The 57,671-nt window shown below is 74.3% G+C and carries 48 protein-coding genes (1 of these 48 running past the window's edge); 20 read left to right on the plus strand and 28 right to left on the minus strand.

Going from position 1 to position 57,671, the window contains the following annotated elements; translation table 11 throughout:
- Together H505_RS0111705 and H505_RS41305 are read right to left on the minus strand one after the other, a co-directional pair.
- Positions 1-994: IS481 family transposase (locus H505_RS0111705; RefSeq protein ID WP_026404624.1), on the minus strand; the 994-nt coding region annotated here is incomplete at its 3' end.
- A 117-nt stretch (positions 995-1,111) separates the two neighbouring features.
- On the minus strand, positions 1,112-1,726 hold the full coding sequence (locus H505_RS41305; RefSeq protein WP_051300567.1) for a prepilin peptidase: 615 nt from the start codon (positions 1,724-1,726) through the stop codon (positions 1,112-1,114).
- 338 nt (positions 1,727-2,064) lie between these two features.
- On the opposite strand from H505_RS41305, the gene H505_RS48870 reads away from it, so the two are divergent.
- Genes H505_RS48870 through H505_RS52345 form a run of 6 tightly spaced genes read left to right on the plus strand, consistent with a single transcriptional unit; the run spans position 2,065 to position 10,109 of the window.
- Positions 2,065-2,646, plus strand: coding sequence for a DUF4282 domain-containing protein (locus H505_RS48870; RefSeq protein WP_084550138.1), 582 nt, complete (start codon positions 2,065-2,067; stop codon positions 2,644-2,646).
- Positions 2,647-2,658: 12 nt separating this feature from the next.
- A complete protein-coding gene (locus H505_RS52335) occupies positions 2,659-5,037 on the plus strand; it encodes a protein kinase domain-containing protein (protein ID WP_026402143.1) in 2,379 nt (792 codons plus the stop codon).
- Positions 5,034-6,161 (plus strand): hypothetical protein, encoded by a 1,128-nt coding sequence (locus H505_RS52340; RefSeq protein ID WP_026402144.1) that lies wholly within the window; start codon positions 5,034-5,036, stop codon positions 6,159-6,161. The genes H505_RS52335 and H505_RS52340 overlap by 4 nt, the downstream gene beginning before the upstream one ends.
- Positions 6,162-6,211: 50 nt before the next feature.
- Positions 6,212-8,128: an AAA family ATPase gene (locus H505_RS0111730; protein WP_034517659.1), complete on the plus strand. Its 1,917-nt coding sequence runs from the start codon at positions 6,212-6,214 to the stop codon at positions 8,126-8,128.
- 50 nt (positions 8,129-8,178) lie between these two features.
- Positions 8,179-8,856 (plus strand): 4Fe-4S single cluster domain-containing protein, encoded by a 678-nt coding sequence (locus H505_RS0111735; RefSeq protein ID WP_233617665.1) that lies wholly within the window; start codon positions 8,179-8,181, stop codon positions 8,854-8,856.
- A 47-nt stretch (positions 8,857-8,903) separates the two neighbouring features.
- Positions 8,904-10,109 (plus strand): FHA domain-containing protein, encoded by a 1,206-nt coding sequence (locus H505_RS52345; RefSeq protein ID WP_157432968.1) that lies wholly within the window; start codon positions 8,904-8,906, stop codon positions 10,107-10,109.
- Positions 10,110-10,194: 85 nt separating this feature from the next.
- Here the strand turns inward: H505_RS52345 and typA are convergent, their stop codons facing one another.
- Positions 10,195-12,048, minus strand: coding sequence for a translational GTPase TypA (typA, locus tag H505_RS0111745; RefSeq protein ID WP_026402148.1), 1,854 nt, complete (start codon positions 12,046-12,048; stop codon positions 10,195-10,197).
- A 241-nt stretch (positions 12,049-12,289) separates the two neighbouring features.
- Here typA and H505_RS0111750 point away from each other — a divergent pair, with 241 nt between their 5' ends.
- Positions 12,290-13,309, plus strand: coding sequence for a C40 family peptidase (locus H505_RS0111750; RefSeq protein WP_026402149.1), 1,020 nt, complete (start codon positions 12,290-12,292; stop codon positions 13,307-13,309).
- A 9-nt stretch (positions 13,310-13,318) separates the two neighbouring features.
- Here H505_RS0111750 and H505_RS0111755 read toward each other — a convergent pair whose 3' ends face one another.
- The 10 genes from H505_RS0111755 to ychF form a co-directional block, all read right to left on the minus strand.
- The gene (locus H505_RS0111755) at positions 13,319-13,690 is read right to left on the minus strand and encodes a (deoxy)nucleoside triphosphate pyrophosphohydrolase (protein WP_026402150.1); all 372 of its coding nucleotides are present in this window, start codon (positions 13,688-13,690) and stop codon (positions 13,319-13,321) included.
- A 37-nt stretch (positions 13,691-13,727) separates the two neighbouring features.
- Positions 13,728-14,564: a Mut7-C RNAse domain-containing protein gene (locus tag H505_RS41320; RefSeq protein WP_281173433.1), complete on the minus strand. Its 837-nt coding sequence runs from the start codon at positions 14,562-14,564 to the stop codon at positions 13,728-13,730.
- A 57-nt stretch (positions 14,565-14,621) separates the two neighbouring features.
- Positions 14,622-15,671: a C40 family peptidase gene (locus H505_RS0111765; protein WP_026402151.1), complete on the minus strand. Its 1,050-nt coding sequence runs from the start codon at positions 15,669-15,671 to the stop codon at positions 14,622-14,624.
- Entirely contained in the window at positions 15,668-16,303 is a 636-nt protein-coding gene (locus tag H505_RS0111770; protein WP_026402152.1) for a hypothetical protein, read from the minus strand. The genes H505_RS0111765 and H505_RS0111770 overlap by 4 nt, the downstream gene beginning before the upstream one ends.
- Positions 16,303-18,771: a type IV secretion system protein gene (locus H505_RS52350; RefSeq protein WP_051300568.1), complete on the minus strand. Its 2,469-nt coding sequence runs from the start codon at positions 18,769-18,771 to the stop codon at positions 16,303-16,305. The genes H505_RS0111770 and H505_RS52350 overlap by 1 nt, the downstream gene beginning before the upstream one ends.
- Entirely contained in the window at positions 18,768-21,254 is a 2,487-nt protein-coding gene (locus H505_RS0111780; RefSeq protein ID WP_026402153.1) for an ATP-binding protein, read from the minus strand. Before H505_RS0111780 ends, H505_RS52350 begins: the two co-directional genes overlap by 4 nt.
- Positions 21,255-21,420: 166 nt before the next feature.
- On the minus strand, positions 21,421-25,128 hold the full coding sequence (locus H505_RS48875) for a TcpE family conjugal transfer membrane protein (RefSeq protein ID WP_084550141.1): 3,708 nt from the start codon (positions 25,126-25,128) through the stop codon (positions 21,421-21,423).
- A gap of 38 nt (positions 25,129-25,166) precedes the next feature.
- On the minus strand, positions 25,167-25,451 hold the full coding sequence (locus tag H505_RS0111800; RefSeq protein WP_026402157.1) for a hypothetical protein: 285 nt from the start codon (positions 25,449-25,451) through the stop codon (positions 25,167-25,169).
- Positions 25,452-25,508: 57 nt separating this feature from the next.
- A complete protein-coding gene (locus tag H505_RS0111805) occupies positions 25,509-26,492 on the minus strand; it encodes a conjugal transfer protein (RefSeq protein ID WP_034517664.1) in 984 nt (327 codons plus the stop codon).
- Positions 26,493-26,856: 364 nt separating this feature from the next.
- On the minus strand, positions 26,857-27,948 hold the full coding sequence (gene ychF / locus H505_RS0111810) for a redox-regulated ATPase YchF (protein ID WP_026402159.1): 1,092 nt from the start codon (positions 27,946-27,948) through the stop codon (positions 26,857-26,859).
- A 189-nt stretch (positions 27,949-28,137) separates the two neighbouring features.
- On the opposite strand from ychF, the gene H505_RS41330 reads away from it, so the two are divergent.
- Positions 28,138-29,625, plus strand: a complete 1,488-nt coding sequence (locus H505_RS41330; RefSeq protein WP_084550142.1) for a DNA recombination protein RmuC — start codon at positions 28,138-28,140, stop codon at positions 29,623-29,625.
- Positions 29,622-30,257, plus strand: a complete 636-nt coding sequence (locus H505_RS47535) for a DUF6542 domain-containing protein (protein ID WP_051300569.1) — start codon at positions 29,622-29,624, stop codon at positions 30,255-30,257. Before H505_RS41330 ends, H505_RS47535 begins: the two co-directional genes overlap by 4 nt.
- A gap of 9 nt (positions 30,258-30,266) precedes the next feature.
- Here the strand turns inward: H505_RS47535 and H505_RS0111825 are convergent, their stop codons facing one another.
- Positions 30,267-31,262 carry a 4-hydroxy-3-methylbut-2-enyl diphosphate reductase gene (locus H505_RS0111825; protein WP_051300570.1) on the minus strand — a complete coding sequence of 332 codons (996 nt, stop codon included), beginning with the start codon at positions 31,260-31,262 and terminating at the stop codon, positions 30,267-30,269.
- A 237-nt stretch (positions 31,263-31,499) separates the two neighbouring features.
- On the opposite strand from H505_RS0111825, the gene H505_RS47540 reads away from it, so the two are divergent.
- A complete protein-coding gene (locus tag H505_RS47540) occupies positions 31,500-32,375 on the plus strand; it encodes a DUF8129 domain-containing protein (protein ID WP_157432969.1) in 876 nt (291 codons plus the stop codon).
- A gap of 66 nt (positions 32,376-32,441) precedes the next feature.
- Here H505_RS47540 and H505_RS0111835 read toward each other — a convergent pair whose 3' ends face one another.
- Together H505_RS0111835 and H505_RS0111840 are read right to left on the minus strand one after the other, a co-directional pair.
- A complete protein-coding gene (locus tag H505_RS0111835) occupies positions 32,442-33,680 on the minus strand; it encodes an MFS transporter (RefSeq protein ID WP_157432970.1) in 1,239 nt (412 codons plus the stop codon).
- 20 nt (positions 33,681-33,700) lie between these two features.
- The gene (locus tag H505_RS0111840) at positions 33,701-34,126 is read right to left on the minus strand and encodes a MarR family transcriptional regulator (RefSeq protein WP_026402162.1); all 426 of its coding nucleotides are present in this window, start codon (positions 34,124-34,126) and stop codon (positions 33,701-33,703) included.
- A 96-nt stretch (positions 34,127-34,222) separates the two neighbouring features.
- Here H505_RS0111840 and xseA point away from each other — a divergent pair, with 96 nt between their 5' ends.
- Complete coding sequence (xseA, locus tag H505_RS41345) at positions 34,223-35,437, plus strand: exodeoxyribonuclease VII large subunit (protein WP_034517666.1); 1,215 nt, start codon at positions 34,223-34,225, stop codon at positions 35,435-35,437.
- A gap of 10 nt (positions 35,438-35,447) precedes the next feature.
- Positions 35,448-35,684 carry an exodeoxyribonuclease VII small subunit gene (locus tag H505_RS41350; protein WP_034517733.1) on the plus strand — a complete coding sequence of 79 codons (237 nt, stop codon included), beginning with the start codon at positions 35,448-35,450 and terminating at the stop codon, positions 35,682-35,684.
- 2 nt (positions 35,685-35,686) lie between these two features.
- On the opposite strand, the gene H505_RS41355 is transcribed toward H505_RS41350, so the two are convergent.
- Positions 35,687-36,358, minus strand: a complete 672-nt coding sequence (locus H505_RS41355; RefSeq protein WP_051300572.1) for a DUF4245 domain-containing protein — start codon at positions 36,356-36,358, stop codon at positions 35,687-35,689.
- A 31-nt stretch (positions 36,359-36,389) separates the two neighbouring features.
- A complete protein-coding gene (locus H505_RS0111860; protein WP_084550146.1) occupies positions 36,390-37,049 on the minus strand; it encodes a TetR/AcrR family transcriptional regulator in 660 nt (219 codons plus the stop codon).
- A 169-nt stretch (positions 37,050-37,218) separates the two neighbouring features.
- Between H505_RS0111860 and glpX the strand changes: the two genes are divergently transcribed.
- Positions 37,219-38,253, plus strand: coding sequence for a class II fructose-bisphosphatase (glpX, locus tag H505_RS0111865; protein WP_026402164.1), 1,035 nt, complete (start codon positions 37,219-37,221; stop codon positions 38,251-38,253).
- A 147-nt stretch (positions 38,254-38,400) separates the two neighbouring features.
- Here glpX and H505_RS0111870 read toward each other — a convergent pair whose 3' ends face one another.
- Positions 38,401-39,009 carry a DUF1707 SHOCT-like domain-containing protein gene (locus tag H505_RS0111870; protein WP_026402165.1) on the minus strand — a complete coding sequence of 203 codons (609 nt, stop codon included), beginning with the start codon at positions 39,007-39,009 and terminating at the stop codon, positions 38,401-38,403.
- A gap of 81 nt (positions 39,010-39,090) precedes the next feature.
- Between H505_RS0111870 and H505_RS0111875 the strand changes: the two genes are divergently transcribed.
- From H505_RS0111875 to H505_RS41360, 3 genes are read left to right on the plus strand one after another with little or no spacing between them, the layout of a single operon-like run.
- Positions 39,091-40,038, plus strand: coding sequence for an ABC transporter ATP-binding protein (locus H505_RS0111875; RefSeq protein WP_084550147.1), 948 nt, complete (start codon positions 39,091-39,093; stop codon positions 40,036-40,038).
- The gene (locus H505_RS0111880) at positions 40,035-40,826 is read left to right on the plus strand and encodes an ABC transporter permease (RefSeq protein WP_026402167.1); all 792 of its coding nucleotides are present in this window, start codon (positions 40,035-40,037) and stop codon (positions 40,824-40,826) included. Before H505_RS0111875 ends, H505_RS0111880 begins: the two co-directional genes overlap by 4 nt.
- Before the next feature lie 54 nt (positions 40,827-40,880).
- Complete coding sequence (locus tag H505_RS41360) at positions 40,881-42,107, plus strand: MFS transporter (protein WP_034517667.1); 1,227 nt, start codon at positions 40,881-40,883, stop codon at positions 42,105-42,107.
- Between the two features lie 94 nt (positions 42,108-42,201).
- On the opposite strand, the gene H505_RS0111890 is transcribed toward H505_RS41360, so the two are convergent.
- The gene (locus tag H505_RS0111890; RefSeq protein ID WP_026402168.1) at positions 42,202-42,432 is read right to left on the minus strand and encodes a hypothetical protein; all 231 of its coding nucleotides are present in this window, start codon (positions 42,430-42,432) and stop codon (positions 42,202-42,204) included.
- 29 nt (positions 42,433-42,461) lie between these two features.
- On the minus strand, positions 42,462-43,877 hold the full coding sequence (pdxR, locus tag H505_RS0111895; RefSeq protein ID WP_026402169.1) for a MocR-like pyridoxine biosynthesis transcription factor PdxR: 1,416 nt from the start codon (positions 43,875-43,877) through the stop codon (positions 42,462-42,464).
- Between the two features lie 173 nt (positions 43,878-44,050).
- On the opposite strand from pdxR, the gene H505_RS0111900 reads away from it, so the two are divergent.
- The 3 genes from H505_RS0111900 to H505_RS0111910 all read left to right on the plus strand — a co-directional run bounded on the left by H505_RS0111900 (position 44,051) and on the right by H505_RS0111910 (position 48,595).
- Positions 44,051-45,691 (plus strand): fumarate hydratase, encoded by a 1,641-nt coding sequence (locus tag H505_RS0111900; RefSeq protein WP_026402170.1) that lies wholly within the window; start codon positions 44,051-44,053, stop codon positions 45,689-45,691.
- Between the two features lie 156 nt (positions 45,692-45,847).
- Positions 45,848-47,116, plus strand: a complete 1,269-nt coding sequence (locus H505_RS47545; protein ID WP_084550150.1) for a serine/threonine-protein kinase — start codon at positions 45,848-45,850, stop codon at positions 47,114-47,116.
- An 87-nt stretch (positions 47,117-47,203) separates the two neighbouring features.
- Entirely contained in the window at positions 47,204-48,595 is a 1,392-nt protein-coding gene (locus H505_RS0111910; protein WP_026402171.1) for a class II fumarate hydratase, read from the plus strand.
- Between the two features lie 18 nt (positions 48,596-48,613).
- Here the strand turns inward: H505_RS0111910 and H505_RS41370 are convergent, their stop codons facing one another.
- From H505_RS41370 to H505_RS41375, 6 genes are all read right to left on the minus strand, one after another.
- Positions 48,614-49,585 (minus strand): aggregation-promoting factor C-terminal-like domain-containing protein, encoded by a 972-nt coding sequence (locus H505_RS41370; RefSeq protein ID WP_245592489.1) that lies wholly within the window; start codon positions 49,583-49,585, stop codon positions 48,614-48,616.
- A gap of 441 nt (positions 49,586-50,026) precedes the next feature.
- Positions 50,027-51,397 carry an RNA 5'-3' helicase PhoH2 gene (locus H505_RS0111920; protein WP_026402172.1) on the minus strand — a complete coding sequence of 457 codons (1,371 nt, stop codon included), beginning with the start codon at positions 51,395-51,397 and terminating at the stop codon, positions 50,027-50,029.
- Positions 51,398-51,508: 111 nt separating this feature from the next.
- Positions 51,509-52,303 (minus strand): isoprenyl transferase, encoded by a 795-nt coding sequence (locus H505_RS0111925; protein ID WP_051300606.1) that lies wholly within the window; start codon positions 52,301-52,303, stop codon positions 51,509-51,511.
- Positions 52,304-52,546: 243 nt separating this feature from the next.
- The gene (locus tag H505_RS0111930) at positions 52,547-53,170 is read right to left on the minus strand and encodes a hypothetical protein (protein ID WP_051300574.1); all 624 of its coding nucleotides are present in this window, start codon (positions 53,168-53,170) and stop codon (positions 52,547-52,549) included.
- Between the two features lie 136 nt (positions 53,171-53,306).
- Entirely contained in the window at positions 53,307-53,828 is a 522-nt protein-coding gene (locus H505_RS0111935) for a hypothetical protein (protein ID WP_026402175.1), read from the minus strand.
- Positions 53,829-53,879: 51 nt separating this feature from the next.
- Complete coding sequence (locus H505_RS41375; protein ID WP_051300575.1) at positions 53,880-55,760, minus strand: ABC transporter permease; 1,881 nt, start codon at positions 55,758-55,760, stop codon at positions 53,880-53,882.
- A gap of 81 nt (positions 55,761-55,841) precedes the next feature.
- Between H505_RS41375 and H505_RS0111945 the strand changes: the two genes are divergently transcribed.
- Positions 55,842-56,447, plus strand: coding sequence for a response regulator transcription factor (locus tag H505_RS0111945; RefSeq protein WP_026402176.1), 606 nt, complete (start codon positions 55,842-55,844; stop codon positions 56,445-56,447).
- 22 nt (positions 56,448-56,469) lie between these two features.
- Here H505_RS0111945 and H505_RS0111950 read toward each other — a convergent pair whose 3' ends face one another.
- On the minus strand, positions 56,470-57,671 hold the 3' portion of the coding sequence (locus H505_RS0111950; protein ID WP_051300576.1) for a sensor histidine kinase. It continues 793 nt past the right edge of the window; the window shows 1,202 of its 1,995 coding nt (coding positions 794-1,995); its start codon lies off the right edge, out of view; its stop codon occupies positions 56,470-56,472.

Consider the following 57,671-nt stretch of genomic DNA (forward strand, 5'->3'; position numbering starts at 1 on the left):
TGTTCTGTCTCGTGAGGTTGGGAACGCGGCTGGCTGGTGGGAGGCCGCCGAGTGCGGTGTGGCCGCGGTGGTGATTGTAGGTGTGCAGCCACCGCGGGAGTGCTCGGCGGCGTTCGGTCTCTGACCGGTAGGGCCGGTGGTAGGCCCATTCGTCGAGCAGGGTGCGGTTGTAGCGTTCGACCTTGCCGTTGGTCTGAGGCCGGTAGGGACGGGTTCGTTTGTGCGTGACGCCGGCCGTGGTCAGGGTGTCGTGCCACAGGCGTGATCGGTAGCACGATCCGTTGTCGGTCAGGACGCGCCGCACGGTGATCCCGGCTCGGGTGAAGAACGCCTGCGCCCGCTGCCAGAACGCTGCCGCCGTCTCCTTGGTCTCGTCGGACAGGATTTCGGTGTAGGCCAGGCGGGAGTGGTCGTCGACGGCGTTGTGCAGGTAGCCGTAGCCCAGGTTGGGGCGCCCGCCGGTGGTGCGGGGCCGGTGCGGGTCGCGGTGGGCCGAGGAGTTGCGGCCGCCGGCGGCGCGGCCGTGGGTTTTGTGGCCGCCGCCGTCGGGGATGTTGCCGAGTTTCTTGATGTCGACGTGCACCAGGTCGCCGGGCGCGTCGTGCTCGTAGCGGCGGACGGTGCGGCCGGTGGCGCGGTCCAGGTGGGCCAGGCGGGGCATGCCGTGGCGGGTCAGGACCCGGTGCACGGTGGCGGGGTTGAGGCCGAGCAGGTAGGCGATGCGGGCCGGTCCCCAGCGGCGCAGCACCCGGACCTTGATGATGCGCCGCTCGGTGCGGGCAGGGGTCCGGCGCGGGCTGCGGCGGGGCCGGGAGGACCGGTCGGCCATGCCCGCCTCGCCCAGTTCCCGGTACCGGGTCGCCCACCGCTGTGCGGTGCTCACCGAGACCTGGAACCGTTCGGCGGCCCGACGCAGCGGCCACCCGTCGGTGACCACGCATCGGGCCAGGCGCAGACGTCCGGTCTCGGTCAGCGGGGCGTTACGGTGGGGCATGAGGGCCTCCTGGGGGTCGGTGCAGATGTCGCAATCCACACCGAACCCGGAGGCCCTCCCTCACTTCAAGATCATCCGACCGTGCCGCCGCGTTCGCAACCTCCATGGTCAGTACAGCTAGGCGAGGACCGCGGCGCCGAGCGCGCCGGCCAGCATGTACGGGCCGTAGGCGAACTCGCGCCGCAGGCTGCGGCGGACGACCATGACGGCGACGTTCAGCACGCCGCTGAGCAGGTACGTCAGCAGGACCGCCGCGAGCCAGGTCTCCAGCCCGAACCAGCCGAGGCACAGGCCGAGGACGCCCGCGAGCTTGACGTCGCCGAGGCCCAGCCAGGACGGCTTCACGAACGCCGGCACCGCGTACAGCAGGAACAGGCCCGCCATCCCCGCGAGCGCCTGCGCGAAGTGGCGCGTCCCGTCCGCGGTGAACGGCGCCGCGGCGGCGAGGAGCGTCGGCACGATCGCGTACGACGGGAGCGTGAAGCCGTCCGGCAGCCGCTTGACGTGCACGTCGACGAACGCCAGCAGCGTCCCGACCAGCGCGACGTAGAGGAGCGCGGGCAGGACGGGTTCGAGCCCGACGGCGAACCCCAGCACACCGAACACGAGGGCCGTGACCGCGCCGACGGCCGTCCGGTCCCCGTCGGGGACGTCGCCGACGTACGGTTCCGCCAGCGGTGCGAGGAGCCGGCCGGCGACGAACCCCAGCGGCACCAACGCCAACGCGATCATCGACCCTCGCCCCGATCCGCCGAGTGAAGCCTTCCGGAACGATAGCCAACCGGGTCGGACGGGCGAGCCGAGTTCGCGCACGGCGCCGTCGGCGCGGGCGCCGTCCGACGTTCCGAAACGACGGCCGAACGGCACCGGCCTCACCACTCGGTGACAGTACTGACCCGTTGACGCACGAACGTGTCGTCCCGGCGGGCACCCAGTCCGCGTTGCCCCCGCACTGACCGGGCACGGGCGAGCCGCGGCTTCGTCGAACGGTGCGGGTCGGTCACGGCGCGGGGAGGCGCGCAGGCTTTAGAGTCTCCCCTGTAGGCGGCTCAACACTGGAGACGACGGCGATGACGCACCCCTCGGACCCCGGCCAGCCAGCGCGCCCGCCCGCGGGCGGGCAGCCCCCGGGCGGCCCGTACGGTCCGCCGCCCCCGCCGCATCCCCAGCAGCAGCCGCCCCAGCAGCAGCAGCAGCCACCGCATCGCGGCACCGGCCCGATCCCGGTCCCCAACCCGCGCCCTCCGGCCGCTCCGCCGCCCGGCCAGGGCCAGCCCAACCCGAACCAGACGGGCCCGGGCCCGTACACGACCGGCCCGCACCCGCAGGCGTGGGTTCCGCCCGAACGGACGGAGCCGGGGCTCCTGGGCTCGTTGTTCGATACGAACTTCAATGCTCTGGTGACGCCGAAGCTGATCAAGGCGTTCTACATCATGTCCCTTCTGCTGATCAGCGTTTCCGCCTTGATCATCGTGGCGCTCGGCCTCTGGGTCTTCCAGCTGCGCAACGGCTGGCTGGTCGGCCTGCTGATCATGTGCAGCGCCCCGGTCGTGTGGTTCTTCGAGGCCATGCTGGCCCGCATCTTCATGGAAGCGATCATGACTCGCTTCAAGAGCGTCGAATACCTGCGGGTCATCAAGGACAAGAGCTAGCCGGGGCTGTCAGTGGGCGAGGGCGACGGGACGGACGAGGCGGCCGGGACGCGGCGGGACGCGGGGGCGACGCGGCGCGACGAGGCCCGGGTGCCGGGGCCGCGGGGTGCGGCGGAGACGCGCCGGGACGGGCCCGCGGGGCCCGCCGGGCCCGCGGGACCGCCGGGATCGGCGGGCGGGTCGCTGATGCGGCTCCCGGCGGAGCTCGCCGCGCGGTACGAGGCCGTCGCGGAGCTGCCGGTGCAGGGCGCGGAGTCGGACCTGCTGCTGGTGCGGGACGCGCGGGGCGCCGAGCACGTCGTGAAGATCTTCCGGCGGGGCTACCGGGCGGACCGCGACGTGTGGGCGAAGCTCCCGGAGCTGGGGTCGCCGCACGTGCTGCGGATCCTCGAGACGGGGCACGCGGACGGGCGCGACTTCGAGGTGACGGCGTACGCGCCGGGCGGCAACCTGCGGGCCCTGATGGACGGCCCGCTGCCGCCGGACGCGGTCGCGGACGTCGTCGCGCAGCTCGCGGACGGTCTCACGGCGCTGCACCGGGCGGGGATCGTGCACCGCGACCTCAAGCCCGAGAACGTGCTCGTCCTGGGCACGGGTCCGCTGCGGCTGGCGATCGCCGACTTCGGTTTGAGCAAGGTGCTGGAGCAGAGCGTGGTGTTCGCCTCGTCGTCGCGGACGCTGGCGTACGCGGCGCCGGAGTCGCTGTCGGGGCAGGTGTCGCCCGCGCGCGACTGGTGGTCGCTCGGCATGATCGTGCGGGAGCTGGCGACGGGGCGGGCGCCGTTCCGCGGGCTGAGCGAGACGGTGGTCGTCGACCATCTCGCGACGCGGCCGGTCGGCGCGGACGACGTCGCGGACCCGCGGCTGCGGCTGCTGTGCCGAGGGCTGCTGGCCCGCGATCCGCGCCGGCGCTGGACGGGCGAGCAGGTCGCGGCGTGGCTGGAGGGCGGGTCTCCCCCGGTCGCCGAGGAGGCGGCGGGCCCGGAAGCGGGCACCGGGCTGCCGTTCAAGGGACGCCGGTACGCGCGGCGGGACGAGCTGGCGCGGGCGCTGGTCGCGGAGTGGGCGGACGCCGCGCAGTACTTCTTCGGGCGCGGTGAGAACGGCGAGGCGTGGCGGAGCCTGCGCGCCTGGCTCGCCGACCTTCCCGACGACGGCACCATCGAGCTGGTCGACGGCCCGCTGACGGCGGACACCGGCCCGGACGTGAAGCTGCTGCACCTGGTGCGGTGGCTCGACCCGGGCCTTCCGCCGCACTACCTCGGCCGCCGGGTGACGGCCGACGACCTGCGGATGCTGCCCGCGTACGTCGAGAACGCGGGGCCCGAGCACCGGGTGGCGTGCCGGCTCGTGCGGGAGCTGTGGCGGCACGGCCTGCTGCGGGAGCTGGCGGGGTTCGCGGGCGGCGCCGATCTGGCCGCGGTGGACGAGCAGTGGCGGGCGCACGCGGCGGCGTGGAACGAGCTGGCGCGGTGGATCCGGGCGCAGGACGCGCCGCCCCCGACGCTGGCGGCGCGCCTGCCCGACGCGGGGGCGGACGACCCGCCGCTGGTGCTCGCGACGCTGCTGGCCCTGGCGGCGCATCCGGCGGACGTCCGCCGGAACCTCGCGGAGAGCCTGGAGCGGGCCCGCGCCCGGACGGCGGCCGAGCCGGTGCCGTGGTTCGCGTGGCTGGCCGACGGGGCGGGCGACGACCCGCTGCGGACGCTGGCGGTGCTGCTGGCGGCGCCGGAGGCGGTCGTCGAGATCGAGGCGGCGAAGCGGGCGCGGCGCGCGGAGGCGGAGCGCGCGGAGGCGCTGCGGACGCAGCGGGACGAGCGGGAGCGGATGCGGCTCGCGGGGCGCGGCTCCGCCGTCCGGCGGGCGGTCCTCTGGACGCTGCCGCTGCTGGCCGTCTGGCTGTTCGGCTCGTGGGTCGTGGGCGCGCTGTTCGGCGGTGGCTCGGACGACGGTACGAGTTCGGTGGGCGGGTTCCAGCGTTCGTCGGGTGTCCCGTTCGGTTTCCTGGCGGTGCTGTCGGTCGTGGTGTGGGGCGTGCAGTGCGGCGCCGAGGTCGCGCTCGCGCGCGCGCAGGGCGCGGACTACCTCCCGCACGGGCCGTGGGCGATGTTCTCCAAGGCGCTGGGCGCGGGCGGGCGCGGGCTGTCGAAGGCGTCGCAGACGGTGTCGGGTGCGGCGCGGCGGACGGGGCGGCGGGGCTGCGGGCTCGTGCTGCTGGCCGGGACCGTCCCGCTGCTGCTGGTCTTCCTGCTGCTGGCGGCCGTGACGCCGGTCGCGGGGCTGCTGTGGACGCTCGTGCTGATCGCCGCGCCGGTCGCGCACGGCGTCGCGGCGGGCGTCCGGCTGCACCGCTGGCGGCAGGCGGGGGGCACGGTGACGGGAGGGGCATGAGCAGCGGAGTCGAGGCCGACATCGCGCTGGACGCGGCGGTCGTGCTGAGCCTGGGGCTGAACCGGGTGCTGGGCCGCGGCGCGGGCCTGGCCGGGCGCGGCGCGGAGGCGCTGGCCGCGCTGGCGGAGGGACGCGCGGAGGCGCGGGCGGCGGCGCTCGCCGAGGTGGAGACGCAGGAGCGGGCGCTGCGCGAGGTGGTCGAGCGCAACGCGCGCATCGCCGCGCTCGCGGAGACCCGCGACCGGCTCGGCGCGGCGCTCGACCTGCCGGCGCCGCTGGCGCCGGACGAGCGTCCCGCGGCGGAGCTGACGGCGTGGTGCGCGGCGGCCGACCGGGCCCTGGACGACGCCGAGCGGGCGCTGTCGGACCGGCTGGCCGCCGAGGTCACCGCGCAGATCTTCGCCGCGCCGCCCGAGACCCCCGCCGGGGACGCCGAGCCGCGGGAGTCCGTCCCGGAGGACGGCGCCGCGGACGTGCGGCGCACGCTCGCCCGGGTGATGGCGCGGCTGCTGCCCGATGCCGGGCCGGCCGAGCGGGACGCGGTCGCGGACGCGGCGCGGCTGCTGGCGGACACCGCGACCGCCGCGGAGGCCGAGGCCGTCCTGCAGGAGGTGCGGCTGCGGATCCAGGACGCCAACCGCCGCACGCGGGAGCTGCGGGAGGCGGCGCGGCGGCGGGCGGCGGAGGCGGACGCCGCCGCGCAGGCGGAGGCCGAGCGCCGGTACGTGCTCGACTCGATCACCGCGGCGTTCGAGGACCTCGGGTACGAGGTGGAGGGCGGGTTCGAGACGCTCACGGCGTCCGACGGCACGATGGTCCTGACGAAGGGCGCCTGGCCGGACCACAGCGTCCGGATGCGGGTGGACGACGCGCAGGTGCGGGCGTCGATGATGCGGGAGCGGCCCGCGGAGAGCGAGGACGACCGGCGGGTCGACGCGGAGCGGGAGGCCGAGTGGTGCGCGGCGTTCGAGGCGGCGCGGGCCCGGCTGGCGGAGGCCGGGATCCGGTCCGACGTGGGTTGGCGGCTCGACCCGGGGGTCCGCGAACTGCCGGTGACGGCCGAGTCACGGCACACTAGGGGGCGTGCCGAGCGGCGGGAGCGCCGCCGCTCGCACGGCCAGTGACGGCGCGCGGCGCCGAGTGACCGGTACGGAAGCGGAGTGGAGCGGGCCTGATGAGCATTGATTCGCCGACGCTGGGCGGACGGTTGCAGGGCTGGCCGCCGTTCATCCGCGAGCTGGACGCGACGCTGTCGGTGCATTCGCAGTACGTCCTGTCGGGCAACCTCTACGACAGCTTCCTCGCGCCGCCCGTGCAGGCGGGCGGCCCGGCGCGGCTGCTGCCGCTGCGCGACCTGCTGTGGGAGACGCTGCGGGCGAGCGGCGCGTCGTTCATGGTCGTGTACGACCCGGTGGACGGGCTGCAGGTCTGCCCGGACGACGGCGACGAGCTGTCGGACGAGGCGAAGCGGGCCGCCGAGCGGCTGATGGGGCGGCTGAAGGCCGACGACAAGCCCTCCCTGGAGGCGCTGACCCGGCACATGGCGGCGGTCGTGCGGCCGCAGGAGAACGTCCGCGCCGCGTTCGTGATCGACTCGGCGTCGCGGATCGCGCGGACGCCGACCGACCTGGAGCCCGCCGAGCGCGACTTCTTCCGGTTCAGCGCGAAGCTGTCGCGGACGGCCCGTCCGGTGCGGGTGGTCGGGGCGCGGCCGAAGCCGCTGTACAACCCGGTGGTGTGGCTGGTGGAGCGGCCGGGCGACCTGCCGCCGTGGATGACCACCGACAACGAGACGATCCGGGAGATCACGATCCCGCGCCCGCACCTGGGCGACCGGCAGGAGACGGCGCGGCTGCTGGCGCGCGCGTTCGGGGTGAGCGACGTCGGCGCGGACCAGGCCGCCGCGGACGCGTGCGACGCGTTCGCCGAGCAGGCCGACGGGCTCACCCTCCAGTCGATGATCGAGGTGACGCGGCTGGCGAAGGAGCGCAACGTCGACCTGGCGGACCTGCCGGACGCCGTCCGCACCTACAAGCTCGGGGTGCTCGACAACCCGTGGAGCCGCGGGCACCTGCGGCGCCGGGTGCTGGAGGGCGAGAAGCGGGTCCCCGAGCGGGTGATCGGGCAGCCGCAGGCGGTGACGAAGACGCTCGACATCCTCAAGCGGGCGGTGCTGGGGCTGTCGGGGGCGCAGGCGACCCGCTCGGGGAGCCGTCCGCGGGGCGTGCTGTTCTTCGCGGGCCCGACCGGCACCGGCAAGACGGAGCTGGCGAAGGCGGTCACCGAGCTGATCTTCGGGGACGAGTCGGCCTACCTGCGGTTCGACATGAGCGAGTTCTCCGGCGAGGGGTCGGGCGACCGGCTGATCGGGGCGCCGCCGGGCTACGTGGGGCACGAGGCGGGCGGCGAGCTGACGAACGCGGTCCGCGAGGACCCGTTCCGGGTGATGCTGTTCGACGAGATCGAGAAGGCGCACCCGCGGATCCTCGACAAGTTCCTGCAGATCCTCGAGGACGGGCGGCTCACCGACGGCCGCGGCAACACCGTCCACTTCTCCGAGTCGATCCTGATCTTCACCTCGAACCTCGGGATGTACGTGCCGGGCCGCGACCTGACGACGCCCGGCGGCGCGGCGTACGCGACGGCCAACCGTGTGCAGAACATCACTCCGGGGATGTCGTACGACGAGGTCGCGCAGCGCATCAAGGCGGCGGTCGCCGAGCACTTCACCGAGGTGCTGAACCGGCCGGAGCTGCTGAACCGGTTCGGCGACAACATCGTCGTGTTCGACTTCATCTCCGCCGACGCCGCGCACCAGATCTTCGACCTGCAGTTCGCGAACATCTGCAAGCGCGTGTCGGAGGAGCACCGGCTCGACCTGACGATGGAGGACGACGCGCTGGAGACGCTGCGGGGCTGGTGCACGGCCGAGCTCGACAGCGGCGGGCGCGGCATCGGGATGGCGCTGGAGTCCTACTTCGTCAACCCGCTGGCGCGCGCGCTGTTCGACCGCGAGCTCGTCCCCGACGAGCCCGTCACCGTGTCCGGGATACGCCGGGAGGGCAGTATCGTGCATCTGGACCTCCTGTGACGGGCGGCGGCGCCTCACCTTCGCTGCTGCTCGCCAAGGCGCACCATCCGGTGACCGCGCTCGGCCCCGGGACCCGCGCCGGCATCTGGACGCAGGGCTGCACGCTGCACTGCCCCGGATGCCTGTCCCGGGACACCTGGGACGCCGATCCGGGCAAGGCGGTGCCGGTCGAGTCGGTCCTCGGCTGGCTGGCCTCGCTGCCCGGGCCGGTGGACGGGCTGACGGTCTCCGGCGGTGAACCGTTCCAGCAGCCGGCCGCGCTGGCCGCACTGCTGCGCGGGGTCCGCGCATGGCGGGACGCCCCCACGCGTGAGACGATTAGGTTCGACATATTGGTCTACAGCGGATATGTCTACTCTCGGCTCGCGAGGTCCCGCGAGTTTCGGGAGATCCTGGACATGTGCGACGCCGTGATCACGGGCCCATATGTCGACCGGCTCAACCCGAGGGGGCGAAACCCCGAGGGCGGCTCCCTACTCTGGAGGGGGTCGGCCAACCAGCGCGTCGTGCCGCTGTCGCCGCTCGGGCGGGAACGGTACGGGGCACTGGCCGACGACGGGAAGATCGAGGAAGGCGCTGGGCCCAGAGTGCAGGTGTCCGTGGACGAAGGGCCGGAGGGAAGGCGGGTGTACTACATCGGGATCCCGCGAAGGGGCGACATGGAGCACCTCACGTCGAGGCTCGAACGCGCCGGAGTACGCTCGGGGGAAGTGTCATGGCGAGCTTGAACTGTCCAGTCTGCGGTGAGCAGTCCCAGCCCGGGGATCTGGTCTGCATGAGCTGCGGCGCGAATCTGGCGCGAGCCGGGGGCGGGTCGCAGTACGGCGCGCCCCAGCACGGCGCTCCGCCGCACGGCGCGCCCCCGCAGGGCGCCCCTCAGCACGGCGGGCCGCCGCACGGCGCCCCGCAGTACCCGGACCAGTACCAGCAGGCACCCCAGCAGCAGGCGCCGCCGCAGCACCAGGCCCCCCAGGACCAATGGGGCGCACCGCAGCCGCAGGCCCCGCAGCAGGACCAGTGGGGGCCGCCGCAGCAGCAGGCGCCGCAGAACGACCAATGGGGCGCACCGCAGCAGCAAGCCCCCCAGAACGACCAGTGGGGGCCGCCGCAGCAGCAGGCCCCGCAGCAGGACCAGTGGGGGGCGCCCCAGCCGCAGGCGCCGCAGAACGACCAGTTCGGTCCGCCCGGCCCGCAGGGCGGCGGTCCCGGCGGGATGCAGGCGCCGCCGCAGCACCAGGCGCCGCAGAACGACCAGTGGGGGGCGCCCCAGCCGCAGGCCCCGCAGCAGGACCAGTGGGGCGCACCGCAGCCGCAGCAGCCGGGCCCGCCCGGCCAGGACCAGTTCGGTCCCCCGCAGGACCAGTACGGGCCGCCCCAGGACCAGTTCGGCCCGCCGCAGGACCAGTGGGGCGCGCCGCAGCCGCAGGCGCCGCAGCAGGACCAGTTCGGTCCGCCGCCGCAGCCGGACCACCGGCCGCCGATGCCGCCGCCGCACGGCCGGGAGCAGACGCTCCTGCCGCCGGAGCAGCAGCACGGCGGCCCGCACGGGGGTCCACCGCGCAGCGACAGCACGGCGATGATGTGCCCGTACTGCGAGGCGGTCCTGTCCAGCCCGGGCGCCGCGCAGTGCGACCAGTGCCTCCGTCCGCTGCCCGGCGGCGGGCAGCAGGGCACGCCCGTCCTGCGGGTGCAGTTCCCGACGGGCGAGCTGAAGGTGTCGGTGGGCCAGCACCTGGTGCTGGGCCGGGACGCCGGGCAGTCGCCGGTCGCGTCGACGTTCACGCAGTACGACAACGTGTCGCGGCGGCACTCGACCGTGTGGCTCGACCCGTCCGGGACGGCGTGGGTGCGCGACGAGGGCTCCACGAACGGGACGTTCGTCAACGGCGAGCGGCTCCCGCGCGGGGTCGAGGCGCCGCTGAAGAACGGCGACCAGCTCCGCCTGGCCGCCGACGTGACGGGCAACGTCCAACTCAACTGACGCCGACGACCGCCGGCGTCCGCACGGGCGACGGAAACGGCCCCCGGTTCCGCGAACCGGGGGCCGTTCCCTTTCCCTGCTCGGGTCAGCCGGAGCGCTTGCTGCGGGCGCGGGCGCGCTCGCGCTCCTTGGCGTCCAGGACGACTTTGCGGATGCGGACGGCGGTCGGCGTGACCTCGACGCACTCGTCCTCGCGGCAGAACTCCAGCGCCTCCTCCAGGGACAGGACGCGCGGCGGCGTGAGCCGCTCGAGCTCGTCGCCCGTCGAGGACCGCATGTTCGTGAGCTTCTTCTCTTTGGTGATGTTCACGTCCATGTCGTCGGCACGGGAGTTCTCCCCGACGATCATGCCCTCGTACACCTCGGTGGTCGGCCCGACGAAGAACGTGCCGCGCTCCTGCAGGTTCGTGATCGCGAACGCGGTCGCGGCGCCCGCGCGGTCGGCGACCAGCGAGCCGGACGGGCGCGTGCGCAGCTCCCCGAACCACGGCTCGTAGCCCTCGAAGACGTGGTGCGCCATGCCGGTGCCGCGCGTCTCGGTCATGAACTCGGTGCGGAACCCGATCAGGCCGCGCGCGGGGACCAGGAACTCCATCCGCACCCAGCCGGTGCCGTGGTTGGTCATGTGCTCCATGCGGCCCTTGCGGACGGCGAGGAGCTGCGTGACGGCGCCGAGGTGCTCCTCGGGGATGTCGACGGTGAGCCGCTCGACCGGCTCGTGCTTCTTCCCGTCGATCTGCTTGGCGACGACCTGCGGCTTGCCGACGGTCAGCTCGTAGCCCTCGCGGCGCATGTTCTCCACGAGGATGGCGAGGGCCAGCTCGCCGCGGCCCTGCACCTCCCAGGCGTCCGGGCGGTCGGTCGGCACCACCCTGATCGACACGTTGCCGACCAGCTCGCGCTCCAGCCGGTCCTTCACGAGGCGGGCGGTGACCTTCGTGCCCTTCTCGCGGCCCGCCATCGGGCCGGTGTTGGTGCCGATCGTCATCGAGATCGCCGGCTCGTCCACCGTGATCAGCGGCAGCGGGCGCGGGTCGTCGGGGTCGGCGATGGTGTCGCCGATCATGATCTCCGGGATGCCGGCGAGCGCGATGATGTCGCCCGGCCCGGCCTCGTCGGCGGGCTTGCGGGTCAGCGCCTCGGTCATCAGCAGCTCGGTGATCTTGACGCGCTCGACGCTGCCGTCGCGGCGGCACCACGCGACCTGCTGGCCCTTCTTGATCGTCCCGGCGTGGACCCGGCACAGGGCGATGCGGCCGAGGTAGCTGGACGCGTCCAGGTTCGTCACGTGCGCCTGCAGCGGCGCGTCCGGGTCGTAGGACGGCGCCGGGATCGTCTCGGTGATGACCGAGAACAGCGGCTCCAGGTCCTCGCTGTCGGGCAGCTCGCCGTCGCCGGGCTTGGTCAGCGAGGCGCGGCCGGCCCGCCCCGACGCGTAGACGATCGGGAAGTCGATCTGCTCCTCGTCGGCGTCGAGGTCCATGAACAGCTCGTACGTCTCGTCGACGACCTCGTCGATGCGCGCGTCCGGCCGGTCGGTCTTGTTGACGACCAGGATCACCGGGAGCCGCGCCGCCAGCGCTTTGCGGAGCACGAACCGGGTCTGCGGGAGCGGGCCCTCGCTGGCGTCCACCAGCAGGACGACGCCGTCCACCATGGACAGGCCGCGCTCGACCTCGCCGCCGAAGTCGGCGTGGCCGGGGGTGTCGATGATGTTGATGGTCATCCCGCCGTGCCGGACGGCGGTGTTCTTCGCGAGAATGGTGATGCCCTTCTCGCGTTCGAGGTCGTTGGAGTCCATGACGCGGTCGTCGACGTCCTGGTTCTCGCGGAAGGCACCGGACTGCCAGAGCATGGCGTCGACCAGCGTCGTCTTGCCGTGGTCGACGTGGGCGACGATCGCGACGTTCCGGAGGTCGTCGCGCGTGGAGATGGGCATGCGGTCTCGCCTTGCGTGAGAGTTCGGGAGTCGCCGCAGACGCGCGGCCGTTCCATTCTACTTGCCGCTGTCCGCTTCCTGCCGTCCTCGCCGCGGTCTCCGCGCCCCGCGCACCGCCCCCGGCCGCGTGATCCGCACCACGCTCGACTTAAACCTCGATTGGCCATCTTTGCCTGATGTTTGTAATCTCCCGATGATCCGGCCGTCGAGAACCGGCCGTCGACGAGAGGAGACCCCGGCCTTGACACCGGACCATCTCCGGCGCAGGCGCGCCCCCCGTACCGGGGCGGCGTCCGCCGCCGCGGCGACGATGTTGCTGATCACCCTCGGTTCGACCGCGCCCGCGGCGCACGCGGACCCGTCCCCGCCGCCGTCCGGCTCCCCGAGCCCCCTCCCGACGACGGTGGACGGGCTGAAGAAGGAGCTCGACAAGCTGCAGGAAGAGGCGGAGATCCTCACCGAGCAGTACAACAAGACCCGCGTCGAGCTGAAAGCGGCGAAGAAGGCCGAGCAGGACGCCGCGCGGAAGGCCGCGGCGCTGCGGGCGCGGGCCGAACCGGCCCGGCAGCGGCTCGGCGAGATCGCCGCCGCGAACTACAAGGGCGGCCGCCCGGACGTCCTGTTCATGATCGACGGGACGGCGGAGGGGCTCGCCGCGTCCGCCTACCTGGCGCAGCGCCAGGTGGACACCGTCGCGGCCCTGGAGAAGCAGGTCGCGCAGGCCGAGGCGGCCGAGAAGGCCGCGCACGCCAAGACCGCCGAGGTCGAGAAGGCCGCCAAGGCGTCCGAGGAGGCCCGCGGACGCGCCAAGGCCAAGGTCGACGAGGTCCTCAAGCGGCTCGAGAAGCTCACCACCACCAACGCCTACAGCCCCCGCACCGGCCTCAAGGCCGCCGTGAAGGGCACCGGCCTGCCCGCCGAGATGGCCCGCAAGGCCGTCGGCAAGCTCGGCGCCCCGTACGTGTGGGCCGCCGCCGGGCCGAGCAGCTTCGACTGCTCCGGGCTGGTCGTCTGGGCGTACGCGCAGGTCGGCAAGTCCGGCCTGCCGCACTACACCGGGGCGCTGTACGGGCTCGGCACCAAGGTGTCGCGGAACGAGCTGCGCTCCGGCGACCTCGTGTACTTCGGCGGCAACCTGCACCACATGGGGATCTACCTCAGCGACGGCAAGTACCTGCACGCGCCGCAGACCGGAGATGTGGTGAAGATCTCCCGCCTGTCGGAGCGCTCCGACTACGCGGGCGCCAACCGGATCGGCTGACGCCGCCCCTCAGCCGAGGCCCTCCCGGGCGAACACGTCGATGACCGGCCGGTCGCCCGGGAGCCACTCCACGTCGTACAGCTCGCCCGGCGCGAGCCAGCGCAGCGCGAGGTGCTCCAGCGCCCGCGGCTCCCCCTCGGTGATCCGCGCCGTCCACACCCGCAGCACGGCGCGGTCGCTCAGCCGCCAGTCGCCGCCGATCCGCCGGTCCGGCCGGATCCCGACCGCCAGCTCCTCGCGGCACTCCCGGACGAGCGCGTCGGTGTCGAACTCGCCTGGGTCGACCTTGCCGCCGGGCAGCTCCCAGCCGCCCGCCATGTGGGCCGGCTCGGCCCGCTGGGCGGCCAGCAGCCGCCCGTCCGCGATGATCGCCGCACCCACCACGATCAGGTCGATGGGAACCAGCCCCTTCCTCGTCTCACTCTGAGACGGCCGCCTCGGCCCGGCCGGTTCCGCCCGCCGCGCCGTCCGCCGCGCCGTCCGCCGCGTCCGCCGTCCCGTCGGGCGCGGCGGCGTCCCCGCGGACGTCCGCGACGAGCCGCACCGCGTCCCGGACGATCTCCTCCAGGTGGTCGCCGTGGGCGCCGCGCCAGTACACCTGCCCGCACCGCTCGCACCGTCCGTAGACGTCGTAGCTGCGGCGCGTGCCCGCCTCCAGCTCCCGCTCGATCTCGGTCTTGTCGACCGCGACGAGCCCGCCGTTGCAGGCGGTGCAGCGCGTCCACGGCCTCAGCGCGGGCGCGAACCGCTCGAGCATGTCGCGGAGCTGGTCGTCCGGCCGGGAACCGCGGACGTACGCGCCGAACCACAGCGCGCGGCGGCGCAGCAGCCCCCGGTCCTGGGTCAACAGGACGCGCCCCTCCTCGTTGGCCTGCACGACGAGGGCGGGGTCGTCCATGTCGTTGTGGTAGGCGGTGTCGAGGCCGAGCAGCCGCATCCGGCGCGCCAGCGTGCCGAGGTGCACGTCCAGCAGGAAGCGCGGCGCGACCTGGGCGGGCTCCAGCGGCACCGGCTGCGGGCGCGGCACGGCGCCGACCAGCACCTCGTCGCCGTCCCGCGGGCGGAACGCGGCGTCGACCGGCTCGCCGCCGACGGTCATGGGCCCGACCTCGGGCAGCGGCACGCCGAGCGACTCCACCAGGTGCCCCAGCGTCGACGTCCCGTCGTACGGGACGCGCCGGACCGGCTCGCGCCGGGCGGCGGGCAGGAACATCAGCAGTTCGTCGGCGACTCGGATCGTTATCTCGGCGTCCACGCGGTCAGCATGCCACGCGGCACCCCCGTTTCCTTCCGGAATATCCGGCGCCGCGTCCTACTCCTGCGCGGCCGCCTGGAGCTGCCGCTGCAGTTCCGGCTTCGCCAGCGGGCGCGTCGAGCCGATCCAGTCCGACCGCTCGTACGACTGGACGGCGATCGCGGGCACGCACGTCGAGCACCGCGCGACGATCATCTTGCCCTTCGAGATCACCATCCCGACGTGCCCCGGATTGTCCGCGGACGTCCCCGGCCCCGAGTTGAAGAACACGAGGTCGCCCGGCTGCTCGTCGCCCTTCCCGACCTTCTTGCCGAACGGCCACTGCTGGAACGTCGTCCGCGGGATCGACAGCCCCACCTGCCGGTACGCCGCCTGGATCAGGCTGGAGCAGTCCCAGGCGTCCGGCCCGTTCGCGCCGAACACGTACGGCTTGCCGCGCTGCGCCATCGCGAACTCGATGATCTCCTTGACGACGCCGTCGAGCCCGGCGGGCAGCTCGTTGTCCTCGCAGTTCACGCCGTTGCTCTGCACGACCTCGAAGTTCCCGCCGGCGTACTTCCCGGCCCAGTCGAGGACGAGGTCCACGTAGTCCCACGAGTGGTTGTAGGCGAAGATCGCGTCCCGCATCCGGTCCGGCGCGCCGCTGGCCTTCAGGTACGCGGCGGCCGACGGGATCGCGTCCACCGGGTCGTACCGGTCCTTCTTCCCGTCGTCGTTGCCGTCGACCCCGTACGACTTGAACGTCGCGGCGAGGAACTGCATCGGGCCGCCCGCGCCCGCGTAGTTCTCCCCGCTGCTGACGCCCGGCAGCGTCGACCGCCCGTGGTCGGTCTCGACCTTGCCGACGCCCGCCAGGACGTTCCACGGGATCCCGTAGTCCTTGCCCGCCCGCCGGTACAGCTCGAGGAACGCGCCGGGGATCGCCTCCGCGTCGCGCGCAACGGCGGGCTGCGCCCCCGCGCCCGACGTGTCCGTGCACCGGGACCCCGCCCCGCCGCCGAACATGAACTGGCTCGCCCCGAACAACACCGGGACGAAGATCAGCGCGACGAACAGCAGGCCCGCAGTGCCGAGCGCGCCCGCGAACAGCAGCCGCCGGGCCGTCATCCCGTGTCACCCTCCTGACCGGCGTCCGCCGGTTCGAACGCGTACACCCGCAGCGATCCGCCGTCCCGCACCACCGTCACCGCCCACCGCTTGTTCTCGCCGGTCTCCTTGCCCCCCGCGGTGACCGTCTGCGTGCCGGTCACCAGAAAGATGATCGAGTTGTCGCCGATGTCGCGGACCCGGTCGAGCGACGCCGTCCCGGTCGCGACCGTCCGGTCCTGCCGCCGCTGCGCGACGAGCCCCGCCGAGGCGTGCGCCCGCGCCAGCTCGCCGCGCAGCTGCTCGGTGACCAGCGGCGACAGCCGCTCGTCGTACTTCCGCGGTTCCTCGTCGTACCGGTACGTCGCGTACGCGGCCACGAACTTCTGCGCCACCTCGGCGGCCGTCGCGAACTCCGCCCGGGAGAACGGCAGCAGCCGGTAGAGGTCGAAGTCGTCCGGGTTCACCGCCGTCCGGATGCCCGGCGGCGGCGACGCGGGCCCGGACGGCGCGGGCGCCGCGGCCGTCGGCGCGCCGTCCGGCTCGCCGGTCGCCCGCTCGGGCCCGGCGACCGTCAGGTACACGCCGACCGCGGCGAGCACCGCCACCAGCCCCGCGAAGACGATCTTGCGTTGCCGATCGTCGAGGTTCATCACTCGTCCCGGCCCGGCTCACCGGACGAGCCCCCGGCCGGACGCAGCCAGAACGGCAGCGGCGGCTCGTCGCCGGGCGAGCGCCGGCCCCAGAGCGGCGGCGGCGCCTGCCGGCCGCCCCCGCCACCGGACCCACCGGACCCGCCGGAGCCGCCGGGCGCCGGGGCGGCGCCACCGCCGCCCGCGCCGGCGCGCGGCCTGGGCACGTTCGACGCCGGGTCGCCGCCGGACCGCCCCGGCCCGGAGCGTCCCGAACCGCCGCCGGACCCGCCGGAGGCGCGGGAGGGCGCGGAACCGCCGCCTGTGCCCCCGCCGCCGCGCTGCGGGGCGCCGCCCGACCGTCCGCCGCCGGCGAACCAGCCGCCGCCACCGCCGGACCCGCCGCCGTTGCCACCGCCGCCGCCGTTGCCGGAGCCGGTGCCGCCGCCCGTCCACGAGGTCGGGCGCGGAGTGCCCCGCCCGGCGCCGCCGCCGTCCGAACCGCCGCCGTCCGAGCGTCCGCGCGTCCCGGACACGCCGCCGCCGCGCGCCGCGATCAGGCCGCCCGCACCGCCTCCCGAGCCGCCGCCCGCGTCGGACCCGCCCGCCGCGGGCGCGTCGCGTCCCGCGCGGGACGGCAGGTTCAGCGGGGGCGCGCCGCGCCGCGACCGTCCCGGCGCCGTCCCGGCGCCGCGCGGCTTCGCCGCCAGCACCGGCGCCTCCTCCGGCGACGCGCCCTCGCCCGCGCCGGGGCCCGTGCCGCCCGCGCGGCGATCGGTCAGCGTGCCGGTGGCGGCCTGCCCGTCGGCGCCCTGCGCCACGGCCGCGCCGTTCTCCGCGGCGGCGTCCTTGCCGCGGCGGCCGCCCAGCCGGTACCCGGCCGCGCCCGGCACCACCGCGCCCGCGACCGCCGTCGTGCTCTTGCGCGCCTCCGCGACCGACTTGTCCAGCTGCGCCTCGCTCTTGTCGCGCGACCCCACCGCCGAGTAGCCGACCGCCGAGAACAGATGCTGGAACGGTTTGCGGTACACGAACGCGGCGCCCGTCACCAGCGCGATGAGCAGCACCTGCAAGCCCCACGGCAGCGTCTCGCCGAGGATCAGCCCGTACGCCCACAGCAGCAGCGACAGCACCCCGATGAGGGCCGCCTGCTTCAGCAGCATGGACAGCAGCAACTCGAGCCAGCGGACCGCGATCACCCGCCCGATGCCCGGATGGATCCCGATCCCGAGGAAGATCGGCCCCGCCACCAGCAACAGCAGGAACGCGATCTTCACCACGATCAGCGCGATCGCGATGACCAGGATCAGCAGCCCCGCGACCAGCGCCGCGAACAGCGCCCCGAACGCCACCGCCAGCCGGTTCTGCCAGTTCTTGCCCTGGAACAGCGAATAGGTCTCGGGATGCTCTTCCTTGATGTTGGAGGCGACGTCCTTGTAGGCGTCGGCCTTCGCCTCCATGTCGACGTCCTCGGAGCCGTGCGTCTCCGGCAGCCCCACCGCCTGCGACCACAGCAGCCTGTCGGCGTTGTCCTTGACGATCTCCGCGTCCGGGTCCGTCGTGCCGAACTCGCCCTGCAGCCACGGTTTGCAGACGAGCGCCACCCACAGCTTGTTCGCGTTGCGCGTCGTCGCGTCCAGGTCGGCCGACTCGGCCGGATCCGGTTGCCCCTCCGGGCGCGGGATGCACTCCCCGCCCCGCGTGTCGCTCTGCGGCAGCGCCGCGTTGAACGCCGCGCTCGTCGCCTCCGACACCTTCGTCCCGAGCGTGGTGAAGTCCGCGGGCCGCGCGATCAGCCAGATCAGCGCCACCATCGCGGCGACCATCCACACGACGCCCTCGGTCACCTTGCTGGCGCGCCGCCGGACCAGGCCCCACCACGCGAGCCACATCGCACCGAGGATGACCACCCACGACCAGTACCGGGCGTTGAACGTCTCGCCGACGCCGCTGATGACGTCGTCCACCGTGCCCTTCAGCCAGCTCAGCAGCGACTCGGACGCCGCCGACTGGTACACGCTGATCGTCGTCCGGTCGATCGCCCGGACCAGCGTGAACGTGGTGTTGGCGAGGGCGTTGCCCATCATCGCCATCGCGTCCGAGCAGCCCATGTCGACCGCGTACCAGGTCTGGCCCGCGGTGCCGTACCGGTCGTAGTACGTCAGGTCCTCGGCGGACGTCTTCTGGAGCTGCTCGCTGGGGTAGCCGGGCGGCTTGATGAGCCCGTCCGCGCCCGTCCCGTACTGCTCGGGCGCGGGGTTGTCGGCGGGACGGCAGGAGTCGTTGACGCTGGGGAGGGGAATCGCCGACGCGGTCGGCGTCATGGGGCTCAGCATCAGCAGCGCCATGATCGTGAGCAGCACCGCGGAGCGGCGGGTGCGCGGACGGCGGCGCGTGCGACGCCGCCGCCTGCCGTCCGGGACGGACGGGTCGAGCCCCGCCTCCGGTGAACGCTGCAGGCGGGACGTCCGGTGGCGGGGCGGGTTCATCGACCGACCTCCTCGGTCTCGGCCCCCGCGACGGTGAGTTCGGACGACCACGGTCTGGACCGGGTCGGGTTGGTGTCCAGCCAACGCTGCAGTTCCTCGGAGATCAGGTCGACGCCGATGCGTCCCGCACGGCCGTCGAGGTCACGGAAGATGCATTCGCCGTTGCCGAGGTTGCGGAGCACGGCCTTGTGCTCGTCGGACGCCTCCACCCCGAGAAGCGCCATGACGTTGCCGACCTCCACCCGCTCGGTGGAGCGGAAGGAGAACACCGAGGACAGGCAGTTCGTCACCTGCTCGTTCAGCAGGTCCCCCGCGTTCTGGGAGACCAGGATCAGGGCGGTGTTGCGGGACCGGCCCATCCGCGACACCTCGGGGATCAGCTTGGCCCCCTCGGGCGTCGCGGTGACGGCCCACGCCTCGTCCAGGAAGATCGCCTTCGGCAGCCGCCGGTCCAGGCCGTGCATGAGCCGCCGCGCGAACTGCGACACCAGGTACATCAGCGCGACCGACAGCCGCTGCTCGTAGGAGTAGTCCTCCCGCGCGATCGTGACGTCCGGCAGCGTGAGGCCGCCGAGGGTGAACACCGTCGTCCAGCCCTCGGTGTCGATGCGCTCGCCGCCGGACGGGTCGAAGCACAGCCGCGCCAGCCGCATCTCCGACATCGACCGCAGCACCGCCCCGAGGTTCTTCGACGCCGGGTCGTCCGACGCCTCCAGGTGGTCCACGACCCGGCCGAGGGACGGCCGCTCCCCGTTCGCGACCGCGCCGACCGCCTGGATCATCGCGGACTCGCGCTCCTCCGACATGCGCGGCAGCAGCAGCCGGAGCGTCTCGGTCGCCATCGTCTTCTTCGCCGCGAGGTCGTCGCCGAACGAGAACGGGTCGAGCAGGCCGGGCGCCGCCGACCCCAGCGGCAGGATCCGCGCCCGGCGGCCCCGCGCCTTCAGCAGCTCGACGAGCGTCTCCGCATCGCCCTTCGGGTCGATCGCCGCGACCGTCACCCCGCGCAGCGCCATCTGGTAGATGAGCAGCAGCGCCAGCGTCGTCTTGCCGCCGCCGGGCTCGCCGGTGATCGCGACGGCGGTCGGACGGTTCCGGGCCGCCGCGACCAGCGGGTCGAAGTGGACGATCGACCGCGCCCGTCCCAGCGTCTCCCCGACGTACGGGCCGATCCAGCCCTCCTGCGCGTCGTCCGGACGGTCGCCGAGGTCGACGGTCGCGACGGGCATGCCGCCCGCGATCGTCCGCAGGGGCTGCCGCTGCGCGTACGCGTTCAGCCGGATCCGGTCGCCGGGCAGCGACTCCAGGAACAGGGAGAACTGGTCGCCGGTCGAGTTGACGACGTCGATGCCGATGTCGCGGTAGTGCTCCACCACCGCGTCGACCCGCTGCGCCAGCAGGTCCTCGGTGGGCGCCGACACGATCAGCCGGTGCCACCCGTACACGAACGGCAGCCGCTCCTTGGTGATGCCGTGCTCCAGCATCCGCGCCGCGTCGATCTGCTCCGCCAGCGCGATCGGCGCCTCCGCGCCCGCCTCCCGGATGTGCTGGTCCATGTCCCGGGCGTGGGCGAGCTTCCGCGAGACGTCCTTGGACGCCTTCGCCGGCGGGATCAGCTTCATCCGCGCGCTGATCTCGACGGGGAACGGCAGCGCGTCCGCGTAGTGGAGCCACGGCTCGCCGTCCGGGAACGGCATCAGGTCGGGGAACCGCGCGAACGACAGGTACGCGACGTACGACGCGGCCGTCGCGCCGCGCCCCGCGCCGTGGTTCGGCTGCTCCACCCGCAGGTAGGAGCGGCCGTTGTGGATCGCGCCCTCCACCAGCGACTCGATCTCGCCCTTGCCCCACGTGCGCCGCGGCACCGCCGACGGCGGCGGGTCGGCGAGCGACCCCGTCACCGCGTGCTGGAACAGCCACGCCACCTCGGTCGAGGTGGCGTGCCGGGCGTAGAGGGCCGAACCGCCCAGCGCCCGTCCGATACGCTCGGCCTGCTCCGTCCAGCGCGCGATCTCCTTCTTGTCGACCGCGTCGTCGTGCACGCCGAGAGCGTTCTCGCTGCGCTTGTAGAAGCCGAGCAGCTGCGACAGGACTCCCCCGGACAGGTTCGCGCCCATCCCGCGCGGCCCCAGCCGCACCCCGAGGTAGACCTCCTTGGTCCAGAAGTCCTTGGCCCACACGTGGGCGTAGGTCTCCTCCAGGTACTCGCGCCACCCGGGGCCGCCGTCGGACGTCCGGTCCAGTGCGAGCGCCCACTCCGCGGCCGGGTACGTCCGGTGCGCGATCCGCAGGTGGACCTCCGCGTCCTGCATCCGGATGCCGGCGAGCGCGATCGTGACGTTGGTGGCGAGCGCCTCGCGCTCCTCCCCGGTGGTGAACTCGTACGACACCGTCGGCAACCGGAAGTACGCCCAGGCCGCGTTGTCGGTGAGCAGCACCCGGTCGTCGAAGTAGCGCACGGCCAGCCGGCTGGACTTGCTCATGCCGCCCTCCCGACCTCGGTCCCACCGACTGATTCTCCCGATCCGCGCCGTTCCGCGAAGGGATGCCGGAGAGAGTGTTCTTGGTCCGGGCGGTCAGCAACGTCAGTCGCCCCCGCCAGGGATGCCCGGCTCATGGCGGTCTCCGCTCGGTGCCCGCGCGGGGCGCTCATCGGGTGGCCTCCTGCTCCTGGTGAAGCTCCTGGTAACGCTCGGGCACGACGCCGAACCCGCCGGCGACCACGCCGGCGAGGGCAAGATAGGCACGCCGCGTCGGGGCGCGCAACGACTTCAGCTCGTTGCGCGGCGCGCGATCCATGCTGAGGTGATCGTCCCACGGAATCCGCACGAGGGCCCGGCACCGGCCGCGCGCCATGGCCTCCGCCTGCTCGACGTCGTCCATGCTGCGGCGACTCACCCCATTGATCACCGTGACGGCCCGCGACCGCAGCTCCTCGTACCCGTGGCCGTCCAGCCACTCGTACGTCATCGCCACCGCCCGCGGCGCGTCCGCGCTGGCCGGCGCCACCAGCACGAGCTGGTCGGCGTACGGCAGCACCCGCGCCACCACCGCCGCCGCCGCGTCCAGCAGGGTCACGGAGTAGAACCGGTCGATCGTCTTGATCGCCAGCGCGTAGTCGCGGTCATCGAGGGCCTGCAGCGGGTTCTTGCCCGCCGCGATCACGTCGAGGCCCGACTTGGCCTGCGACGTGTACCGCCGCATCGCCGTCAGGCTGCCGACCTGGTCCGCGCGCGTGATGAGCCCGGTCAGCGTCTCGTTCGTCTCGCTGCGGGTCCGCCGCGCCAGCGCGCCCGGCCCCGGGTTCACGTCGATCGCCACGACGGGTTCGGCGTTGTGCTGCGCGAACGTGTGCCCGAGCATCAGCGCCGTGACCGTCTGCCCGGCGCCCCCGGTGCAGCCGAGCACCACCACGTGCCGCGTCCCGCGGAACGGCTGCTGGAGCCGCAGCTGGTACTCGGCGTCCACGTCGCCGTGCCCGCCGCCGACGGCCTGGAACAGCCGCCGCAGCCCGCCGGCGCTCACCTCGTGCTCCGGCCCCGGCGGCGTGATCGCCGGACCCGACGGCGGGGGCGGCGGGGGCGGCGGCAGCGGCCGCGGCCGCACCGGCGACTGCGGCCCGGACCGGACGTCCCGCGGCGGCGGCTCCTCGTCCTGCGGCACCCCCGGCTCCGGCGCCGGCGGCCACATCTGCGCGTCCGTCGCCGCCGGCCGCGCCGGCTTCGACAGCCCCTTCGACCACGGCCGCGGCGCCTCGAGCCGCGGTGCCTCCGGCTCTTCCTGCTGCGCGGGCGGCCAGCCCTGCTGGGACGCCGCGGGGACCTGGTGCCCCGGCACGGGCGCCCGTCCGGCCCCGTCCGGCGCTTCTCCGGGTACCGGGGCCTGCCCGAACGTCCGCGGCGGGTCCCCGAACCCCGGGGGCCGCGCGGGCGCGGGCTCGCTCGCGGAAGCGGCCGGAACCCGCCGGTCGCCGTCCGCCGGTTCCGCCCCCTGCGGCACGGCCGGCTGCGGCCCCGTGGCCGCACGCTCGCCCTGCGGAGGAGCCGCCGGCCGAACGACCGGCCCGGGCGCAGCGTGTCCGGGCACGGCCCCGGCGGGGGAACGTCCAGCATCGGCCCCGTCAGCCCGCCCGACGGCCCGCTCGCTCTCCGTCGCCTCGGCACCCGGCTCAACCCGCTGCTGCTCCGCCGCAGGCACAGACTCGGACGGACGCCCCTGCGACGGCACACCCTCCGCATGCGGCTCACCCGAGGCGGCCGACCGGCCCACCCCGGACGCCTGCTCTTCCGAGACCGCAGGAGACTGCTTTCCCAGGTCGACGCGCTCACCCCGCGGCGCACCCTCCGGACGGACGGGCGCCGAGGGCTGCTCGGCCCCTGCGGGGGAACGTCCAACATCGGCCACGTCAGCCTGCGCGGCGGCCTGCCCGACGGCCCGCTCGCTTTCCGCCGCGGCCGCAGGCACGGACTCGGACGGACGCTCCTGCGACGACGGCTCGCCTGACGGCGCACCGGACGACCAGGACGGGCCGGTGGGCTGCGCCTGCGGCACCGCCGGAGGCTGCCCCGTGGCCGCGCGCTCGTCCTGCGGCGAGGGCACCGGACGAACGGGCGCGGAAGGCTGCTCCGGCCCCGCCTGTCCCGGCGCGGCCCCTGCGGGACGAGCACGCCCGACATCGGGCGCCTCAGCCTGTACACCCGCCTGCCCGGCGACCCGCTCGCTCTCCGGCCCTGCGTGTCCCGGCGCGGCCCCTGCGGGACGAGCGCGCCCGGCGTCGGGCGCCTCAGCCTGTAGACCCGCCTGCCCGGCGACCCGCTCGCTCTCCGACGCCTCGGCACTCGGCGCGACCCGCTCCTCCCCAGCGGCCGGGCGAACGGGCTCGGAGGGACGGCCCTGCGACGGCTCACCCGATGGGGACGACCAGGACGGGCCCGCGGGCTGCTCCTGCGGCGCCGCCGGGGGCTGCCCCGTGGCCTTGCGCTCGTCCTGCGGCGGGACCGCCGGACGGACGGGCGCGGACGGCTGCTCCGGCCCCGCCTGTCCCGGCGCGGCCTCTGCAGGGCGAGCGCGCCCGGCATCGGGCGCGGCGCCCTGCGGGGCGGCGTGTCCGCTCGCCGACGCCTCGGCACCCGGCGCCACTCGCTGCTCCGCTGCGGCCGGACGGACGGGCTCGGACGGACGGCCCTGCGACGGCTCACCCGATGGGGACGACCAGGACGGGCCCGCAGGCTGCTCCTGCGGCGCGGCCGGAGGCTGCCCCGTGGCCGCGCGCTCGCTCTGCGGCGGGGCCGCCGGGCGGACGGGCGCGGGCGGCTGGGCCTGCGAGGCGGCGGGCGCGGACGGACGGGCTTGCTGCGGGCGTCCCGGCATGGACTCGGCCGCGCCGGGACGCTCGCCCTGCGGCGGCGGTCCCGGGCGCGAGGCGGCGGGCGGGCGCCCCGGGGCGACGCGGCGGTCGGGCGGGCGCGGGGCGGGCGCGCCGGGGTGGCGCGGCTGGGCCTCGTTGACGAGGGGTTCGGGGGCTCCGAACGCGCCCGGGACCATCGGGATGTCGGGGCGCGTCGGGACGGGGCCGGCGACCTTCTTGTCGCCGGGCTCGCCACCGGGCGCGCCGCCGGGTGCGGCACCCGAGCCGCCACCGGACGCGGCGTCGGACCCGCCGCCGCTCGTCGCGCCGCTGGCCGCGGCGCCCGACCCGGCGGCCGGACCTGCGGTCGGTGCCTTGAGCGGGGTGGGCTCGGCTCGCGGGGCGGGGGGCCGGGGGGCCGGGGGTTCCTCGGCGGGGGCCATCGCGGTGGCAAAGCCGGGGGCGCCGGGGCGGCGGACGCCGGACACGAGGCCGCGCTTCCCGTTGCCGGGCGCGCCCTCCAGGCGGGGCGCCGCGGGGGGCGCCTCGATGCGGGGCGCCGGGACCTCGGGGGCCTCGGCGGCCGGGGCGGGCCGGCGGCGGGACTTGACGGCGACGCGCTCGGGCGCCGGGGCGGGGGCGCCGGGACGGCGCCAGACGCGCGCGACGATGACGACTTCGCGGGGCTCGCGGATGGGGGTGAGGCGGCACCAGGTGCGGGGCTCGGCGAGGTAGCGGCCCTGCGAGAGGAGCAGTTCGGTGAGGCGCTTGCCCTCGATGACGGGGCGGGTCGCGAGCCAGGTGAGGACGCCGGGCGGGACGATGTAGACGACGTGCCACGGGGACTCGAAGGGCACGCCGACGAGTTGCAGCATCACGATCCAGGGCACGAACACGCCGAGGAACACGCCGATCTGGACGAGCGGCAGCGGCATCGGGAGCCGCAGGTCGTACAGCTTGTACAACCGCTTCTCGATGCGCCAGATGTTCGTGTACGTGGGTAGATCCACGCCCCTACTCCCCTATGGATGCGAGCACGGTCTCCGGGTCAGCTGCCGTCCACTCCCAGTGCGGTGGCGATCGCCTTGGCAGCGGTCTCGATGATCTGGGGCACGTAGAAGACGATGGCGATGCCGATCGCCAGGACGATGAACTGCGCGAACCGGGTGATCTCACGGGTGAACAGGAAGAAGATCGCCACGATGGAGACGGTGACGAGGAAGAGCGGGCCGAAGAATCCGCGGAGCCAGCTGGCGAGCCCGTCCGGATCGAAGGAGTCGTCGGGTGCCGCCAGGATCTCGGGCGGAATCGACGCCATGAGGTGGTGCAGCATCGACTTACCTTCCTGGTTCGGCGTGGGGGGACGGGCGGGCGTTCATCTCGCGGCCTTTCATGACGGGTCGGGATCGGTGGTGCCGCGGATGTCCTTGACGTACCAGGTCGCGTCCTTGCGCACCATGTCGAGTTCGTATGCCTGCTCGAGTTCGCCGCCGGCGACGCGCCAGACGACGCTCGCGGTGACGGTGCGGGCGCCGGCCGAGCCCTGCGGGGCGACGACCTCGGCGACGCGGAGGAACTCGACCGAGCGGGCGAGGCCGCTGATGGGGCTGCCCGCGGCGAACCGGGACAGGGCGGTGGTGTCGCTGCGCGCGTACGCCTGGAAGAACGTCACGAGGATGGGCTGGAGTTCGCCTTCGAGGGGGGTGTCGCGCGGTGCGGCCTCCTGCTGCGGCAGTGCGGCCTTCGCGGGCGGGGGGAGCAGCGCGGGACGGGCGGCGACGACGAGCGCGCCGGACTCGTTCGCGTAGACGGGGACGGCGAGGCGCAGCCACTTGTCGCCGGTGCGGGCGAGGAGGGTGACGGTGGCGTTGCGCGCGTCGCGCGCCTGCACGCCCGCGACCTGCACGGACTGGACCTGCAGCGTTCCGGTTCCGTTCCAGCCGAATTGCGGGTCGGCGCCCTCGGGCAGGAACGTGCGCAATTGGGTCTGGCGGTCCGCGGCGTTCTCCTGGTCGTAATTCAGATAGACGTTGGCGAACTGCAGGGCGAATGCCCCGGCGGCGCTGGTCGGGAACTGGGCGCGTTCGGGGGACGACTTGGGCGCGGCGGCCGTGTCGGGGGCGTCCGCGGCGGTGAAGCGTTCGAAGGGGGCGCGGATCCCGTTGACGAGGATGACGATGATCAGGGCCCAGAGGACGGCGCGGCCCGTCCAGACCCACCAGCGGCCGCCGGATCCGGACCAGCGGCCGCCGCGCGGGCCGCCGCGGCCCCGGTCGTCCGGGACCTCCCACGGGTCGACGGACAGACCCGGCGCCGCGGTCTCGTCGACCACGGCGGTGTCACGGCCGCGTTTCACGGCCGACCTGCGAGCCATCCTGCCTCCGCTCGCGCCTCGCCCCAAGGTCGGCGCGCTCTGATTGCCTGGTCCAGATGTTGCGCGGTGGTCCTTTCCGAACCCACCCCGGGCCCAGCGTAACCACGAGCGTCAATTGTTCCAGCGCATCCGAGCGAAGCACAGCCCCGGCACGCGGTTGTGGATAATGCGATCCACCTCAGCAGGAACGGGAAGGATTGCCAAACGGTGACGATCCCCTATCCCTGCCTCCGATCAGCGCGTCCCGGGCACAATCGGACGAGCGTCGCGAGTCACACGTTTTGCCAGCGTCCGCGGTGCGTGTCCGGGCCGATCGGCCGGCGCGGCCGCCGCGCCGGCCGTCCGGCGCCTCCCGGCGGCGGGCTCAGACGTTGAAGCGGAACTCCACGACGTCGCCGTCCTGCATGACGTACTCCTTGCCCTCCATGCGGACCTTGCCGGCGGTCCGGGCGGCCGCCATGGAGCCCGCGGCGGTCAGGTCGTCGAAGGAGACGATCTCGGCCTTGATGAAGCCGCGCTGGAAGTCGGTGTGGATGACGCCCGCGGCCTCGGGCGCGGTGGCGCCCTTGCGGATCGTCCACGCGCGCGACTCCTTCGGGCCGGCGGTGAGGTAGGTCTGCAGGCCGAGCGTGTCGAACCCGATGCGGACGAGCTGCGACAGGCCCGACTCCTCCTGCCCCATGCCCTGCAGGAGTTCGAGGGCCTCGTCGTCGGGCAGCTCGATCAGCTCGGCCTCGATCTTGGCGTCGAGGAAGATCGCCTCGGCGGGGGCGACGAGGTCGCGCAGGCGGGTGCGCAGGGACTCGTCCGTTAGCTCGCCCTCGTCCAGGTTGAAGACGTAGAGGAACGGCTTGGCGGTGAGGAGGTGCAGCTCGCGGAGGAGCGCCGGGTCGATGCCGGCCTTGTCGGCGCCGGCGAAGATCGTGACGCCCTCGTTGAGGAGCTTCTGCGCGGCGGTGACGGCGTCGACGACGGCGAGCTGATTCTTGTCCTTCTTGGTCCGGGCCTCCTTCTCGAGGCGCGGCAGGGCCTTCTCGATCGTCTGCAGGTCGGCCAGGATCAGCTCGGTGTTGATCGTGTCGATGTCGCGGGACGGGGCGACCTCGCCGTCCACGTGCGTGACGTCGGGGTCCTCGAAGGCGCGGATGACCTGGCAGATCGCGTTCGTCTCGCGGATGTTGGCGAGGAACTTGTTGCCGAGGCCCTGGCCTTCGGACGCGCCCTTGACGATGCCCGCGATGTCGACGAACTCCATCGTCGCGGGGATGGTCTTCGCCGAGCCGAAGATCCCGGCGAGCGCGCCCAGCCGCGGGTCGGGCACCCCGACCACGCCGACGTTGGGCTCGATGGTCGCGAACGGGTAGTTGGCGGCCAGCGCGTCGTTCTTGGTCAGCGCGTTGAACAGGGTGGACTTGCCGACGTTGGGCAGCCCGACGATTCCGATGGAGAGGCTCACGGCCGTCAAGTTTACGAGCCCGGACGCACCGCACCGTGCGGGGCGGCGCCGCCGATCGACCGCGCCCGTCCCCGCGCCCGTCCCCGGGCACCGGGCGGCGGGCCGTCGGCAGTGCGCCGATTGTCCGCCGTGCCGCCGTTACCGGCGCGTCGCGGTCGCGGTTCGCGGCCGCGCTGTCACGATGAACGGATGGACCTCGCGCTGCTCGCCGGCCTCGTCGTCGGGGCCGCCTTCGGCGTGGTCGCCGGATGGGCCCTGGCGATGGGACGGCAGGGCGCGCTGATCGCGCGGGCCCGCGCGGCGGAGGAGAAGCTCGCCTACGCCGAGGAGCGGATGGCCGAGCATTTCGAGAACCTGTCGGCGCGCGCGCTGGACGCCAGCAACGCCCGCTTCCTGGAGCTGGCCGACGCGCGGCTGAAGGCGGCGGGGGCCGAGGCGGCGGGCGAGCTGGAGCGGCGGCAGCAGGCGGTCGAGCACCTGGTCGGGCCGCTGCGGGAGACGCTCGCCAAGGTCGAGGAGCAGCTCCGCGAGGTGGAGACGGGCCGCCGCGAGTCCCACGCGATGCTCGCCAAGCAGGTCGACTTCGTGCGGCAGAGCTCCGAGCAGCTCGGCCGCGAGACGCGCACGCTGGTGCGGGCGCTGCAGCGGCCGGAGGCGCGGGGACGCTGGGGCGAGCTGCAGCTGCGGCGGGTCGTGGAGCTCGCGGGCATGACGCACCACTGCGACTTCGACGAGCAGGCGAGCGCGGTGACGCCGGACGGGACGGTGCGGCCCGACCTGGTCGTGCGGCTCGCCGGCGGCAAGAGCATCGTCGTCGACTCGAAGGTGTCGCTCGCCGCCTACCTGCAGGCCGCCGAGAGCGGCGACCCGGTGCGGCTCGACGCGCACGCCCGCCACCTGCGCGACCACGTCGACCGGCTGGCCGCGAAGTCGTACTGGCAGGCGTTCAGCCCGGCGCCGGAGTTCGTGGTCCTGTTCATCCCGGGCGAGGCGTTCCTGGCGCCCGCGCTGGACCGCGATCCCGAACTGCTGGAGTACGCGATGCGGCGCCGCGTCCACATCGCCACCCCCACGACCCTCATCACGATGCTGCGGACGGCGTCGTACGCGTGGCAGCAGGCCGCGCTTTCCCGCAACGCGCGGGCCGTGTTCGACCTCGGCAAAGAACTGTACGAGCGGCTGAGCACGATGGGGCAGCACGTAGACGAACTGGGCCGCGCGCTCACCGGCGCGGTGAAGTCCTACAACCGGACGGTCGGGTCGCTGGAGACGCGGGTGCTCGTCAGCGCGCGGCGTCTGAACGACCTGGGCGTCGTCGACGGTTCGCTGGACGGCCCACGGCCGGTGGAGGAGAGCCCGCGCGCGCTTTCGGCGGCGGAGCTCAACGGGCAGGACGACCCGTACAACGGGGTTCCGGACGGCGAGGCCCCGTACGGCGGCGATCCGCGCGACGATGCCACCCGCGACGATGTCTCTCGAGAAGACGTCCCCCGAACAGATGACGTCGCCCGGGGCGATGATGCTCGGGGCGATGCCCCGCGGGCGGAGGCACGCCGAGCCGGGCTCTCCCGGGGGCCGGTCGCTCGGGACGAGGGCGACGCGTCGCGCGAGGGCTCCCGGCAGTACGGCACCTGGGCCGTCCCCGGGCAGAGCGATCGGCGAGAGAGGTGGCAATGAGCACATCGACGGCACGCGACGCCCCTGGCGACACGCCGCCGACGCACCGCGGGGCGGGGCGGCGGCGGGGCGGGCCGCAGCGGCGGTCGCGGGCGTCCGGCGGCCGGACGTCCGGGTCCCGCTCGGCGGCGCCGACCGGTCCGGTGACGCTGACCGGGCGCGGCGGCATCGTCGTGGTGTTCGGGACGGCCGTGCTGTGCGGGCTGCTGTCGCGCTGGCTCGACATGCCGCTGCTCGCGGGGGCCGGCTTCACGGTGGGCTGCGTGCTCGCCGCGCTCGCCACCCGCCCGGCGGACCTGCTGGCGCTGGCCGTCAGCCCGCCGCTGGTGTTCTTCCTCGCCACCCTGGTCGCGGTGCTCGTCACCACGGTGGGGCAGGGGTCGCTGCTGCGCGGCGTCGCCGTCGGGGTGCTGACCGCCCTGGCCGGGACCGCGCCGTGGCTGTTCCTCGGCACGCTGCTGGTGCTGCTGATCACGCTGCCGCGCGGGCTCCCGACGAACGTGCGGGAGCTGCGCGACAAGCTCGCGGGCGTCCGGCTGTTCGAGGAGGAGGAGAACGAGAACCCGGTCCGGTGGGACGAGTCCCCGTCCTCCCCCGCCGCGCGCGCGCCGCGGCATGGAGACGCGGACTGACCCGTGCCGTCAGACGGGCGTGATGCGCAGGTCCTTGCGGAGTTCCTTCGGCAGGGAGAAGCGCATGCGCTCCTCGACGGACTCGATCTCCTCGGCCTCGCCGTAGCCGCGCTCGGCGAGCCAGGCCAGGACGCCCTGCACGAGCTCGTCGGGGACGGACGCGCCGCTCGTCACGCCGACGGTGCTGACGCCGTCGAGCCACGCGGGGTCGATCTGCTCGGCGTAGTCGACGAGGTGGGCGTCGTCCGCGCCGTGCTCCTTGGCGACCTCGACGAGCCGCACGGAGTTCGAGGAGTTGGTGGAGCCGACCACGATGACGAGCTGGGACTGCGCGGCCATCTCCTTGACGGCGGTCTGCCGGTTCTGGGTGGCGTAGCAGATGTCGTCGGACGGCGGGTCCGTCAGCTTGGGGAACCGCTCGCGGAGCTTCTCGACGGTGGCGATGGTCTCGTCGACCGAGAGGGTGGTCTGCGACAGCCACGCGACCCGCTCGGGGTCGCGGACCCGCACGTTCGCGACGTCCTCGGGCCCGTCGACCAGGTGGATGTGGTCGGGCGCCTCGCCGGAGGTGCCGATGACCTCCTCGTGCCCCTCGTGGCCGATGAGGAGGATGTCGTAGTCCTGCGCGGCGAACCGGACGGCCTCCTTGTGCACCTTCGTGACCAGCGGGCACGTGGCGTCGATGGTGCGCAGGTCCAGCTTGCGGGCCTCGTCGTGGACGACCGGCGCGACGCCGTGCGCCGAGAAGACCACGATCGACCCCTCGGGGACCTCCTCGGTCTCGTCCACGAAGATCGCGCCGCGTTCCTCCAGCGTCTTCACCACGTGGACGTTGTGGACGATCTGCTTGCGGACGTAGATCGGGGCCCCGTACTTCTCGAGGGCGATCTCGACCGTCTGCACGGCCCGGTCGACTCCGGCGCAGTAACCGCGCGGCTTGGCGAGCAGGACGCGGCCCCGCGTACCCGTGGGCGCGGTGCTGGCGGGCTGGGTGTTGGCGGTCATGCCCCCATCGTACGAGTCGCCGCCCGGGTCCCGTGCCCGGTGGTGAGGCGTGCCGCGCGGACGCGGAAGCCCGCGGCGCAAGGGTTCCGGCCGCATTGTGACCGACGGCACGCCGTTTTTGGACAGAAAGACAAGACCCGGGGTGACCGTGATCGCACCCATGGGGCAGAGTGAGTTTCGACGACCGTACGTGTGCTCCCGAGTTCCCTGATAAGGACGGCAGGAAGAGGAAAGACCATGACGAGATCGCCATCGCCGCGCCGCCTCAAGCAGCAGGTTCAGGACACGGTGGGCGAGCAGGTCCGCGACCTCCCGCTGCACGCCGTCCGGCTGGCCATGTTCGGTGTCGGCCGGGCGCTGCTGCTCGGCGACCGCGTGACCCGCGACTACAAGGAGATCACCGAGGGCGGCGGCGTGAAGCCGGTGATCGGGCGGCTCCGCGACGACGTCCAGCACACCGCGGAGAAGGTCGTCGGCACCGTGGTGGAGCGCGTCCGCGGCGAGCAGGCCGAGCCCGAGCCCGAGCCGGAGCCCGTGCGGCCCCGGCGCACCCGTCCGGCGCGGCCGGCGCGCCCGTCGGCGGCGCGCGAGGACGGCGCCGCCGCGCGGCGCCGGCCGGACAAGGAGATCTCGGTCGGCAAGCCGGGCGCGTCGGACGGGCCGGTGGCGAAGCCGGCGCCGTCGCCGCGGCCGTCGGCGCCGCGGCCGGAGCCCGCGCCGCAGGCCGAGCCGGCGGCCCCGCCCGTCCCCGAGGACGGCCCGGCGCCCGAGGTCGCCGCGACCGCGGCGCCCGACGCCCCGGCGCCGGAGCCCGCCGAGCCGGAGGCCGCGCAGCCGGAGGCCGCGCAGCCGGAGGCCGCGCAGCCCGAGGACGAGTTCACGCCGCGTCCCGAGTCGCGTCCGGCCGCGCAGAGCGAGGCCGAGCACGTCGCCGAGAGCCTGCCGGTGCCGAACTACGACGAGGCGACCCTGCCGCAGCTGCGCGCGCGCCTGCGCGGGCTGTCGGTGGAGCAGGTGAAGCTCCTGCGCGAGTACGAGCGGACCCACGCGGGCCGCGAGGACATCATCAAGATGTACGAGCGCCGCATCGCCAAGCTGAACGGCCAGAGCTGACGCCGGCGAGACACGGAGAACGGCCCGGGAGGCGGACCTCCCGGGCCGTTCCCTTTCCCGTCGGCGTCAGGCCGGGGCGGGGGCGTCCCGGAACGCGTGGTCGACGTCGACGCGCTCCAGCGGCGCCAGGTGGCGGCGCCGCGCCGCGAGGACGCCGATCGCGACGGCGCACGCGGCGGCGCCGGCGATGTACGGCAGGTGCGGGTCGACCTCCTCGGCGAGCTTCGTCGCGAAGTAGGGGGCGAGGGCGCCGCCCATCCAGCGGACGAAGTTGTACCCGGCGGACGCGACGGGCCGCGGGCTGTCGGAGACCTCCATCGCCGCCTCGGTGAACGCGGTGTTGTTCAGCCCGATCGGGATGCCGGACAGGATCGTGCAGACGATGATCCCGTCGTGCCCGAGGAACGCGAGGCCGACCTGGAACAGGATCAGCAGCGCCAGCCCCAGGTACATCACTCGGACCGTTCCAATACGGCGCTGCAGCGCGGGCGCGCCGAACACCGACGCGAGCGCCACCATCACGCCCCAGCCGAAGAACACCAGGCCGATGCCGTGGGCGCTCATCCCGAGGACGAACGGGGTGAACGCGAGCACGGTGAAGAACGCGTAGTTGTAGAACAGCGCGGTGAACGCGGTCGTCGACAGGCCGCCGTGGGCGAGCGCGCGGATCGGCGCGGTCAGCCCGGTCTTGCGCGCCGGCGCCGGGGTCGCCCGCAGCAGCGTCGTGATCAGCAGGAAGCCGGCGGCCATCAGGACGGCGGTGCCGAAGAACGGGAACCGCCAGTTCAGGTCGCCGAGCAGCGCGCCGACGAGCGGGCCGAGCGAGATGCCGAGGCCGAGCGCGGCCTCGTACAGGATGATGGCCTTCTCGGCGCCGCCGCTGGCCGCGCCGACGATGACGGCGAGCGCGGTGGCGACGAACAGCGCGTTGCCGAGGCCCCAGCCGGCGCGGAAGCCGACGAGCTGCCCGACGGTGCCGGACGTCCCGGCGAGCGCGGCGAACACGACGACGAGCGCGAGCCCGATGAGCAGGGTCTTCTTGCCGCCGATCCGGCTGGACACCCAGCCGGTGACCAGCATCGCGACGGCGGTGATCAGGAAGTAGCTGGTGAACAGCAGCGAGACCTGGCTGGGCGTGGCGTCCAGGTTCTCGGCGATCGCGGGCAGGATGGGGTCGACCAGCCCGATGCCCATGAAGGCGACGACGGCGGCGAAGGCGGTCGCCCACACCGACATGGGCTGGCGCAGGATGCCGCCCCGTCCGCCGCCTTCGGCGCGGTGCGCCTCCGGGGGCCGTGCGTGCATGGGTCTTTCCTCTCAGGCGTTCATCCGGCCGAGAAGAGCTTGTCGAGCGCGGGCAGCGCCGCGGCGACGGCGGCGCGCTCCGCGCCGGTCAGTTCCGCGAACCGTTCGGCCAGGTAGCCGATCCGGCGCTCGCGCCCGTCCGTGAGGACGTCCCGTCCGGTCGCGGTGAGCAGGGCGGTGACGACGCGGGCGTCCGAGCCGTCCCGGCCGCGCTCCACGAGCCCGTCGCGTTCGAGCCGGTTGATCTGCGCGGTCATCGTCGGCAGCCGGACGCCGTGCTCGGCGGCCAGCTCGGTCATCCGCCGCGGCCCGTGCTCCAGGGAGCCGAGCACGGACAGCTGCTGGGCGGTGACCGGCTGGTCGGCGGTCGCGCGGCGCAGCATCAGCACGACGTGCCGGAGCCGCAGGTTCAGCTGCTCGGCGAGCTCGCGTTCGGGAACGGTCACGGTCTCTCCTCGATTACTTAGCCAGACTAAGTTAGTGGAGCTAACTTTTGAAGGGACGGGCCGTGTCTCCCGCGTCACACGCATAGGCTGCCGGGCATGGCGATGGAGACGACGGCCGAATCCCCGGTTCCGGTGCGGACGGTCCTGCAGGCGGTCGGCGGCTGGATCGGCAAGCTGGGCCGCATCTGGGTCGAGGGGCAGATCACCGACCTCAACGCCCGCGGCGGCACCGTCTACATGACGCTGCGCGACCCGGTGGCGAACATGTCGGTGCGGCTCGTCGGGCAGCGCGGCGTCGTCGAGGCGGCCGGGCCCGCCCTCACCGACGGCGCGCGCGTCGTCGTCCACGCCAAACCGGACTTCTGGATCAACCGGGGCACCTTCTCGCTCAGCGTGCTGGAGATCCGGCCCGTCGGCGTCGGCGAGCTGCTGGCCCGCCTGGAACGCCTCAAGAAGACCCTCGCCGCCGAGGGCCTGTTCCGGCCCGAGCGCAAGCGCCCGCTGCCGTTCCTGCCCGGCCGGATCGGGCTGATCTGCGGGCGCGACTCCGACGCCGAGCACGACGTCCTGCAGAACGCGCGGCGCCGCTGGCCCGTGGTCGCGTTCCGCGTGGAGAACACCGCCGTGCAGGGCACCTACGCGGTCGGCGAGGTGATGGCCGCGCTGCGCGCGCTGGACGCGGATCCCGAGATCGATGTGATCATCATCGCGCGCGGCGGGGGCGCGATGGAAGACCTGCTGCCGTTCTCCGACGAGGCGCTCGTCCGCGCCGTCTCCGCCGCCCGCACCCCGGTCGTCAGCGCCATCGGCCACGAGCAGGACACCCCGCTGCTCGACCTCGTCGCCGACGTCCGCGCCTCCACCCCGACCGACGCGGCGAAGAAGGCCGTCCCGGACGTCCGCGAGCAGCTCCAGCTCGTCCGGCAGCTCCGCGACCGGGGGCGCCGGTGCCTCGCGGGCGGCGTGGAACGCGAGCTCGCGTGGCTGAAGTCCGTCCGGTCGCGGCCCGCGCTGGCCGACCCGGTGCGGGAGATCGAACGGCAGTCCGAGCAGGTCGCCGCGCTGCGCGACCGGGCCCGGCGGTGCCTGTCCGGCGCGCTCGACCGGGCCGGCGACGAGCTGTCGCACACCCGGGCCCGCCTCCTCGCCCTCTCCCCCGCCGCGACCCTCGACCGCGGGTACGCGATCGTCCAGCGGGCGGACGGCGCCGTCGTGCGGGACGCCGCGTCCGTGCGGCCCGGCGAGGACCTCGCGGTGCGCGTCGCGTCCGGACGGCTCGGGGTGACCGCCGCGGGTCCCCTCGACGACTAGGGTGGGGCGCGTGTCGGAGCAGGAGGAGAGGGCGGCGAGGCCCTCGTACGAGCAGGCCCGCGACGAGCTGGCCGACGTGGTGAAGCGGCTGGAGGCCGGCGGCCTCACCCTGGAGGAGTCGCTCGCGCTGTGGGAGCGCGGTGAGAAGCTCGCCGCGCTCTGCGAGGAGTGGCTCGAAGGCGCCCGCGCCCGGCTCGCCGCCGCGATGGCGCAGCCCGAGGACGGCGGCACCGGCGCGCCGTTCTGACGTCAGGGGGCGCCGGGGGACGCGCTCGGCGACGCGGGGCTCGACGCGTTCAGCCCGCCGCCCTTCGGCTGCTCCTTCAGCGACCCGGCCAGCACCGCCAGCTCCTCGTAGGGGGCGGTCCCGGTCACCACGAGGCTCACCCCGCCCGGAAGCGTGAGCGCCAGCGAGTTCGCCTCCTTGTCCGCCCGGTGGTACTTCTGCCACGTCCGCCCGGCGACCTGCATCGTCCCCAGCGGCTTGCTGCTGTTGGTCATCCGCGGGACGTACTCGGACGCCTTCTCGTTGCTCTGCTCGAGCGCCGCGTAGTGGTCGTCCGGCGTCACGAACCCCAGGTGCCACGCGACCGGCTCGCCGCTCCCGCCGTCCAGCCCGTGCACCCGCGAGCTCGTCGGGCGCCACCCCGCGGGCAGCCCCTCGGGGGCCCGCACCGTGAACGGGGCGTCGTTGCGCATCACCCAGAGCTGCGAGCCGTAGTCGACGGTCGGCAGGATCTGCTCGTCCGCCCGCGGCGTCACGACGTAGATCATCAGGGCGAGGATCAGCGACGCGCCCATCGCCAGCGAGAAACCGCCGATCCCGGTGGTGAGCCGCTTGTGCACGCCCGGGCTGACCGGGATCGGCTCCTGCCCGGAAGGAGCCGCCTCGGTCACGGTGTCAGGGGTCTTGTCGGTCACCCTTTCAGGATCCCCTACGGTGGCGGCTGCTCTAGACAGGGGGTGCGGTACGCGGGTTGCGGATCGTGCCGACGATCCCCATGATCTCGGCGGCGAGCCGCCGCGCGGCGTTCTCGTCCTCCATCAGTGAGATGTCCGACACCGCGCCGGCCATCGCGCCCGTCAGCACCATCACCAGCGCCTCGTCCACGCCGCCGTCCGCGGTGTGGAACAGCGCCGCGTTCCGGCGGGCCCACTTGCCGAGCCGCTGCCGCATCGCGCGGTCGAACCCCGGCGGGCCGTCCCCGGAGATGAACAGCCGCGAGACGTCCCGCTCCTCCAGGCAGCCGTCGAGGTAGGCGCCCGCGCCGGCGATGAACTGCCGCATCGGGTCGGTCTCCCCGGCCTCCCGCACCGCGTTGATCGCCTTGCGGGTGCGCTCCTGCTGCCGGGCCTGGAACTCCTCGAACAGCGTCAGGTACAGGTCGGCCTTGCCGTTGAAGTGGTGGTACAGGCTGCCGACGCTGGCCCCGGCCTTCGCGACGATGTCGGTCACCGCGGCCTGCGCGAACCCGGACTCGCAGAAGACGTCCCGTGCCGCGGCCAGCAGGGCCCCGCGCGTCGCGGCCCCCCGGTCGGACGTCCGCGCGGGCGTCCCGGCGGCGCCGTTCTGTGTCACCTCGCCGGAGGGAACGTCGATGTCGCTGCTCATGAGCCCAGAGATTACGCCCTCTCCCGGTGGGAAACGATCCCTTGCCCGGAGGACCGTCCGATTCCCGGTGCCGGTTCGCTCCGGACTCCGGCTGGTCTGGTCCAATTTGTGGCCCGGCGTCGGCCAACGGAGAATCCGAGTGACCATCGACCGAAAGGGCCGCCGCGACATGTCCGATGAAACCACCGTCTCCTCCCCGCTGACGACCGATCCGGCGGCGCCCGACCGCAACCTGGCGATGGAACTGGTCCGGGTGACCGAGGCCGCCGCCATGGCCGCCGCCCGCTGGGTGGGGCGCGGGGACAAGAACGGTGCCGACGGCGCCGCCGTCAACGCGATGCGCCAGCTGATCAACACCGTGTCCATGAAGGGCGTCGTCGTGATCGGCGAGGGCGAGAAGGACAACGCCCCGATGCTCTACAACGGCGAGGAGGTCGGGGACGGCGGCGGCGCCGAGTGCGACGTCGCGGTGGACCCGGTCGACGGCACCCGCCTCACCGCCCTCGGCATGAGCAACGCGATCGCCGTCCTGTCCGTCGCGCCGCGCGGGTCGATGTTCGACCCGTCCGCCGTGTTCTACATGGAGAAGCTGGTCACCGGGCCCGAGGCCGCCGACGTCGTCGACATCGAGCGCCCGATCGGCGACAACATCCGCGCGATCGCCCGCGCGAAGGGCTCGGCGCCGAACGACGTGACCGTCTGCATCCTGGACCGCCCGCGGCACGAGGGCATCGTCAAGGAGGTCCGCGAGGCGGGCGCGCGCATCAAGTTCATCATGGACGGCGACGTGGCCGGCGCGATCATGGCGTCCCGTCCCGGCACCGGCGTGGACCTCCTCCTCGGCATCGGCGGCACCCCCGAGGGCATCATCGCCGCCTGCGCGATCAAGGCGCTCGGCGGGGTGATCCAGGGCCGGCTGTGGCCGAAGGACGACGAGGAGCGCCAGAAGGCGGTCGACGCGGGCCACGACCTCAGCCGCGTCCTGACGACCGACGACCTCGTCACGTCCGACGACGTCTTCTTCGCCGCCACGGGCATCACCGACGGCGAGCTCGTCGACGGCGTCCGGTACGACAAGGGCACCGCGATCACGCACTCCCTCGTCATGCGCTCCCGCAGCGGCACGATCCGCACCGTCTCGAGCGAGCACAAGCTGTCGAAGCTGCGGGCCTACAGCGCGATCAACTTCGACGCCGCGGTCTGACGCACGAGGCCCGGCCTGCTCGCCCCGCGGCCCGCAGGCCGGGCCGGACCCCGCCGCCGCCCGCGCAGAAGAAGCCCCCGGTGGCCGCCAAATCCCCCGGACGAGCGCGGCAGCCGGGTGTCGTGGAGAGGCGGGGCCTCCGGGCGGTCAGTTGCCGGTCAGGCGGTTTCGGAAGCGTTGGCGGAGCGTGCGCTTGGGGGCGCGGGCGCGGACGGAGCCGAACAGCATCGTGCCCGCGACCTCGATGGTGGGGCCGTCGGGGGCGGGCCGGGTGCGGACCTCGCGGGGGCTGAGGATCGTGCGGCCGGTGACGTCGACGCGGACGCCGTCGGGGACGAGCAGGCGGACGCGGCCCGCGAGGACGAGCGAGTCGAGGACGATGTGGCGGCGCTGCAGGACGGCTTCGCGCAGATCGAGCTCGACGGTGCCGAAGAGGGCGACGAGGGGGAGCTTGACGGGGACGACCCAGCGGCCCTCGCGGCGGGTGCGGCCGAACACGACGGAGACCGGGCGGTCGTCCACGAGGATCGGCTGGGCCTCCTCGGGGGAGAGGTCGCCCGTGAGGCCGGTGAGTTCGCCGAGGGTGCGGGCGGCGTAGGCGGCGGCGGTGCGTTCGGAGTGCTCGGCCATGGTGAGGCGGCCGTCCGCGAGGGCCTCGCCGAGGACGGCGGCGACGCGTTCCCGGTCGGCGTCGGACGCGCGCAGGTCGCGGACGCGCGTCGCCTGTTCGGCGGCCGGGCGGGAGGGGATGTCCACCCCTAGAGGTTAACGGGCGCAGCGGCGGGGACCGCGGAAAAAGGGTGGGGATTTGTCCGCGTCACTACTTAGGGTGCCCCTATGACCTTGCAACGTGCACCGGAGGCGGTCGGGGCCGGGTCGGCGGCGGCGATCAGCCTGCGGGGGGTCGTGAAGCGGTTCGGCGGCTTCACCGCCGTGGACGGGCTCGATCTGGAGGTGCCGTCCGGGATCTGCCTGGGGCTGCTCGGCCCGAACGGGGCCGGGAAGTCGACGACGATGAAGATGCTCACGGCGCAGGCGGTGCCGACCGCGGGGACGATCGAGGTGCTGGGGTTCCCGGTGCCGCGGGAGTCCAAGCGCGCGCGGGCGGCGATGGGGGTCGTCCCGCAGCAGGACAACCTCGACGAGGAGCTGACGGCCCGGGAGAACCTGGAGGTGTTCGCGCACCTGTACCGGGTGCCGCGCAAGGAGCGGCGCGGGGCGGTCGACGACGCGCTGGCGATCGCGCACCTGACGGAGCGCCAGGGCACGAAGGTGGACGACCTGTCGGGCGGGATGCGGCGGCGGCTGCTGATCGCGCGGGGGCTGGTGCACCGGCCGCGGCTGGTGCTGCTGGACGAGCCGACGGTGGGGCTCGACCCGCAGGTGCGGGCGGAGCTGTGGGGGCTGATCGACGGGTTGCGGGCGCGGGGCACGACGGTGCTGATGTCGACGCACTACATCGAGGAGGCCGAGCGGCTGGCGGACGAGTGCGCGCTGATGTCGCACGGCCGGGTGATCGCCCGGGGGACGCCGGCGGAGCTGGTCGGCGAGTACGCGGGCGAGCGGGCGGTGGAGCACTACGGGCCGCCGGACCGGCTGGCGGAGGTGGAGCGGCTGGCGCGGGGCGCGGGGCTGCCGACGCGGCGGACGGGCCCGTCGGTGTCGGTGCTGAAGGCCGAGACGATCGCGCCGTCGCTGGCGGACGAGCTGGGGGCGGACGGCGTCCGCCGCGCGGCCAACCTGGAGGACGTGTTCGTGGTGCTGACCGGGGAGAGCGTGGAATGAGCGGCGCGCAGGCGGAGCGGCTGCGCCGGTTCGAGATGGCGCCGATCCGGGGCGTGTGGCGGCACGAGCTGGCGCTGTTCAAGCGGTACTGGACGTCGCAGTCGTTCGCGTCGATGGTGGAGCCGACGTTCTTCCTGCTGTGCTTCGGCTACGGGTTCGGGTCGATGGTCGCGGTGATCGGCGACTACCGGTACCTGGATTTCGTGGCGACGGGCGTGGTGGGGACGGCGGCGCTGTTCACGTCGGTGTTCCCGGGGATGTTCAACGGCTACATCCGGCGGGTGTTCCAGCACACCTACGACGGGATGCTGGCGGCGCCGGTGGACGTGCACGAGCTGGTCACGGCGGAGGCGTCGTGGATCGCGGCGAAGTCGGCGGTGTACTCGTGCACGCCGCTGCTGGTGGCGCTGTTCTTCGGGCTGGACCCGTCGTTCGGGATGCTGCTGGTGCCGGTCGCGACGTTCTTCACGGCGCTGGGGTTCGGCCTGTTCGGGATGTGGACGTCGTCGGTGGTGCCGTCGATCAACTCGTTCGACTACGTGATCACGGGCGTGGTGACGCCGCTGTTCCTGATCGCGGGGACGTTCTTCCCGGTGGACGCGCTGCCGGCGTGGGCGGAGACGGCGTCGAAGCTGAACCCGCTGTACCACTGCGTGCAGTTGGTCCGGCACATGGTGTTCGGGATCGAGCCGCTGGCGGACCTCGGGCACCTGGCGGTGCTGGCCGGGTTCGCCGCGCTGATGTGGGTGATCGCGGTGCGGGGGATGCGCCGCCGCCTCATTGACTGACGGGTTCCCCGCTCTCTACGCTGACGCGAATCTTCCTCACGTTAGCGGGGGCGCATGGACACCAGGGACCGCCGGGCGCGCGCGTCGGCCTACACCGCGTTCGCCGTCCAGGGGCTGTGCTTCGCGTCGCTGGTGACGCAGGTGCCGCGGATCCAGGACGCGCACGGGCTGAGCGACGCGACGCTGTCGCTGGTGCTGCTGATGGTGCCGCTGGTCGCGGGCGCGGGCAGCGTCGCGTCCGGGGCGCTGTTCCGCCGGGTCGGCAGCGGGCCCGTCCTGCGGGTGTCGCAGCCCGCGGTGGCCGTGACGATCGTGCTGATCGGGCTGACCGGCGACAACGACCTCGCGCTGTACGCGGCGGTGGCGCTGTTCGGGCTGTTCGTCGGGGCGGTGGACGCGTCGATGAACGCGCAGGCCGTCGCGGTGGAGCGCCGGTACGGGATAAGCCTGATCACCGGCTTCTACGCGGTGTGGAGCGTCGCGGGGATCCTCGGGGGGCTGTGGGCGTCGCTCGCCAACGGCGTCGACCTGCCGCTGCCCGCCGGTTTCGGCATCGCCGCCGCCGTCGGGATCGCGGCGTCGCTGGCCACCGGGCACGGGCTGTACCGGCGCGCCGAGGAGGGCGACGGGCCGTCCGCCGCGGAGCTGAAGGCCGCCGGGCGGCGGGTGCCGTGGCGCCCGATCCTGGTGGTGGGCGCGGCGATGGCGGTGGCGTACCTCGCCGACTCGGCGATCTCCAACTACGGCGCGAAGTACCTCGACGACGAGCTGGGCGGGGCGGACTGGGTGGCGCCGCTCGGCTACGTCGCCTACCAGGTCGCGATGGTGGCCAGCCGGGCCGTCGCCGACCTGGCGGTGCGCCGCTCCGGCGCGGTCCCGGTGGTGCGGCTGGGCGGCGCGGTGGGCCTCGCCGGGATGGCCGGCGTGGTCGCGGCGCCGAACGCGCCGTTCGCGATCGCGGCGTTCGCCGTCGCCGGGCTGGGCCTCAGCGTGATCGCGCCGGTGTCGTTCACGGCCGCCGGACGGGTCGACCCCACGGGCCTCGGCGTCGCCGTGGCCCGGGTCAACATCTTCAACTACGTCGGGTTCGTCCTGGGCGCGGCCGTGGTGGGGGCGGTGGAGCCGCTGAGCGCGGACCACGGCCTGCGGTTCGCGTTCGCCGTCCCGGCGCTCCTGGTGCTGGTCGTGTTCGCGACCGCGAAGGGCTTCGCCCCCGCCCCGGCCGGGACGGACGCGCCGGACGCCGCGGCGCCGCGCCGTCCCGAGCCCACGGCGCCCTGACCGTCCAGGCACCGGCCGAGGCCGCCGCCGGGGACGGTCGGGCCCCCGGGGCGGCCGCCCCGGGGGCCCGGTGCTCCGGTCCCGCCGGGACCGGTCAGCCCTCCTCGAGCGCGGCGACGGCCCGCTCGCCCTCCGCCTGCGCCTCCTCGGGGGTCATGTCCTGGATCGCCCGGGCGAGCGCGACCTCGGCGGCGTCGGCCGCCGCACGCAGGGTCACCGCGTGCTCCTGCGCCCGCGCGAGGTCGCCCAGCCCCACGCAGTCGAAGGCGACCTGCCCGTCGTGCACGGCCATCTTGAGCTGCCGCGCCGCCTCTTCCAGACTCATCCGTACCTCCTACACCGGGAACCGTTGTCCTACCCGTGAGCCCCCGCTGCAACCGCTTGACCGAGCAGTTCCGCCGCCTTGACCAGGCGCCCCTCCCCCAGCCCGGCGTAGCCGAGGACGAGCGCGGGCGGCGCGTGCGCGGCCCGGCCGGGCGACCACATCGGGCGGCCGCCCGCGACCGACAGCCCGGCGCGGGACGCGCGGGCGACCACCCGCTCCTCGTCGCAGCCCGGGGGCAGCTCCACGTAGAGGTGGATGCCCGCCGAAACGCCGTGCACACGGGCGCCCGGGACGTGCCGCCGGACCGCGTCGGCGAGGGCGTCCCGCCGGGCCCGGTACCGGCGCCGCATGGCGCGCAGGTGCCGGTCGTAGCCGCCGGAGCGCAGGTACTCGGCGAGCGTGTACTGCGGCAGGACGGGCGTGCCGAGGTCGGTGTGCAGGCGGTGCGTCCGCAGGCGGGCGGCGAGCGGCGGCGGGACGGCCGCCCAGCCGAGCCGTATCGCGGGCGCGAGCGCCTTGCTGACGGACCCGAGCAGCACGACCCGCTCCGGATCGACCCCCTGCATGCAGCCGACGGGCTCCCGGTCGTAGCGGAACTCGGCGTCGTAGTCGTCCTCGATGACCAGCCCGTCGGCGTCCCGCGCCCACGCGATCAGGGCGGCGCGCCGGGCCGGGGACAGGACGACGCCCGTCGGGTACTGGTGCGCGGGCGTGACGAGCACCGCGCGCGCGTCCGTCCGGGCGAGGGCCGCGACGTCGATGCCCTGCCCGTCCACCGGGACCCGCACCAGCCGGACGCCGGTGGCCTGCAGCATCGGGAGCTGCCGGACGCTCGTCGGGTCCTCGACGGCGAGCACGGCGCGGCCGTCCGCGCGCAGCAGCCGGACCAGCGCCGACAGGGCGTGCGCCACCCCGTTCGTCACGACGACCCGGCCGGGGTCGGTGTGCGCGGCGCGGACGCGTCCGAGGTAGCCGGCCAGCTCGGTGCGCAGCACGAGCGCCCCGGCGGGGTCGGGGTAGGCGAGGGCGTCGTCCGGCAGCGCCTTCAGCGCGGCGCGTTCGGCGGCCAGCCAGCGGTCGCGGGGGAACGCCGCCAGGTCGGGGCGGCCGGGCCGCAGGTCGTGCTCGACGGGGGTGCGCGCGGCCGGCACGGGGGGCGCGGACCGGACGGGCGGGGCGGTCGGGGGGTCGTCGGGGCGGGCCAGGGGCGCGATCCGGGTGCCGTCGCCGCGCCGGGCGACCAGGAAGCCCTCGGCGGTGAGCTGCTCGTAGGCGGCGACGACGACGCCGCGGGACACGGCCAGGTCCCGGGCGAGGTCTCGGCTCGACGGCAGCCTGGTCCCGGCGGTCAGCCGGCCGGACCGGACGCCCGCGCGGAAACCGGCGGCGATCTGCGCCGCCAGCCGCCCCGCGGACCGGTCGAGTGGGAGATGAAGGTCGGTCACACCTCGTTCAGCGTCCGAAGGTATGACTTGTGTCACGGACCGGCCATTGGTCCATGATCTGACGACATCGTCGCCTTCTTCGGCGGACCTTCCGACGCCCCCGCCGCTCCGCCGGACCGGAGTCGTACCCTGTGAGGCGGCCCCTATCGGAATCGCGCGAGGATCTGCCTGAGATGCCTGAGTTCTCCTACACCGACCTGCTGCCGCTCGGAACGGACGACACCGACTACCGCCTGCTCACCACCGAGGGCGTCTCCACCTTCGAGGCGAACGGACGAACGTTCCTGCAGGTCGAGCCGGAGGCGCTGCGGCTGCTCACCGAGACCGCCATGCGCGACATCTCGCACCTGCTGCGCCCCGCCCACCTCGCGCAGCTCCGCAAGATCCTGGACGACCCGGAGGCGTCGCCGAACGACCGGTTCGTCGCCCTCGACCTGCTGAAGAACGCGGGCATCTCGTCCGGCGGGGTCCTCCCGATGTGCCAGGACACCGGGACCGCGATCGTCATGGGCAAGCGGGGCCAGCACGTCCTCACCGACGGCCGGGACGAGGAGCACGTCTCGCGCGGCGTCTACGACGCGTACACGCGGCTGAACCTGCGCTACTCGCAGATGGCGCCCGTCTCGATGTGGGACGAGAAGAACACCGGCAGCAACCTCCCCGCGCAGATCGAGCTGTACGCGGCGCCCGGCGACGCCTACAAGTTCCTGTTCATGGCCAAGGGCGGCGGCAGCGCGAACAAGTCGTTCCTGTACCAGGAGACGAAGGCCGTCCTGAACCCGAAGCGGATGATGTCCTTCCTCGAGGAGAAGATCCGCTCCCTCGGCACCGCCGCGTGCCCCCCGTACCACCTGGCGATCGTCGTCGGCGGGACGTCCGCCGAGTACGCGCTGAAGACGGCGAAGTACGCGTCGGCGCACTACCTCGACTCGATGCCGACCGAAGGCTCCCCCCTGGGGCACGGCTTCCGCGACGTCGAACTCGAGCAGCAGGTGTTCGAGCTGACGCAGAAGCTCGGCATCGGCGCCCAGTTCGGCGGCAAGTACTTCTGCCACGACGTCCGCGTGATCCGGCTGCCGCGCCACGGCGCGTCCTGCCCGGTCGCCATCGCCGTCTCGTGCAGCGCCGACCGGCAGGCCCTCGCCAAGATCACCGCCGAGGGCGTCTTCCTCGAGCGCCTCGAGACCGACCCCGCGAAGTACCTGCCCGACACCACCGCCGACCAGCTCGACGACCAGGTCGTCCAGATCGACCTGAACCGGCCGATGGACGAGATCCGCGCCGAGCTGTCGAAGTACCCGGTGAAGACCCGGCTCTCCCTCACCGGTCCCCTCGTCGTCGCCCGCGACATCGCGCACGCCAAGATCAAGGAGCGGCTGGACGCGGGCGAGCCGATGCCGCAGTACATGCGCGACCACGCCGTCTACTACGCGGGCCCCGCCAAGACGCCCGAGGGCTACGCGTCCGGCTCGTTCGGCCCCACCACCGCCGGGCGGATGGACTCCTACGTCGAGCAGTTCCAGGCCGCCGGCGGCTCGTTCGTCATGCTGGCCAAGGGCAACCGCTCCCAGCAGGTCACCGACGCCTGCAAGACGCACGGCGGCTTCTACCTGGGCTCCATCGGCGGCCCCGCCGCCCGCCTCGCCCAGGACTGCATCAAGAAGGTCGAGGTCCTCGAGTACCCCGAACTGGGCATGGAGGCCGTCTGGAAGATCGAGGTCGAGGACTTCCCGGCGTTCATCGTCGTGGACGACAAGGGCGAGGACTTCTTCGCCGACACCTCGGGCCCGGTCCTCACCATCGGCCGCCGCTGACGCACCGCGGTCGCCCTCCGGTCCTGGGAAGAAAGTCGTGTTTTGCGAGGGTGGGCGGGGTGGGGTGGGGGCGATAGATCACGGTATCGCCCCCAAATCCAACTTCGTCGTGAGACTGCCGGATGACCGGATGGCTACTCCGGTATCTTTTCGCCCATGTCACAGTCTGAGCGCCTCGTTCTCGCGACGCGCTACCGGCTGGTCTCGGAAATAGGCCAAGGTGCCAACGGCACCGTGTGGAGAGGCCACGACGAGCTCCTCGACCGCGCCGTGGCGATCAAGGAGCTGCGGCTCCCCGAGGACCTCTCCGAGGACGACCGGGTCGTCTTCTACCGGCGCACCCTGCGGGAGGCGCGGGCCCCGGCGCAGTTGCGCACGCCCTCGATCGTCGAGGTGTACGACGTCGTCATCGAGCAGGGGCGGCCCTGGATCGTGATGGAGCTGATCGAGGCGCCGAGCCTCGAGGAGCTCATCGAGCGGTCCGGGCCGCTGCCGCCCGACCGGGTCGGGCACATCGGCCGCAAGCTGCTGGACGCGCTGGGCACCGCGCACCGGGCCGGGATCGTCCACCGCGATCTCAAGCCGAGCAACGTCCTGCTGGACGGCGACCGGGTGGTGCTCACCGACTTCGGGCTCGCGTTCTCGTCGGGGTCGGCCAGCCTGACGAAGACCGGGCACTTCATGGGCTCCCCCGCGTACGTCGCGCCCGAGGTCGCGGCGGGCGAGAAGGCCACGCCGCGGTCGGACCTGTGGTCGCTGGGCGCGACGCTGTACGCCGCGCTGGAGGGGCGGCCGCCGTTCGAGCGCGACAACGTGATGGCGACGCTCAGCGCGCTCGCGAACGAGCCGGCGCCGGTTCCGGCGAACGCGGGGACGCTCGGGCCGGTGATCACCGGGCTGCTGGAGAAGAACCCGACGCGGCGGCTCAGCCACGCGCGGGCGGCGGACCGGCTGGAGCGGGCGATGTCCGGGCCGCGGTCGGGACGGCGCCCGGCGACGCCCCGGTACCGGCTGACGGTCGTGGCGGCGCTCGTCGCGGCGACCGTCGCGTCCTGCGGGGTCGGCGCGACGGCGCTGATCGTCGGGATGATGCGGGAGGGGCCGGAGTCCCCGGCGACGCCGCCCGCGACGGCGAGCGGCGCGGCGGGCGCGGGCGTCCCGGCGGGCGTCGCGTCCAGCACGCTGGTGGTGCGGGCGAAGAGCGGCGCCTGCAAGATCTTCGTGTCGGTCCCGGGCGAGGCGATGACGGTGCTCAGCGACGAGACGCTGGCCCGCGGCGAGGCGCGCAAGTACGACCACCAGCGGCTGAACGCGGTGCTCTACGACGCCTCGGCGTGCGACGTGTGGGTGAACGGGCGGCACGAGCCGGGGGGCGCGCCGGGCGAGCGCAAGAACCTCACCGTGACGCGGACCATCGGGGGCTGAAGGTCACGGCCCGCGGGGGAATGTCCCCGCTCCGGGGACGGCTGTCCCGAGAGGAGCGGGGAAGGACCCCGGCGGGAGGTGTCGTAGATGACCGAGGATTTCCGGATCGAGCACGACTCCATGGGGGAGGTCCGGGTTCCGGCGTCGGCCAAGTGGCGGGCGCAGACCCAGCGGGCCGTGGAGAACTTCCCGGTCTCCGGGCGGACGCTGGAGCCCGCGCACATCGCGGCCCTCGGCCGGATCAAGGCCGCGGCGGCGGTCGCGAACGCCGAGCTGGGAGTGCTGGAGGACGCTCTCGCCGCGGCGATCGCCGACGCGGCCGGGGAGGTCGCGGAGGGGAAGTGGGACGACCAGTTCCCCATCGACGTGTTCCAGACGGGCTCGGGCACGTCGTCGAACATGAACGCGAACGAGGTCGTGGCGACGCTCGCCGAGGAGCGGCTGGGACGCCCGGTGCATCCCAACGACCACGTGAACGCGTCGCAGTCGTCGAACGACGTCTTCCCGTCCTCGATCCACGTCGCGGCGACCGGGGCGGTGGTGGACGAGCTGATCCCGGCGCTGCGGCACCTGCGGGACGCGCTGCACGCGAAGTCCCGCGAGTTCGCGACCGTCGTGAAGGCGGGCCGGACGCACCTGATGGACGCGACGCCCGTGACGCTCGGCCAGGAGTTCGGCGGGTACGCGGCGCAGGTGAACCACGGGGTGGAGCGGCTGGAGGCGGCGCTGCCGCGGCTGGCGGAGCTGCCGCTGGGCGGGACCGCGGTGGGCACCGGGATCAACACGCCGGACGGCTTCGCGGCGCGGGTGGTCGCGGAGCTGGCGCGCGCGACGGGGCTGCCGCTGACCGAGGCGCGCGACCACTTCGAGGCGCAGGGCGCGCGGGACGGCCTGGTGGAGGCGAGCGGCGCGCTGCGGACGGTCGCGGTGAGCCTCACCAAGATCGTGAACGATCTGCGCTGGATGGGGTCGGGGCCGCGGGCGGGGCTCGCGGAGATCCGGCTGCCGGACCTGCAGCCCGGTTCGTCGATCATGCCGGGGAAGGTGAACCCGGTGATCCCGGAGGCGGTGGCGCAGGTCGCGGCGCAGGTGATCGGGAACGACGCGGCGGTCGCGTTCGGCGGCGCGTCGGGCAGTTTCGAGCTGAACGTGATGCTGCCGATGCTCGCCCGGAACGTGCTGGAGTCGGTCACGCTGCTGGCGAGCGCGTCGCGGCTGCTCGCGGACCGGTGCGTCGCGGGGATCGAGGCCGACGCGGAGCGGATGCGCGAGTACGCGGAGTCGTCGCCGTCGATCGTCACGCCGCTCAACCGGTACATCGGCTACGAGGAGGCGGCGAAGGTCGCCAAGCAGGCGCTCGCGGAGCGCAGGACGATCCGCGAGGTGGTGCTGGAGCGGGGGCACGTGGACGCCGGGCGGCTGACGCTGGAGCAGCTCGACGCGGCCCTGGACGTCCTCGGGATGACGGGCGCCCGCTGAGGGGCGCCCGTCCCGGGGTCAGTACGAGCCGTTGTCCAGGAAGTTGTTCCAGGCGCCGCAGGGGGTGTCGTACCGGTCCTTGATGTAGCCGAGGCCCCACTTGATCTGGGTGCGGGCGTTGTTCTGCCAGTCGGGACCGGCGGAGGCCATCTTGGAGCCGGGGTTGGCCTGCGGGATGCCGTACGCGTCGGAGTAGGGGTTGTCGGCGTGGACGTTCCAGCTGCTCTCCTTGTCCCACAGCTTGACGAGGCAGCCGAACTGGCCGTCGCCGCTGAAGCCGAAGTCGGGGAGCATCGCCTTGGCGATCTGCTGGGCCTCGCCGGCGGGCACCGGGTCGGTGACCTTGGCGGTGGAGCCGCCGCCACCGCCGTCGTCGTCGTCGCGCTTCGCGGGCGACTTCGTCGGCGTGGGCTTCTTGGTGGGCAGCGGCTTGCCGACGGCCTGGAGCTCGAGCTTCTCGCCGCCGTCCTGCCGGACCTGCTGGGCGGCCCGTTCGAGCGCCTTCTCGTGCCGGAGCTTCTCCAGGACCTTCGGGTCGATCGTGGGGGTGGGGGCGGCGGCGTCGGCGAGCGGCCGGGCCGGCCCGACGGTGGTCTCGCCGTCGCCGGTCAGCGCGAACGCGGCGACCGTCCCGCCGCCGACCACGACGGCCGCGCCCGCGGCGATCGCGGCGGCGCGGAGCCCGTTGCGGCGCGCCGAGCCCTTCCCCGCGGCCCGGCGGCGCCCGCCGCGCCCGCCCGTCCGGCGGGGGGCCGCCGCGGGCGGCTCGGCGACGGGCAGGTCCCATGCGGTGTCGTTCGGGTCGGCCGGTCGCTCCGGGTCGCCGGGGACGGCCGCGAGGCCGAGCGTGTCGCCGCCCGGTGCGCCGCCCGCCGTCCCGGGCTCGGCCGCGGGGGACGGTCCGGCGACGCGGACGTCCTCCTCGTGCGGGAGCGGGCGCGGGTGCTGTCGTTCGTCTCGCCTAGGGGACCCGGGACGGTCTCCGGACAAGGCGGTCCTTCCGACGGTCGCGCGCGCATGGGCACGCGCGCGAGCGGCTTCCACCCCCCGCCGCCCGTGCCGTCCGAAGGCGGGACGGCCGCGGCCCGGAGCGGTCCGGGGCGCCGTGCGTCCCGCGTGCGGGGCGGCGCGGCGGCCCGGTGCACCGCTCTGGGGGTGCTTACGGGGAGCCACAATGCCCGAGGCCGAGGGCCGCTCCGCAACCGAAACGAGACATGAGCCGACGGAGACCGCGTTGTCAACTTCCCGGTGACGCCCCGGAAACCGCCGTCCGACCTGCGGTTCGGTGACGCTCTCCGGCACCCTGTGACCTTCGCCACAGATCAACTCACGGGCGCGCGTCGATCACGGTCGGTACAGGGCGGTGTGGCGCGGACGACACCGCCCCGGCGACCGCACGGTCACCGGGGCGGCACGCTGCGCGACGGCGGGTCAGCCCGTGACGTCGCCCAGCATGTCGGTCACCAGCTCGGCGATCGGCGAGCGCTCGGAGCGCGTCAGCGTCATGTGCGCGAACAGCGGGTGGCCCTTCAAACGTTCCACCACCGCGGCGATGCCGTCGTGGCGGCCGACCCGCAGGTTGTCGCGCTGCGCCACGTCGTGCGTCAGCACCACCCGGGAGCCCGCGCCGATGCGCGACAGGACCGTGAGCAGCACGCCGCGCTCCAGCGACTGCGCCTCGTCGACGATGACGAACGAGTCGTGCAGCGACCGGCCGCGGATGTGGGTGAGCGGGAGCACCTCCAGCATCCCCCGGTCGAGGACCTCCTCGATGACGTCCGGGGTCGTGACGGCCGACAGCGTGTCGTAGACGGCCTGCGCCCACGGCGACATCTTGTCGTTCTCCGAGCCCGGCAGGTAGCCGAGCTCCTGCCCGCCGACCGCGTACAGCGGCCGGAAGACGACGACCTTGCGGTGCCGCCGCCGCTCCAGCACGGCCTCCAGGCCCGCGCACAGCGCCAGCGCGGACTTCCCGGTGCCCGCGCGGCCGCCGAGCGAGACGATGCCGACGTCCTCGTCCATGAGCAGGTCGAGCGCGATCCGCTGCTCGGCGGACCGGCCGCGCAGCCCGAACACCTCCCGGTCGCCGCGCACCAGCTTCACCGACTTGTCCGGCAGCGTGCGGCCGAGCGCGGACCCGCGCTCCGACAGCAGCCGGAGGCCGGTGTGGCACGGCAGGTCGCGCGCCTCCTCGATCTCGCCCCGGCCCGCCTCGAACAGGTCGTCGACGACGCCGCCCGGCAGCTCCAGCTCGCGCATCCCGGTCCAGCCGGACTCGACGACGGCGAGCTCGGCGCGGTACTCCTCGGCGGCCAGGCCGACGGCGGACGCCTTCACCCGCATCGGCAGGTCCTTGGAGACCAGGACGACGTCGCGGCCCTCGCGCGCGAGCCACCCGGCCACCGACAGGATCCGGGTGTCGTTGTCGCCGAGCCGGAAGCCGTCCGGGAGGACGCTCGGGTCGGAGTGGTTCAGCTCGACGCGGAGCGTGCCGCCGACGTCGCCGTCCGGGCCCTCGATCGGCAGCGGCTCGTCCAGCCGGCCGTGCGCGAGCCGCAGGTCGTCCAGGGTGCGCAGCGCCTGCCGGGCGAAGTACCCGAGCTCGGGATGGTGCCGCTTGGCCTCGAGCTCGGAGATGACGACGATGGGGAGTACGACCTCGTGCTCGGCGAACCGGGTCATCGCCCCCGGGTCGGCGAGCAGGACGCTGGTGTCGAGGACGTACGTGCGCCGCGTGTCCGGAACGGAGGTCCCGGAAGCGGTCCCGGTCGAGCCGGGGCGGCGCGCGGAGGTTGTGGCCACTCGATCTCCCTGACTATGGGGGAACTACCGGTGGCGCCGCAGTCCGCCCCCGTGCGGCCGCGTCCCCCGGTCCGGGGGCGGCCTTGGGCGGTGGGGGTCGGAGGCCGACCGTCAGGTACCGTAGCGCCGGTGCCGCGCGGCATACGAGCGTATGGCCCGCAGGAAGTCCACCTTGCGGAAGTCCGGCCAGTGGACCTCGCAGAAGTAGAACTCCGAGTGGGCGCTCTGCCAGAGCATGAAGCCGGAGAGACGCTGCTCCCCCGACGTGCGGATGACCAGGTCGGGGTCCGGCTGGCCGCGCGTGTAGAGATGCTCCGCGATGTGCTCCACGTCGAGGGACTCGGCGAGTTCCTCGATGCTGGTGCCACGGCTCGCCTGCTCGACGAGCAGAGAGCGCACCGCATCAGCGATCTCACGCCTACCCCCATACCCAACCGCGACGTTCACAATCAGGCCCGGGGCGTTCGATGTGGCTTCGGCGGCGTCTTTCAGGACGCGGGCGGTCTCGGCGGGCAGCAGATCGAGGGCGCCGACCGGCTTGACGTGCCATCCCTCGGCGGCCAGGCCGCGGACGGTGTTCTCGATGATCCGCAGCAGCGGTTCGAGTTCGTTCGCGGGGCGGTTGAGGTTGTCGGTCGACAGCAGCCAGAGCGTGACCAGCTCGACGCCCGCCTCGGTGCTCCAGTGCAGCAGCTCGGAGATCTTCCGGGCGCCGGCCTGGTGCCCGGTGTTGACGTCGGCGAGGCCCATCGACCGGGCCCAGCGCCGGTTGCCGTCCAGGATGACGCCGACGTGGCGGGGCGTGACGTCGGTCGGCAGGGACGACTCGACGCGGCGCTCGTAGATCCGGTAGACGACGTCGCGGAACGCCGCGTACGGGCCGCTGCGGCGGACCGCGGTGGACAGCGGGCCGTCGCCGGTGCCGGCGCCCGCGATGCGCTCGCGCACGGCGTCCCCGCCCTTGCGGCCCCCGCCCAGGGGGCCTCCGCGCACGCGGTCCCCGCGCGCGCCGTCCCGGTTCCTGCGCGTTCGCCGAATCCCCATGGTGGGCGTCCCTTCGAGCGGTCGTCCCGTGCGGGAAGGACGCTCAATTATGGCGCGACGGCGGCACCTCTCCGGCACCTCTCCGGCCGTCCCGCTGCTCTGAGGCTAACGCGCGGGGCGCCGGTTTCGTCCGGTTCGGCCCGCTCCGGCCAAGCTCTGGACGGCCGGGATCGGACCGGTCCGGCGGGTCTGCGGGCGCCGCTGCAGGCGGTCGGCCTCGACGAGCAGGCCGTCCAGGAACCGGACCAGCTCGGTGGAGGTGAGGACGGCGCGGACGCCGCGGCCGCCCGCGCCCCACGCCTCCAGCACGGCGCGCCGCGCGACCCGCCAGCGCCCGGCGGCGGACTGCTGCCGCCCGACCCACAGCGAGGACGTCCGCACGGTGCAGCGCAGCTCGCCGGTGCTCATCACGTCGCCGCGGTCGCGGTAGCGGAACGCGAACAGTTCGGGGCCGCGCGCGGCGGCGCCGTCCCGTCCGGCGTCCCGGCCGGGGAAGCGGTCGTCGGGGTCGGGCCAGCGGGCGGCCTGCGGGGAGCCGTCGGCGCGGGCGGCGGCCAGCCGGGCGGCGGCGTCGGCGAGGAAGTAGCCGCAGCGCTCCCCGACCGCGCCGAACACGGCGCCGTCGCGGCGCAGCTCGAGGGTGACCTCGTAGGGGGCGCCGCCGCGGTCGAACGACGGCACGGGCAGCACGGTGAGGGCGGAGCCGTCCAGGCAGCGCAGCGTCCTCACGCCCCCGGCCCCCTTCCGATCACGGCGGTATCCCCGCACCCTAGGCGAGGTCACGACCATGATCACATCCACCGGAGCCCGGGATCGGGCAATGAAACCGCTCCGGCGGGTCGCGCCCGCGGGCCGGGGGCCGCGGTCAGGGCTTGGGACCGGCGGCGCGGGCGCGCTCGACGTGCTCGAGGGCGGCGCGCAGCTCGGTCAGCCACTCGTCGGTGTTGCGGCCGACGAGCCGGACGCACCAGGCGAGCGCGTCGCTGCGGCTGCGGGCGACGCCGGCCTCGACGAGGGTGTCCAGGACGCGGCGCTCGGGCTGCCGCAGCCGGGTCATGACGGGCACGGACAGGGTGGTGAACATCTCCCGCTCCCCGCCGCAGTCGACGCCCCACGACACCTTGCGCCCGAACCGCCGCTCGGCCTCGCGCGCGATGGCGATGCGCTCGTCGCGGGTGTCGGCCCGGAACCGCCGGACGTGCCCGGCGACGAGCGCGGCGCGCTCCGCCGCGGAGACGTCCGCGGCGGCGCCGGGTTCGCGGAGGCGGCCCACCACGCCCACCTCCTCGCGGTCGAGGACGATCTCGATCCTCCCCTCGAACCAGTCCTCCGGGAGCCGCCCGGAGAACCAGCCCCGCAGCTCCTCCACCGCTTCGCTCGTACTCATGTAATCAAAATTACAACCCTACGGGGGACGGCGCCAGCCACCCGGCCTTGATCATTCCCGCGCGCCGACGGCCGCGGCCGGCCGCACGGCCGTCACGAGCCGGGCGGGCAGGGCGGTGGCGGCCAGGGCCGCCGCGCCGCCCAACGCCAGGACGGCCAGATGGGCGCCCGGCGGGACATGCGGGGCCCCGCCGGTCATCCCGCGCGCGAACGCGGTCAGGACGGCGAAGGCGATCGCGGTGCCGAGGACGCCCGCGACGAGCACCATCGAGCCGGTCTCCCAGCCGAGCATCCGCAGGAGCTGGCGGCGGGTCGCCCCGGCGAGGCGCAGCGCGGCCAGCTCGCGGGCCCGGTCCGCGGTCGCCATCGCGAGGGTGTTCACCACCGCGATGGCGGTGAACGCGATGATCAGGGCCATCGCGACATAGTTGACCTGGGCGTTCGCCGCGGCCCGCGCCTCGGCGAGGGCCCCCGCGCCGGCGGCCGGGACGCCGCCCGGGAGCGCGCCCGCGACGAGCAGGGTGCCGCGCGGGTCGTCGACGTGCGCGGCGACGACCTCGTGGGCGAGGGTGAGGTCGCCGAACCCGAGGCCGCGCCCGTACACCGCGACGACCGTCGGCTCGATCGGCGTGCCGTCGCCGAGCGTCAGCGGCAGCCGGTCCCCCGGCCCCACGCCGAGCCGTCCGGCGGCCGTGGTGCTCACCGCGACCGTCGACGGCCCCAGAGCGTCGAGCGACCCCGCGCGGACGTCCAGGTCCAGGGTGTGCCGCAGGCCCTCCGGTGTCACGCCCTGGGCGGCGTAGTTCTCCAGGCCCACCCGGACCGTGCCGCGCACGACCTCGGTGACGGCGGTGACGCCGGGCGCCGCGCGCAGCTCCTCGGCCGCCGCGTGCGGCACGCGCGGGCCGACCACGTGGTCCGCGACCGTCCCCCGCTCCGCCTGCCGCGTCGCCGCGTGCCCGAGGGTCGTCTGCGCGAACAGGATCGTGGCGGTCAACCCGATCATGAGGGTGAGCGGGGTGACGACGGACGCGACCCGCCGCGCGTCCATCGCGAGGTTCGCCGCGGCGAGGTGCCCGCCGCCGGGGAGGCGCCGCAGCGGGACGGCGAGGACGGCGACGGCGGCGCGGGCCAGCGCGGGGCCGAGCAGCGCGACCGCGACCGTCCAGACGAGCGCGGTGAGGACCGTGACGGGACTCGACGCGGCCTCGGTGTCCAGGTTCGCGAGCACGAGCGTCAGGACCGCGCCGCCGGCCGCCGCGGCGAGCCCGGCGGCGACGCGCGGCGCGCCGAGGCGGGCCGGGCGCAGCGCCGCGTCCCCGAGTGCCTCGACCGGACGGACCCGCGCGGTGCGGCGCCCGGCGACGCGGGCGGCGGCGACGGCCGCGGCCGCGGTGGCGAGCACGGCGGCGAGCGGCGGGACCGGGCCGACGACCAGGTCGAGGTTCGGCGGGAGGGCGCCGAGGCCGCGGAACCGGTCCCGCAGCCAGAAGGCGAGCGGGAGCCCGCAGGCCGCGCCGAGCGGCGCGGCGGCGAGCCCGACGAGCAGCGCCTCGCGGCCGATCATCCGGCGGACCTGCCGCGGCGTGGCCGCGACCGCGCGCAGCAGCGCGATCTCCCGCTCCCGCTGCCGCACCGACAGCGCGAACGTCCCGGACACGACGAGGACCGCGACGAGCAGCGACGTGCCGCCGAGCGCGCCGCCCATGCTGATCAGGTCGATCCGCGCCTCCTCCGCGCCGAGGAACTCGGTCCTGCCCCGGTCCGTCCCGGTGCGGACGGTCGCGGACGTGCCGCGCACCGCGTCCCGCACCGCCCGTTCGGGGCCCCATGCGCCGATCGCCGCGACCCGGCCGTCCCGGCCGGCCAGGCGGCGGGCCTGCTCCGCCGAGAAGAACAGCGCGGCCTGGTGGTCTCTGACCTGGGCGTTCACGGACCAGAGACGTGATCACCGGGCACCCGTGACCTCGTCATGGGTCGTACCGTGACGGCGCCGGACTGATACACCTAAAGCGTGATCAAGGTGCTTCTGGCGGACGACCACCACGTCGTCCGCAGCGCCCTCGCCGCCCTGCTGAACCTGGAGCCCGACCTGGCCGTGGTCGCCGAGGTCGAGCGCGGCGACGAGGTGCTCCCGGCGGCGGCGCGGGCCGAACCGGACGTCGCCGTCCTCGACATCGGCATGCCGGGCATGGACGGGCTGGCGGCCGCGGCGGCCCTGCACGAGGCGGCGCCCGCGGTCGCCGTGCTCGTCCTGACCGGGCACGGCGGTCCGGGGCACCTGCGCCGGGCGCTGACCGCGCACGTGCGGGGCTTCCTGCTGAAGACGGCGCCGCCGGAGGAGCTCGCGGACGGCATCCGCAAGGTCGCGGCCGGGGAGCGGGTCCTCGACCCGCGGCTCGCGCTCACCGCGTGGGACCTCGCCGACAACCCGCTCACCCCCCGCGAGACCGACGTCCTGCGGCTCGCGGCCGAGGGCGCGGAGGCGCCGGAGATCGCCGCGCGGCTGCACCTGTCGGCTGGGACGGTCCGGAACTACCTGACGGCCGTCGTCGCGAAGCTCAACGCGCGCAACCGCACGGACGCGGCCCGCATAGCGCGCGAGGCGGGCTGGCTCTGAACGCGCCCGCATCGGACGGGCGTCAGGCGGGGCTTGTGATGGTCGCTTCCAGCCGGAAGCGGCCTTCGCCGTCGGCGCGCGCGCTGAGCGTGCCCTGGTGCGAGGCCAGGCGGGTGGCGAGGTTGCCCAGGCCGGAGCCGGGCGGTGTGCGGGGCGCGCGCGGGTCGAGGCCGTCGTTCTCGACGGTGAGCCGCACCGTGGCGCCGTCCCCCGCCGTCGCGATGGCGCAGCGCCCGGCGCCGCTGTGGCGCAGCACGTTCGTCACCGCCTCCCGCAGGACCGTGCCGAGCACGGCCGACGCGGCCGCGTCCAGCTCCGGGTGCCGCAGGTCGGTCTCGACGTCCACGCCCGCGGCCCCCAGGACCGAGCGGGCCGACCGCACCTCGCCGTCCAGCGTCAGGCCGGCGGCGCCGCCCGCGGCCGCGGCCAGGTCGGCCCGCGCCCGCGCCGCCATGTCGACGACCTCGGCCAGTTCGGCCCGCGCCCGCGCCGGGTCGGCGGCGGCCAGCCGCCGGACCAGCTCGCACTTCAGCAGGATCGCGGCGAGGGTGTGGCCGAGCAGGTCGTGCAGGTCGCGGGCCGCGCGCAGCCGTTCCTGGACGGTCGCGGCGCGGGCGAGCTCCTCCCCCGCCGCGCGCAGGTCGCGCACCGACCGCGCCAGCTTGACCAGCCCGTACACCACCAGACCGGAGACGAGCGTGCTGACCGCGGCGTTGCCGGCGGCGGCCGCGCCGTGGCCGAGCAGGTGCGCGGCGGCCCCGGCGGCCGCCATCGCCGCCGCCACCGGGAGGACGGCCGCCCGCAGCGGCAGCGCGACCAGCAGGACGCCCGCGAGCAGGCCGGTCACGCCCAGCCCGAACGTCGCCACCGGTCCGGGCCAGGCGGCGGCCTCCCCGGAGAGCTGCAGCAGGAGCTTGCCGACGAAGGCGGCGACCACGGTCGCGAGCAGCGTCACCGACATCCGGTAGGCGGTCCGGTCCGGCAGCGCCACCGGCCGCTCGCCCGCCGGGACGGCCGCGTCGACGGTGAACCGCCCGTCCGCGGCGAGCCCGGCGGCGAACGCGCCGCCCGCCGACCGGACGCGTTCCGCCGCGGGCGCGAGCGCCTTCGCGCCCTGGGCCGCCGTCCGGACGCCGTCGTTCGTCACGCGCAGCCGCACCAGGCCGCCGTCCTCCGAGGTCTCGATGGCGCAGTGCTCCGCGCGGCCCTCCCGGACGACGTCCG

The sequence above is a fragment of the Actinomadura rifamycini DSM 43936 genome (assembly GCF_000425065.1).
Taxonomy (GTDB): Bacteria; Actinomycetota; Actinomycetes; order Streptosporangiales; family Streptosporangiaceae; genus Spirillospora; species Spirillospora rifamycini.

Bases quoted from the DNA above. Each gene is read 5' to 3' on its own strand.
- H505_RS41305 (WP_051300567.1), bottom strand. From the start codon at position 1,726: ATGATCGCGTTGGCGTTGGTGCCGCTGGGGTTCGTCGCCGGCCGGCTC.
- H505_RS48870 (WP_084550138.1), top strand. From the start codon at position 2,065: ATGACGCACCCCTCGGACCCCGGCCAGCCAGCGCGCCCGCCCGCGGGC.
- H505_RS52340 (WP_026402144.1), top strand. From the start codon at position 5,034: ATGAGCAGCGGAGTCGAGGCCGACATCGCGCTGGACGCGGCGGTCGTG.
- H505_RS0111730 (WP_034517659.1), top strand. From the start codon at position 6,212: ATGAGCATTGATTCGCCGACGCTGGGCGGACGGTTGCAGGGCTGGCCG.
- H505_RS52345 (WP_157432968.1), top strand. From the start codon at position 8,904: ATGAGCTGCGGCGCGAATCTGGCGCGAGCCGGGGGCGGGTCGCAGTAC.
- typA (WP_026402148.1), bottom strand. From the start codon at position 12,048: ATGCCCATCTCCACGCGCGACGACCTCCGGAACGTCGCGATCGTCGCC.
- H505_RS0111765 (WP_026402151.1), bottom strand. From the start codon at position 15,671: ATGACGGCCCGGCGGCTGCTGTTCGCGGGCGCGCTCGGCACTGCGGGC.
- H505_RS0111770 (WP_026402152.1), bottom strand. From the start codon at position 16,303: ATGAACCTCGACGATCGGCAACGCAAGATCGTCTTCGCGGGGCTGGTG.
- H505_RS52350 (WP_051300568.1), bottom strand. From the start codon at position 18,771: ATGAACCCGCCCCGCCACCGGACGTCCCGCCTGCAGCGTTCACCGGAG.
- H505_RS0111780 (WP_026402153.1), bottom strand. From the start codon at position 21,254: ATGAGCAAGTCCAGCCGGCTGGCCGTGCGCTACTTCGACGACCGGGTG.
- H505_RS0111800 (WP_026402157.1), bottom strand. From the start codon at position 25,451: ATGCTGCACCACCTCATGGCGTCGATTCCGCCCGAGATCCTGGCGGCA.
- H505_RS0111805 (WP_034517664.1), bottom strand. From the start codon at position 26,492: ATGGCTCGCAGGTCGGCCGTGAAACGCGGCCGTGACACCGCCGTGGTC.
- H505_RS41330 (WP_084550142.1), top strand. From the start codon at position 28,138: ATGGACCTCGCGCTGCTCGCCGGCCTCGTCGTCGGGGCCGCCTTCGGC.
- H505_RS47535 (WP_051300569.1), top strand. From the start codon at position 29,622: ATGAGCACATCGACGGCACGCGACGCCCCTGGCGACACGCCGCCGACG.
- H505_RS0111825 (WP_051300570.1), bottom strand. From the start codon at position 31,262: ATGACCGCCAACACCCAGCCCGCCAGCACCGCGCCCACGGGTACGCGG.
- H505_RS47540 (WP_157432969.1), top strand. From the start codon at position 31,500: ATGACGAGATCGCCATCGCCGCGCCGCCTCAAGCAGCAGGTTCAGGAC.
- H505_RS0111835 (WP_157432970.1), bottom strand. From the start codon at position 33,680: ATGCACGCACGGCCCCCGGAGGCGCACCGCGCCGAAGGCGGCGGACGG.
- xseA (WP_034517666.1), top strand. From the start codon at position 34,223: ATGGCGATGGAGACGACGGCCGAATCCCCGGTTCCGGTGCGGACGGTC.
- H505_RS0111860 (WP_084550146.1), bottom strand. From the start codon at position 37,049: ATGAGCAGCGACATCGACGTTCCCTCCGGCGAGGTGACACAGAACGGC.
- glpX (WP_026402164.1), top strand. From the start codon at position 37,219: ATGTCCGATGAAACCACCGTCTCCTCCCCGCTGACGACCGATCCGGCG.
- H505_RS0111875 (WP_084550147.1), top strand. From the start codon at position 39,091: ATGACCTTGCAACGTGCACCGGAGGCGGTCGGGGCCGGGTCGGCGGCG.
- H505_RS0111880 (WP_026402167.1), top strand. From the start codon at position 40,035: ATGAGCGGCGCGCAGGCGGAGCGGCTGCGCCGGTTCGAGATGGCGCCG.
- H505_RS41360 (WP_034517667.1), top strand. From the start codon at position 40,881: ATGGACACCAGGGACCGCCGGGCGCGCGCGTCGGCCTACACCGCGTTC.
- H505_RS0111890 (WP_026402168.1), bottom strand. From the start codon at position 42,432: ATGAGTCTGGAAGAGGCGGCGCGGCAGCTCAAGATGGCCGTGCACGAC.
- H505_RS0111900 (WP_026402170.1), top strand. From the start codon at position 44,051: ATGCCTGAGTTCTCCTACACCGACCTGCTGCCGCTCGGAACGGACGAC.
- H505_RS47545 (WP_084550150.1), top strand. From the start codon at position 45,848: ATGTCACAGTCTGAGCGCCTCGTTCTCGCGACGCGCTACCGGCTGGTC.
- H505_RS0111910 (WP_026402171.1), top strand. From the start codon at position 47,204: ATGACCGAGGATTTCCGGATCGAGCACGACTCCATGGGGGAGGTCCGG.
- H505_RS0111935 (WP_026402175.1), bottom strand. From the start codon at position 53,828: ATGAGTACGAGCGAAGCGGTGGAGGAGCTGCGGGGCTGGTTCTCCGGG.